The organism is Paenibacillus sp. JDR-2 (assembly GCF_000023585.1).
GTDB lineage: Bacteria > Bacillota > Bacilli > Paenibacillales > Paenibacillaceae > Pristimantibacillus.
This window is the reverse complement of the sequence record NC_012914.1, coordinates 6,662,843-6,720,513: the sequence shown is the minus strand read 5'-3', so window position 1 is coordinate 6,720,513 and position 57,671 is coordinate 6,662,843. Positions and strand designations below refer to the sequence as shown.

Sequence of the window (57,671 nt, the reverse complement as noted above, 5' to 3'; positions counted from 1 at the left end):
TATTTTGGAGAGGATGATTGACAATGGCAGTAGCATTGACAAAAGATAACTTTGCAACTAGCGTGGAAAACGGCGTTTCTCTGGTAGACTTCTGGGCACCTTGGTGCGGACCTTGCAAAATGCAGCTCCCTATCGTAGAAGAGCTCGCAACTGAACTGGAAGGCCAAGCTACAATCGCGAAAATCAACGTTGACGAAGAGCCTGAACTGGCTTCCCAATTCGGCGTAATGAGCATCCCTACACTGATCCTGTTCAAAGACGGTCAACCCGTTGACAAAATGGTCGGCGTACAAAGCAAAGACGCTCTGAAAGCAAAAATCTCCGGCCAACTGTAAGATTTGGCTGTAAAGTATGAAAAGCCAGGGACCTGCGTATAACGCGGGTTCTTGGCTTTTTTCAGTGCAGCAAAGTACCTCTGGAGGAAGGCGCACGACCAAGCACTTTTTTGTACGCGCGGAAAAAGGCGGAATAATCGCGGAAGCCCGCGTCCGCGGCGGCCGAGCTTGCGGTGTGGCCCTGCTGGATCAGGTTCTGAGCCATCACGACGCGTTTGTGTATCAGGTAATTGCCAACGGTTGTTCCCGTCGCTTTGCGGAAGATTTTGTTCAAGTGGTGCTTGCTTATGAAAAACGTGGCGGAAAGCTCGTCCAGCGTAACGGTCTCGGTAATCCGGTCGTTTAAAAACGCAAGGATGGGAGCAATCGATTTGGCGGTAGCGAAATCCCGCAAAACGCTTTTTTGGATATGGCTCATCATAAGAATTTGCGACAGCAGCGCTTCCAGCCGGATCCGAAGCAGCATGTCCCGGATCGATTCGTCGGCCTGCCAGGCCTCGATCAGCTGCTCAAAGAAGGAAAAGATTTTCTCATCGTTCGTATAATAAATCCCTTCCGCGTTCCGAAAGTTGTGAAAGGCAGACAGCAGGACGGTCTGATTCTCGGGAGGCAGAATGCCGGGAACAAAATGAAGCGATATCCGCTCATAAGGGATGTCGCTTTCGATTTTTACCCCATGAAACACATGGGGGGCAATGAGGAGCAGACTATGCGGCTCCAGTACGTACCGTTGCCCTTCCACCAGATAGCTGACTTTCCCGCCTATAAAATAAAACACCTCGTAGAAATTATGGCAATGAAGCGCGTAGTCATTTGTTTTCTCCCGGTCGACCGCATGGTGAAGGATTAAGGAATCCGTTCGGATATCGACGAGCTTCACGGAATCTCCTCCTCGGGCTAATGTAGCTTTAGTCTAGAGGAAGACCGCTATATTTGCAATGTGATCGTCCCCATTCGCAATGGCTCTGTACCTCCCGGAGACTATAATTAAGAGATGTAAGGGATAACGGGATTTACCTTGAGGAGGAGCCATTTGCGATGATTCTAGGAGCACAGCTGTACACGGTTAGATCTTTTCTCCAGACGGAAAAGGATATTCGTCGAACCTTGCAAAAGATTGCAGAAATGGGTTACAAATCGGTTCAGATTTCCGCGATAGGAAATATCCGTCCCGAAGTCTTGAAGAAAATTTGCGACGAGCTTTCTCTTCAGATCGCGCTCACGCATACCAATGCGGACCGGATCCTGAACGAAACGGAAAAAGTGATCGAAGAGCATGACATCCTGGGCTGTAACTATATCGGAATCGGCGGCATGCCGGATAAATACCGCGAGCCGGACTGGTATGGCTATTTTGCGGAGGACTTTCGGGAGGCTGTTGGCAAAATCGCCAAGGCTGGCAAGCTGTTTATGTACCATAACCACCACTTCGAGTTCGAGAAATTCAAGAAGTGGAACGGCAAACGGCTGATGGAACGATTAATTGAGGATTTCTCTCCGGAAGAGATGGGCATTACGCTGGATACGTATTGGGTGCAGGCGGCAGGCGCGGACGTATGCGAATGGATCGGAAAGCTGAAGGACCGTCTCCATTGCGTTCATCTGAAGGATATGGCGGTTCGCGGCACGGAGCAGCTGATGGCACCGGTAGGGGAAGGGAATATGAATTTCCCGGCCATTCTGAAGGCTCTCGAACAGACGAACGCCAAGTACCTTCTTGTGGAGCAGGACGTATGCCAGACCAGTCCGTTTGAATGTCTGCAAACCAGCTATAACAATTTGGCCGCGCTCGGCTACCGCTAGGAGGCAGGAGAAGGATTATGACAAAGCTGCGCATGGGGATTATCGGCATGGGAAATATGGGCTCGGATCATGCCAAGAAGCTAAGCAAGGGGGCCGTTCCCGAGGTAGAGCTGACGGCGGTATCCGAGATGGACGGCAAGCGGCTTGAGGCTTGCAGGTCGTTTTTGCCGGAATCGGTTGAGGGATTCGCGAGCGCCGAGGAATTGATGGACAGCGGGTTATGCGATGCGGTAATTATCGCTACGCCGCATTACGATCATCCACGGCTTGCGATTACGGCTTTCCGAAAAGGGCTGCACGTATTATGCGAGAAGCCGGCAGGCGTATATACGAAGCAAGTCCGCGAAATGAACGAACAAGCACAGGAAAGCGGCTTGGTGTTCGGGATGATGTTCAATCAGCGAACCAATCCGATGTACCGGAAAATGCATGAGCTGGTGAACGGCGGAGAGCTTGGGGCGATTAAACGGGTGAACTGGATTATTACGGATTGGTACAGATCGCAGGCTTATTATGATTCCGGCAGCTGGCGCGCAACTTGGGCAGGCGAAGGCGGCGGTGTGCTTATTAATCAATGTCCCCACAATATCGATCTGCTCCAGTGGATCTGCGGTATGCCGGAGAAGGTGCGGGCCTTCTGTCATGAAGGGAAATGGCATCATATTGAAGTCGAGGACGATGTAACGGCGTATATGGAATTCGCAAACGGCGCAACGGGCGTATTCGTTACGACAACCGCCGATCTGCCGGGAACGAACCGGCTGGAAATTACGCTGGAGATGGGCAAGCTGGTATGCGAGAACGATACTTTAACGCTGCATAAGCTTAGCCAGAACGAGCGGGAATTTTGCTTCGAGACAAAGGACGGGTTCTCAAGGCCGGAAGTAACGGTATCCGTCGTGCCGGTTGAGGGAGATAACAGCCAGCATCTAGGGGTCATTAAGTCCTTTGCAAGGGCCGTGCTTCACGGGGAGCCGCTTATCGCAGGAGGAGAAGAAGGCATTCATAGCCTCGGATTGTCCAATGCGATGCATCTGTCCAGCTGGCTTGGCGAGACCGTCGCGCTTCCGGTGGATGAGGAGATCTATTTGGAGGAGCTGAACAAACGGATAGGAGCCTCGAAGCGCAAGAATGCCGCTCCGGTTATGTTCTCGATGGACGGCAGCTTCGGCTCCTGATGGCTGCAGCCGAGGCAGCAATAACGAAATAAGCTCTATACCGCGTCAGGCGTACAACAGCGATTGTTGTACGCCTGTTTGCGTGAAGACGGCCCGAATCTTACAAACGGATAACCGATCAAATGAACCGATAAGTCCCGGCTTGTCCATTATTGGTATACTGAAGGTTACACAAACCAGAGGTTCAACTAGTCCCAACTGTGAAGGAAAGCAGGGAAACGGTATGAGAAGGATTGCAGGACGGTATCAATGGCTAAGGTTCAAAGGCGCATGGTCCGCGTTGTTCTGGTCTTACATGGCTATTCTTCTGTTGTTAATCATCATTGGCAGTTTGCTGTATTGGCGGGCTAACGAAGTGGTGGAGCATTCCGTGGAGCAGACGAACTCCGCTATGCTTGGGCAGCTGAGAGAGCTGGCGGACGGCCAGTTTCAGATGATCGATCAGCTGGAGCAGCAGATCGCGAACCATCCCAAGCTGTATCAGATGGTGAATCAGCCTGCGCAAATGACCGATCAGGAGCAGTATGACATGATCGAGGTGGCGGAGGACCTGCAACGGTATAAGCTGTTGTCGCCGTTTATTTACGACTTTTACATGTACTTCCCGAAATCCGGCACGATGCTGGGGCCAGGCGTCAAAACAACGCCTCAGTTCCTGTTCGACAAGGTGAGCCGCTTTGACGGAATGAATGCGCAGGAGTGGATCAAGCAATTCGAGAGCGGCTACCATTACCGTTCCTTTATCCCGGGGATGCAGGTTACCGGTGCATTGGGAGAAAGAAACGACATTATCGCTTATATGCAGACCCTTCCGAGGGTTGACCGATCCAAGCGTATGGCTACCTTATTCATCATGATTAACGGCGAGCAGCTTAGAAAAATGCTGGGAACGCTGGCGGAGGCGGGAAAAGGTGAGATTTACATCGTCGATTCTTCCAACCGTATGATTAGCTCGACAGCGGAATTGAAAGGCGGTCTGCCGTTCCGGTATGCCGATATGGGAGGCGATGCAGGGAAGCTGACGTCCGCAATGACCGGGCAGGATACGGTAATTTCTTTTGCCTCATCCCGAGTGTACGACTGGAAATACGTGCTGGAGGTGCCGCGCGGCGTTTTTCTGAAGGAGGTCAATAAGGTTCGGAACTGGGCGCTGTTATTGTTTGTTTTGGCAGCGTTTTCAGGCGCGGTCGTATCTGTGTATCTTGCGTCCAGAAACTCCAGGCCCATCCGGGATCTGGTGTCCGCTCTAACCGGCGGCGCGCCGGCTTCCCGAAAGCATGGCCCAATCGAATACGAGACGATCCGTTCGTCCATTCAGTCGGCGAGGCTGACGGAGTCGGAGCTGAGAGCGAGGCTCTCCCAGCAGACGCCGATCATCCGCCTCCATTTCCTCAACCGTCTGATCAAGGGTTATGCCGACCCGCATGAGCTGCGGCCCGACTCTTTGGAGTTCATGAACGTCAGGTTCGTATCCGGCGACTTTGCGGTGATGCTGGTCGATACGGAGGAAAAAAACGTCTTGCCGGGAGAGCAGGATGACAAGGAATGGATGCTGGTTAATTTCGTTCTCTCGAATATTGCGACCGAGCTGGCGAACGAAAAACATATCGGCTTTACAACGGAGCTTGATCAAGGAAGCATCGCGCTATTGATCAACTTCAAAGAAGCAAGCGAAGAAGGCCGGAGCGAAGAACTCGCCGCGATCCGCGAACGACTGACACAGGTGCTGGGCGAGCGTTTCAGAATGAAAATCGCCATCGGCACCAGCTTTGCCGTTCACGATATTCAGTCCATAGGGGAGGCCTTCCGGGATGCGCTCAAGCAGCTGGATAATGCCCGCAAGAGAGATGCGGCCGACAATGGCGGCATTAAGCTCGCCGGCCAGATGCCCGCTTATTATTATCCGCTGGATATCGAGCAGCAGCTTACGAATTACGTCAAGTCGGGCGAGGAGGACAAAACGATACAGCTGCTGGATGCCCTTTATGCCGATCATGTCTCCGGCAACGAAGGCGACTCTCCGGTTGGCTCTTATTTTCTGATGCATCTTTCATCAACTTTGTTCCGGATTGCTCAAAACACGCCGAAGGTTGAGCAAGATCTTACAAGCCGGCTGTTAATCTTATATCCGAATAGCTTCCACCATCAACATGCTACATTCGAGCGGCTGCGGGAGGATTTCCGGCAGGTCTGCCAGCTCTGGAAAACGGGGCGGAGCGACCAGGGGAGCCGGATGCTCGAGACCGTCTACCGGATTATCCGGGAGCGGTACAGCCAGAATATGCTGAGCGTTGGATTTATAGCGGACGAGCTTGGAATCACGCAGCCTTATCTGTCATCCTTCTTCAAGAAGGCGACGGGACAGACCATCGTAGAATACATCGCAAAAATCCGTCTGCTGGAGGCAAAACGCCTGCTCGCCGAGACCGATCTAACGGTAGCTCATATTGCGGGAGCGGTCGGTTATTCGAACGATATCGGATTTATCCGTTTCTTCAAGAAATACGAGGGGATTACACCCGGGCAATACCGGGCAAACGTACAGACGGAATGCCAATCTTAAATCCGGATTACTCTGTATCTTACGATCCGCATACGAATCCAACAAACGGGCGATACCCAATAAACGCTTCCTGCGGCTACTCTGAAGACGCGGCAGAATTTGAGCCAAAAAGGACGAGGGGGTACTTACATGAAGTACGGAAGCAACAAAAGCAAGGCAGCTGCGCTCGCGGCGGTTACGGCTTTAACCGTTGTATTGTCGGCCTGTTCCGGCAGCCAGTCCAGTAACAGTGAAGCCACCGTTTCACCGGAGAGCACGGGGAACGCCGGGGCGGCCGAGACGCCGGCGGACGGAAAGATTGTATCGGAGCCGCTGACGCTGACCGATTTTGTTCAAATGTCGGGCAATCCGGCTCCGGGCATGAAATCTTTTAATGATATGGCTGCTTATAAGGAGACCGAGAAGCTGACGGGCATTCATATCGATTTCCAGCATCCGACCGTCGGTCAAGAGAAAAACCAGTTCAACCTTCTGATGAGCTCCGGCAAATACCCGGACATTATCGAGTGGGGCTGGGGCGATTATCCCGGCGGCGGCGTAGGCGCCATGAATGCCGGGGTTATTATTCCGCTTAACGATTACATCGAGAAGTACGCGCCGAATCTGACCAAGCTGCTCGCGGACAATCCGGATATACGCAAGGATGTGTCGACGGATGACGGCCGCATCTATGCGTTCCCGTTCCTGAGAAGCGATCCTTATCTTCGCACTTATCAAGGTCTTGCGATCCGCCAGGACTGGCTGGATACCGTTGGCCTGCAGATGCCGACAACCATCGACGAATGGCATAACGTGCTTAAAGCTTTCAAAGAAAAGGATCCGAACGGAAACGGCAAGCCGGACGAAATTCCGCTTCTGATCGCCAAGGATACGCTGCTTAACTTCAGCAACGTATTCCTGAACGCATGGGGGACGACGGGCCGCTTCAACCTGCAGGACGGCAAGGTTGTTTTTGGTCCGATTCAGCCGGCTTACAAGGAGTTTCTCCAGACGCTGCGCAGCTGGTATGAAGAAGGATTGATCGACCGCGATTATGCCGGAACGGACGGCAAGCAGAAGGATGCGAAATGGACGGGCGACGTGCTTGGCGCATCGGAGCTTGCCGTAGGCGGCGGAATCGGCAAATACACAACCGCAATGGCTGCGAAAAATCCGAAGTTCAACCTGGCCGGCGCGCCATATCCTACTTTAAACAAAGGCGACAAGCCGGTGCTTGGCCAGCGCGAGCCGATCTTTAACGGAGTAGGGGCTGCGATTACGAAGGATAACAAGCATGTCGTCGAGACGGTCAAATGGCTGGACTTCAAATACGGCGAGCAAGGCCATATGCTGTTCAACTTCGGCATTGAAGGCAAGAGCTACGAATTGAAGGACGGCTACCCGACCTATACGGACGAGATTATGAAAAATCCGGACGGACTGGCGTTTGCGACGGCTATAGGGCAATATGCGGTGCCGTTTGGCGGTCCGTTCGTCCAGGATATGCGTTATCAGGAGCAGAACGCTTCGCTTCCTCAACAGAAGGAGGCGCTCAACACCTGGATGGCTGTCGATAACGACGGACTGCTTCCCCCGCTTACGTTCACCAATGAGGAATCCAGCAGGCTGGCGGCTATTATGGCGGACGTCAACACGTACCGCGACGAGATGTTCGATAAGTTCGTCATGGGAGCGGAGCCGCTCGAGCATTTCGATAATTTCGTGAAAACGATTCAAGGCATGGGCATTCAGGAAGCGCTGGAAATTGAACAGGCGGCGTACGACCGCTATCTGAAACGATAGGCAATGCCGGTCTGGCGGGCTTCTTGGGGAACGCAAAAGCTGCGTTGCCGAGCAAGCCCGTTTTGTCCGCCCGCATCCTGAAGGAGGTTCAACAATTGAAAATGCAATGGTCCCGCAACAAATATATTTATTTCATGCTCCTGCCGGTTGTTGTGTATTACGTTGTATTTATGTATTTGCCGATGTACGGTCTTCAAATCGCCTTCAAAGATTTCTCTCCCGCAAAAGGGATTTGGGGGAGCGCTTGGGTCGGCTTCGACCATTTCAAATCGTTTTACGAGAGTTATTATTTCTGGAGATTAATCCGCAATACGCTTCTCATCAGCTTATATGAACTCGTATTCGGTTTCCCGGCTCCCATTCTGCTGGCCTTGCTGCTGAACGAGATCCGGTCCCGTTACTTTAAAAATATCGTGCAGTCCATTACGTATCTGCCCCACTTCATCTCGGTGGTTGTGGTATCGGGGATGATGATCGATTTTCTCTCGAGCGATGGCATCATTAATCAGCTGACAGGGCTGCTTGGCGTTCAGCCGGTGTCGTTCCTTATCCTGCCGGAATGGTTCCGGAGTATTTATGTCTCCTCGGGCATTTGGCAGGGTGTTGGCTGGGGCTCGATTATTTATCTGGCCGCGATCTCCGGCATCGACCCAAGCCTGTACGAAGCCGCCAAATCGGACGGGGCGGGAAGGTTTCGTCAAATCTGGCATATTACCGTCCCGGGTATCCTTCCAACGATTATGATCATGCTGATCCTCCGCTTCGGCACGCTGATGGCGGGAGGCAGCATGGAGAAAATTCTCCTTCTGTACAATTCGACAACGTATGAAACCGCCGATGTCATCTCCACCTTCGTATACCGGAGGGGGCTTCTGCAGATGGATTACGGCTTCTCTGCAGCCATCGGTTTATTTAATAATGTTTTGAATTTCATTCTGCTTGTCACAGCGAACAAATTCAGCCGGAAAATCAATAACACAAGCTTGTGGTAGATTTAAGATTCAGTAGAGGAGGTGAGGCGGCCTTGAAGCCTCGGGTTCCAATCAGAGAGCAGATATTCGACGTTGCGAATACGCTGCTGATGCTTATATTGGTCGTCATTACTTTATATCCGTTCCTATACGTCCTGTTTGCTTCGTTCAGCAACCCCGCCGATTTGATCCAGCATCGCGGGTTGTTGCTCGCCCCGGCGGGGTTTAGTCTGGAATCCTACAAGCTGGTATTCGAGAATCCGATGATCTCGATCGGCTACTTAAATACGCTTATCTATGTAATTGGAGGCACCGCGTTAAATCTGGTCATGACCAGCTTTGCCGCATACGCCTTGTCGCGCAGGGGGGTCAAGCTGATTGGCCCGGTTATGTTCGGGATCGTGTTTACGATGTTTTTCTCGGGCGGACTGATCCCGACCTATTTGAACATGAAAAACTTAGGGCTGTTGGACAACAGATGGGCGATGATTCTGCCCTCCGCGATCAGCACATGGAATCTGCTCGTCATGCGTACTTCGTTCGCAAGCATTCCGATGGCGCTGGAGGAGTCTGCCCGGATCGACGGGGCGAACGATTTCAAAATCCTGTTCCGGATCTTTATCCCCGTTTCCTTGCCGATCATGGCGGTTATGACCTTGTTCTATGGCGTTGGCCACTGGAACTCCTACATGGATGCCCTGATTTACTTGCGCACCCGCGATCTGTATCCGCTGCAGCTTGTGCTGCAGGAAATTCTGATTACGAACAGTACGGACTCCATGATGTCGACCGTAGCCGACGTGGATAAGGGATTAATTACGGAAACGATCAAGTACGCGACTATTATTGTTGCGACGGTGCCGATACTGCTGCTCTATCCGTTTCTGCAGCGGTATTTCGTGAAGGGCGTTATGCTCGGGTCGATTAAGGAATAGCTGCAACTGAAAAACAAGCGGAGCATGAAGCTTCGCTTGTTTTTTTGCGAAATGGATAACATGAAAATATTGGGTTTAAACGCAACTTCTGGCGCAGCTGCCGCGTCTATTTAGCTGATTAACAAGAATGGAAAAGCATAGGAGGTTCGTTATGGTGATGAATCATCGCAAGAAGCTGGCCGTGCTGGTAACGGCGGTTATGCTGACGAGCAGTCTTCCCGCTGCAGCCTTTGCAGAAAGCGCTGACAAACCGGCAGCTTCGGCCGTATCGGTATCAGGAGATGCTGCGGGATCGGATGGAAGCGCGGTTGCTCCCGTTAATGTGAAGGTAACCAAGGAAAAGGCGGAATCTCTCGCCAGGCAGATGGTAAGCGTCCCGAAGGAATACGCGCTGCAAGGGGCTTCGCTCTCGTCCGATACGCTGGCTGGCGGCAAACGCAGCGTATGGGGTCTTGATTTCGTGTACAAGGTAAACGGTAAAAACAAGGGCAGCATCTATGTGCGGCTAAATGCGGATACCGGTCAGCTTCTTGATTACAGCACCTACCTCGATAATCCAAGCGCCAAGCCTACTTACCCGCTGAAGGTTGAGCGGGAGGCCGCGCAGAAAATTGCTTATTCCTTCTTGTCGGAGGTAGCGCCGACCTACAAGGATCAAGTGAAATTCAATCCGGAATACGGCGCGCAGCAGCTGCCTCCTTTGACGGGAGAGGTGCGCCACACGCTAAGATTTGACCGTGTTGTCAATGATATTCCTTACGCGGATAACTATATCGAGCTTGATGTCGACAGCGAAGGGCATGTCTTGCGTTACACTCTGCAGTGGGACGATACGATTCAATTTCCGAAGGTGGATGCCAAGCTGACAGCCGATGAAGCGAAGAAAAATCTGATTGAGCAGGCAAAGCCGGAGCTGCGTTACATTATCCCGTATAATCCTGAAGGGCCAAGCAAGCCGGTGCTGAGCTACGATATGGGAGCATTCGCGATTGATGCGGTTACCGGCAAAGAGGTGCAAAGCGGATACATCGATCCCGGCCAGGTATCGGGGACGCCGATAGCGGATAAACCGCTGGGCGAAGCTCCCGGAGCGGTGAATCTGACCGAAGAACAGGCGAAGCAAGCCGTGCTTTCAGCCTTCCCTATTCCTTCAAACGCGGCGTACACCGGCGCCAGCTATTACGAGAACGCGGATGATGGTGCCGGCGCCACGGTTGCGAGCTGGCGACTCGAATGGGAGCTGAAGAACGGAAAAGACACCATTGGCTCGGCATCGGCATTAGTCAATAGCCGGACGGGATTCATCAGCAGCTTCTATTCCTATCAAAACAACCAGAATGTCGGCGCGAAGCCTGCGTTGTCCTATGACCAAGCGGAAGCCAAGGCCATTGATGCGGTGAAGAAGCAGCTTCCTTGGGCGGCGGATGAGCTGTATATCGTGAAGCGGGATAAGTCGCAGTACGATCCGGATAAAGTGCCGAATATCGATACGTATTATTTCAGCTTCGTTCACAAGATTAACGGCGCAACGGCCGATTACGACAACGTGAACGTATCCATTGATTCGAATACGGGCTCGGTGCGCAGTTACGATGCCAGCATCAACCCGTATAAATATCCGGGGACCGCGCCTAAGGTCATTACTCCGGCGCAAGCCATTGAGAAGTGGATGACTTACTACCGGACGGAGCTGACTTATTATTTGACGCAAAATTACGTGTACCAGGGCCAGCCGATTCCGGTAGAGAAATATAAGACGCTGCTGGCTGCCGGGGTGATTCAGCCGTCGGATGTGGAATCCAACACTAACGCTCAGTTGATCTACCGGCTAGTACCGCGCCAGCTGGATGAATCCATCTTCCTGGATGCGGAATCGGGCAGCTGGAGAAACCGGGACACCGGAGACGTTACCCAGCTGGAGAAACCGAAGGCTACCGATATCGACGGCCATTGGGCACAGCGCCAGCTGGAGCTGATGGTGGCCTACAAAGCGCTTGACGTGAAGGACGGCAAGGTCCGTCCGAATGAAATCGTAACCCGCGGCGAGCTGATTAAAATGCTTGTGCTGGCTATGAACAGCGGTCGTCCGCCGGTATTGTACGCAGGGTCGGCGGATTCAACGGCAGCGGCTTCATTTGCCGATGTCGGCACGAAAAATCAGTATTATGCTTACGTCGAAAGCGCGCTGCAGCAAAATCTGATCGACATCGGCGACGGTTCGTTTAATCCAAACGGCAAGGTGGACCGCGAAGAGATGGCGGAGCTGATTGTCCGAGCGCTTGGGTACAACTCCCTCGCCAATTACGATAATTTGTTCAATATCAGCTTCAAGGATGCAGACAAGACGGAGAAGAAGGGTCAGGCGGCTATCGTTGTCGGACTCAAAATTATGACGTTGTCGAACGGCAACTTCCAGCCGGCTAAGCAGGTATCCAGAGCCGACGCTTCCGTAGCCTTCTTCCGCTTCCTGCAGACAAGGGCGGAGCTTCAAGAGGCGCCGCTGCGCAATTAAGACTGGCCAATAAGAAGCCCCCGTTTGGTTCGCTGCCGTGGCAGCTTCCAGGCGGGGGCTTTATGTTTCGATTAGTCCGTTTTTTTGTTCTTGGAGGAGAAATTCGTAACGGACTTCGCATCCTCAATCGTATCGTTGACAAATGCCATATCTTGGTTCTTTGCCTTCATGGCCGTTGTCCCTTTATAATTGCCTTTGTGGCTTTGATTTTCCATTGTGTAGTTTTCACCTCCTGGTCCCTGTTAGTATGGGCGCGGGGAGGGTTTGGCATGCAATCGTGATAGACAACATAAGGGGTGCAGAAAATGGTTAAGAAGTCAGCGTTATTTAAGTATCTGGTGTTCGTCCTCTTTCTTTTGTTCACCATGCTTGTTGTTTATGCAAGCGACGAGTTTCTAATCCGTAACGGCGATCCGGATACGACGGCCAAGTTCCTGTTTGTTCTCTTTGGCATTACCTTCGGCTTTGGAGCAAGTCTTCATCTGATTGGCAAAGGCGAATTCGGATTCCGATTCAAGGAAACGCAGTTCACGTTAATGTTATCGATCATTATTGTGGTGCTGAATTACGTGGCGGCCGTCAATTACGGCAAACTGTACACCGGCGCAGAAGGCACATTCGGGACCTTTAGCCGGATCGTTCTAGATGACAAGAACGAAGCGATTTTTAATGTGCTAGCCGGTTATTTGTTCGGTTTGTCTTTCTATAAAAAATAACGCTGAGGGGCAGTGGGCGAACAGCCTAAGCATCCGGACTCCTTCTACATATGCTGATGGCATGAACCTATGTGCCGGGCGGTGAAGAATATGCTGACGAGCATGATCCTGGTGACCAGGAATGGGCTTGATTATACAAAATCCTGCGTGGAAAGCATCAGGCGGCATACAGCGGCGGGCAGCTATGAGCTGATCCTTGTCGATAACGGATCGGAAGATGGGACGGCCGATTGGGCGAGAGCCGAACCGGATATCCTTCTGATCGCAAATCACGATAACGCCGGATTCCCGAAAGGCTGCAATCAAGGGGCATCGGCCGCATCCGGCGGGCTGCTGCTCTTGCTTAATAATGATACGCTTGTGACGCCGGGCTGGCTGGACGGTCTGAAGCGCAGCTTGCTGAGCGATCCTTCGATCGGTGCGGCGGGGCCGGTCACGAATTCGGCCCATTACTGGACGCAGATCCCAAGTCATTATTCGACCGTCGAGGAGCTCGACCGTTTCTCTGAATCGGTGAGACTGTCGGCGGGAAGCCAATCCATGGAGGAGCGGCTGAAGCTGATCGGCTTCTGCATGCTGCTGCGGCGGGAAGCCTACGAGAAGGCCGGCGGGATGGATGAACGGTTTGGCATCGGCAATTACGAAGACGACGATTTGTCGCTGCGGTTAAGGCTTCTCGGGTATAAGCTGATGCTTTGCCGGGATACCTTTATCCATCATTACGGCAGCGTCAGCTTCCGGGCGGATTCGGCCATGTATCTGCAGCTGTTCGCCCGCAATAATCAGCTTTTCCGCGAAAAGTGGGGATTCGCTTCCTCGGAGGCGCTGATTATCCATTCCGACATGCTTGGGCTGCTGGATCGGGAAGTATCCGCGGCAGGCGGCGGAACGGAAAGTCCAAGGTTTCTGAATATCGGCTGCGGCTGCGGAGCGACGCTGCTCAGCTTGCGGCACCGGTTTCCCGGTGCTTTGCTGTACGGAGTTGAAAAAAACGGTCAAGCGGCTAAGGTGGCGGAAGCGGCCGGCATTCGGGTGTTTGCCTCGGAGGAGCCAGAGCAATGGGGCCTGGAGTCTGGCTCGTTAGACGGCATCCTTATAGGGGACGCCCACATATGCGGGACGCCCGAGGCGATGAGGAAGCTGAAGGGGCTGCTGAAGCCTGCCGGCTGGCTGATCGGAACGTTCCTGAACCGTCATTACTATCCCTTTATGCTGCGTTATTTGCAGCCGGATAATGACGATGCCCAACATCAGTCTGCTTATCTGTATTCCATTGAGCAGGTAAGGAAGCTATATGCGGATGCCGGGTTTGCTGCCGTATCGACTCTGCTTATAGATGACGGGAAGGATGGGCGTCCCGGTTCAGACATTAGTGCCGAAGATTTCAGCCTGCTGGAGCGGATGGCAAACGGCCGGCATCCGGTGAAGGGGAGGCTGACCTCGGGCAGCATTATTACGCTTGGCCTAAGCGACAGGCTCGAGCTGCCGGCTGCTGCGGTAACAGAGGCTGAGCCGGAGGGACGCACGGCTGTAGCGGCGGTTGCGGAGGAGCTGCCGTTACAATTGCCTTCGGTTGAGGGGCCTGTGCAGGTTGTGCCGGATCAGCTTCTCAAAGAACAAAACGATGTGGTGTTTAGCGGCGAACGGCTTGTGGTGAACCGGCAGGTGAAGGAGCAGTATGCCGATGTATACGAAGAGCATCTGTACCGTTACGAATTGGCCAGCCGTTACGTCAAGGGGCTGAAAGTGCTGGATGCCGCCTGCGGAGCGGGATACGGTTCGGCGCTATTGAAGCGTGCCGGGGCTTCGGAGGTTACAGGCATCGATATCGACGCCGCTTCCGCCCGGCTTGCGGAACGGGATTACGGCGGAGAAGGGATACGCTTTGAGAAGGGAGATGTGCTGAAGCTTCCTTTTGAGGGCGAGTCCTTTGACGCGGTTGTGTCCTTTGAGACGATTGAGCACGTAAGCGAAGGGGCGGCGTGGATCAGGGAATCGGCCCGCGTGCTGAAGCCGGGCGGATTGTTTATCGTGTCCACCCCGAACCGCTCGGTAACGAATCCTCCGCTTTATTACGAAGAGCAGCCATTTAACGAATATCACCGCTTCGAGTACCGGACTTCGGAGCTGGTTGGCGAACTGCTTGCCTGCTATGACATTGAAGCGATGTTCGGGCAAAACCCGGTTGACGATTCAAGACTGCTCTCGATGAATTGGATGCGGGAGAAGGTTGGTCTGCCGCTGGGAAGAGCCGAGCAGCACCTGCTGAGGGCGGAAGGGCATGAACCGCTGCCGCTTGCGAGCTTCAAGAGCTGCGATCCGATGTACGTGATTGCGGTATGCAGGAAAAAGCGGACCTTGCAAAGCTGAATAAAGGCGGCAACGCCCCATTTTTGGAAGAACTGTCTACCTTGTACTAGGGCTTTTATTGTAAGCGGCCATCGGGTATAATGACGTGAGATTGTTACTTCGGAAAATGGGGTGTCTTATTTCATGGCTTTGAAAGCAGGTGTCGTGGGTCTGCCGAATGTCGGCAAGTCCACTTTATTTAATGCAATTACGCAAGCAGGGGCGGAATCCGCGAACTATCCGTTCTGTACGATTGACCCGAACGTTGGCGTGGTAGAGGTGCCGGACTACCGTCTGGACAAACTGACAGAGCTCGTGCAGCCGAACAAAACGGTTCCGACTGCATTCGAATTCGTTGATATTGCCGGCCTTGTGGCAGGCGCAAGCAAAGGCGAAGGCCTTGGCAACAAGTTCCTCGCGCATATCCGCGAAGTAGACGCGATTGTTCACGTTGTTCGCTGCTTCGAAGACGAGAACATCACGCACGTGAACGGCAAAGTGGATCCGCTTGGCGATATCCAAACCATCAATCTTGAGCTGATTCTGGCGGACATCGAGTCCGTTGAGAAAAAAATCGAGCGTTCCCGCAAAAACCTGAAAGGCGGCGACAAAAAAATCGCCCTGGAAGTGGAAGTGCTGGAACGCGTCAAAGAAGCTCTGTACAACGACCAGCCTGCGCGCAGCGTAGAGCTGTCCGATGACGAGAAGCTGGTTATCCGCGATCTTCACCTGCTTACTATGAAGCCGGTGCTGTATGCGGCAAACGTAGCCGAGTCGGAAGTTGCGGACACGGATAATAACAAGTTCGTGCAAGTCGTTCGTGAATTCGCAGCTGCCGAAGGCGCGCAAGTGGTGCCAATCAGCGCGAAGGTGGAAGAAGAAATCGCTGAGCTTGAAGGCGAAGACAAAGCGATGTTCCTCGAAGAGCTAGGCCTGCAGGAATCCGGTCTTAACCGTCTGATCAACGCGGCGTACAAGCTTCTTGGCTTGTATACGTACTTCACGGCCGGCGTGCAGGAGGTTCGTGCCTGGACGATTCGTAAAGGCATGAAGGCGCCGCAAGCGGCCGGCGTTATCCATACCGACTTCGAGCGCGGCTTCATTCGCGCCGAGGTTGTATCGTTCGAGGACCTGGCTGCTGCCGGTACGATGAACGTGGCAAAAGAAAGAGGCCAGCTGCGCCTCGAAGGCAAAGAATACGTAGTGCAGGACGGCGACGTTATGCACTTCCGTTTCAACGTTTAATAGCAGCGGAAAAAAAGCGGTATTGTTCTCATTTGGAGAGCAATACCGTTTTGCTCTGTTCTCATGGAAAAATGCCTTTTGCCTAAGCCTAGCTCGAACGAGTCATGCGGAATGCGGCTTGCGGTCGTACAATGGGAAGGAAGCTAAAGAATAGGAGTATGGTGTTATGACCTTACATACGTTACCAAAGTTACCGAAACGAATGCTGGCAGCGGTTATGCTGCTTGTTGTATTGGCATTAACGCTTGCGCCGCAGGCTTTTGCGCATGCGACTCTGGAGAAGACCGTTCCTGCCGCGAATGTGAAGCTTGCAGAGTCGCCGCCTTTCGTGGAGCTTACGTTTAACGAGGCGGTCGAGCCCGGGGCTGGATCCTTGGAAGTCGTCGATTCGAAGTCGAACAAAATAAAGACGGAAGACCCTGTTCTGGAGAACGGCGGAACCACTCTTAAAGCAGGTCTTCCTACGCTTGGAGACGGCGTTTATTCAGTCTCTTATCATATTATTTCGGAGGATGGCCATCCGATCAGCGGCTCTTATGCGTTTGTTGTCGGCAATCCGCCCGACTGGAAGGACGGAGAGACTTTTGCCGCTCAGGTAAACAGCTCAAAAGGGATGCAGCAAAACATGCTGTATGTCGTGCGGGTGCTTTACTATGCTGCACTGCTGCTGGCGACGGGTATCGCTTTATGGTCGGTCTTTATCCGGAAACCAAGCGATTCGCTGCAGTCAGCCTTCAAACGTTTGTCCGTGATTGGCCTGCGGGCGCTTTTGCTTACGGTACTGGTTCATATTTTCCTGCAGGTCAATGAATTGATGAAAGGCCAGCCGATCTCCTCCTGGGGGTCGCTGTTTACGAATACAACTACCGGACGGGCATGGCTCGAGCTCATTATTCTAGTTCTGCTTGGTTTTGTGGCCCAGCGGTTCAAAGAGAAGTTTGTCAGTCTGCTGTGGGTGGTTCTGCTGCTTGGCGTGGAAAGCCTGATCGGCCATCCGGCGGCAAATGACCAGAAGGTGCTGACGATTGCTTTTGACTTTATCCACTTGATTGCTTCCGCGGTATGGGCTGGCGGTTTGGCCGCGCTCCTGTATGTCTGGTACGCGGACCGGAAGGAAGCGGGGCGCTTTGGCGCAAGCTTCTCGCAGGGCGCTTTAATTTCCCTTGTTGTACTGGTCATCAGCGGGGTTACGATGACGCTGTTGTTCCTGCCGAAGCTGTCGTATTTGTGGCTGACCACATGGGGCGGACTGCTTACCGTAAAAGTCGTTCTTGTCGTTGCGGTGCTTGTAACGGGTACTCTGCTGCGTCTCCGGATGAAAAAGAACGGTTTCCCGGCCGGAAGTCTGCTGAAGGCGGATGCCATTATGATGGCCTGTATCGTGGCGATTGCAGCCGTGTTTACTTATATGAGCCCGCTGCCTCCAAACGAGCCGTATAACTTCCACCAGATGGGTGAGGATATGCACGTAACGTTTAACGTATCGCCTAACGTACCGGGCGGGGACAATACGATTTCTCTCCACGTCTGGCTGCCGGAAGCGTCGGGGGCGCCTAAGTCGGTTATTCTGCGCCTGCATTCGGGCATTAAGAAGGATGCTCCGATCGATATTCCGCTGGTGAAGGACGACAGCGAGCCTAACGATGCTTTCCCGGGCTACATCAGCGCGTCCTATGAAGCGACTGGTCCATTCCTGCCTTACGCCTCCAAGTGGACGGCCGAGATCCGCGTCATGGATCAGGACGATAATGAGCTTGTGCGGGAAGCCGCGTTCCGCAATTATTAGAACGGGCAGACACATAATAGTCATAACCGGGTAGCCCTTTCGAGTCATGTCAGGCATTATGCGCAGGTTATATACTCATCTCAGAGAAGCGCACGACAGGCTAATGATGATCCGAAAGGGAGATGTGTCAGATGAAGAAGCAGATAAAAAAATGGGTTATAGCGGCCACAATGGCCGTGTGCCTGATGATGTTCGCAGGCGTGGCAAGCGCCCACGTGACGGTTCAGCCGCCATCCGTACCGGCTAATTCGTATCAGGTATTCGCGGTACGCGTGCCTAGCGAAGAGAAAGGCGTTAACACCGTCAAGGTACAGGTTAAGGTGGCTGACGGCGCGGTGATTTCCCGGGTTGAGCCCAAGCCGGGCTGGACCAGCGAGCTTGAAAAGGATGGAAACGGCGTTGTGACAACCATTACCTGGACGGCTGCGGACGGCGGCGGCCTCAGCGAAACGGAATTTACCGAATTCCGCATGAGCGGCAAAGTAAACGAGGATGCCACCCAGCTCGTGTGGAAAGCTTACCAGACCTACAGCGACAACAAGGTTGTCGAGTGGGTTGGAGCGGACGGCTCGGATAAACCGGCTTCCGTAACGACGGTAACGGCGGCTGTTGCGGAAGGCGACGGCCACGGCCATGATACCGGCGCTGCGGCAGATGCAAGCGATTCGAAGGACTCGGGTTCGGACTCTGCGCTTCCGCTTGCGTTGTCGATTATCGCGGTTGTGCTCGGCTTGGTTGCCGTAGTGCTCGCAGCTAGAAAAAACAAGAAATAAACAGGATAAAGGGGCTCCGTTTTCCTTAGGGAAGACGCGGAGCCCCTTTCGGGCGACTTTAGGCAAATACACCAGTCGAAAACGCGGGTCCATTGTGCTATAATGAGTGATACCATTAAGCAAAATCATAGAGGTGAATCATTGTGTTGGACCGTTTACAAGCGCTCGCAGACCGTTACGAGAAATTAAGTGAACTGTTGTGCGATCCGGATGTAGCCAGTGATCCGAAGCGCCTGCGGGAATATTCCAAGGAGCAATCGGATTTACAAGAGGCTTATGAAGCCTTCACAGAATATAAGCAAGTGTCGGAACAGCTTGAAGATGCCAAGCTTATGCAAGGCGAGAAGCTAGACGACGAAATGCGCGAGATGGTCAAGATGGAGATTGATGAATTGACCGAGCGTAAGACAGCGCTGGATGAGAAGATCCGTATCGTCCTGCTGCCGAAAGACCCTAACGACGACAAGAACGTTATCGTGGAGATCCGCGGCGCAGCGGGCGGCGATGAAGCTGCTTTGTTCGCATACGAGCTGTACCGGATGTACACGAAGTTTGCGGACGCGCAAGGCTGGCGTTGCGAGCTGATGGATTTGAACGAGAATGATCTCGGCGGCTTCAAAGAGGTAATCTTTATGATTACCGGCAAAGGCGCTTACAGCAAGATGAAATACGAGAGCGGCGCGCACCGCGTACAGCGTATTCCGGTAACGGAATCCGGCGGCCGTATTCATACGTCTACATCGACGGTATCGGTAATGCCCGAGGTTGAAGAAGTTGAAGTTGAAATCCTGGATAAAGACATCCGGATCGATACTTTCTGCTCCAGCGGTGCAGGCGGTCAGTCGGTTAATACGACCAAGTCGGCCGTTCGCGTGCTTCACGTTCCTACCGGCATTATGGCGACTTGCCAAGACGGAAAATCGCAGAACGAGAACAAGGCGAAGGCCCTTCAAGTTCTTCGTGCCCGGATCTCTGATATCCGCCGTCAAGAAGAGGAAGCGAAATATGCGGGCGAGCGTAAGCTGAAGGTTGGCACAGGCGACCGAAGCGAGCGTATCCGTACGTATAACTTCCCGCAAAGCCGCGTAACGGACCATCGCATCGGTCTTACGCTGCATAAGCTGGATTCGGTGATGAACGGCGACATGGCAGAGATCGTATCGTCGCTGACGATTGCCGAGCAGGCGGAATTGATGGAGCGAGAGCTTAACTAAAAGACCTTCGAGTCCAAAGACTCCCGAGGAAGGGACGCTAGAGAGATGAGCGATCATACAGACGAACGGTTGTTTTTTGCACCGTCGTTTTCAATTAGGGAAGCCTGCATGCAGGCTTCTTCGTTTTTGGCGGAGCTTGGCGTTATGGAGCCGCGCTCCAATGCCGAGCGGCTGCTGCTGCATGTGCTTGGCATCGATCGGTCGACGATGCTGCGCGACTTTGGCGAGCCCTTTCCGGCGGCTCATGCCGCGGAATGGGTGGAGCTGATCCGCCGCAAGGCGGCGGGCGAGCCGGTGCAGTATATCATCGGCGAGGAATGGTTCTACGGCCGGCCGTTTACGGTTACGCCGGCCACGCTTATCCCGCGGCCGGAGACGGAGCTGCTCGTCGAGGCCGTGCTTGAGGCGGCCGATAAGCTGTGGCCGCCTGATGGGGCTGAAGTGCCGACGGTGGTTGACGTCGGCACCGGCACCGGCGCCATCGGCGTGACGCTAGCTTCGCAGCGTCCGCGTTGGCGCGTAAGCGCGTCCGATCTGTCGCCGGACGCGCTTGCGGTCGCCCGCACGAACGCGGCCCGCCATGAGGCGGCGGGGCGCATGGCGTTCGTGCAGGGCGACCTGCTGGCGCCGTTTGCGAAGCGCGGCGCCGCAGGGGCTGCACTCGATGCGGAGGACATCCGCATCGATGTGCTTGTGTCCAATCCGCCGTATATTCCGGCGGATGATCTTCCGGGCCTTCAGCCCGAGGTGCGCGATTACGAGCCGCGCCTCGCGCTGGACGGCGGGGCGGACGGGCTGGACCCGTACCGCCGCATGGTGGGGCAGCTGCCTTCTCTTGCGCAGCTGCCGCGTATTGTCGCCTTCGAGCTTGGCATGGGCCAAGCCCGGGACGTTGCCGCGCTGCTGCGGAATGTCGGCGAATGGGACGACATTCGTATCATTACCGACTATGGCGGCATCGAGCGTCACGTCATCGCGGTCCGCACAAAAGAGTAACTTCTTCAAACACGCTGTTGGTGCATCATCCGATGCCGGCAGCGTGTTTTTTTTGCTTAAACTCCGCTGTAACACGGAAAAACCGTGTTACAGCCGCTTACCGCCGCCGCCGTCTGCGTCATTCCCCGCTGCAACACGGAAAAACCGTGTTACAGCCGCTTACCGCCGCCGCCGTCCGCGCCATTCCCCGCTGCAACACGGAAAAACCGTGTTACAGCCGCTTACCGCCGCCGCCGTCCGCGCCATTCCCCGCTGCAACACGGAAAAACCGTGTTACAGCCACACGCCCCCGCCACAGCCCGCGCCTTACTCCCTCCCCATCAGCCCGCGATGGCTCCCCGTAACATTGAAAGTTGTGTTATGAAAACAACTCTATCATTTTCATTTTTTCTGCTAGGTTTATAGAGCCGGGAACGCGGACATAATGACGGATAGATACGTTCCGGAACGCAAGCTGATGCACCGACGGGTGCGATCGAGAGGAGCTTGTGTTATTATGAACCGCACTAATTCCCTTTTTTATTTCCGTAAATCTTATGCTTTGTTGATTATCGTTTTGTTTGTTCTTGTGATGAGCTGGGAGCAGCAGCGTACGGATGCGGCTGTGGTCGATACGATTATTCCGCAGGATTCCATTCGTCTGCGCATCTTGGCTAATTCGGACTCGCCTGCCGATCAGGCCGTAAAACGTGTTGTCCGCGACGCTGTCGTGAAAGCAATGGACAGCTGGGTTACGGGTCCGCAAACAATTGAAGAAGCGCGCCAAACGGTGCATGATCATATGGACGAAATCGAAGGTATCGTAGCTGGCGTACTGGCAAGCCGCGGATTTGACTATAGTTATCACGCGGAGCTGGGTCAGGTTCCGTTCCCGACAAAAATGTACAGCAACGAAGTGTATCCGGCAGGCAATTATGAAGCGCTCCTGATTACGCTTGGCGAAGGTAAAGGCCAGAACTGGTGGTGCGTACTGTTCCCGCCGTTGTGCTTCATTGATGCTGCAACCGGCGAAGCGGCAGCAGCCGATCCGGACGCTGATACTGCAAGAGCAGAAACCGTAAAAACGGCTTCATCCGACCATAAAGATAACGCGAAAGTTGAAAAGGCTTCCGACAGCAAAGACGGTAAATCCGAAGCTTCCGTTCAAAAATCGCAAGACGAAAACAAGCAAGGCGAAGCGCCGAAAGCGAAGTTTTTCCTGTTGGAAATCATTGAGCAATTCATCAACTGGCTGAAAAGCCTGTTTTAATACAAGCGGCGGTCTTCTTAGCGCATAAGCGCGGGCAAGGCCGCTGCTCTTCATTTTAGGGCGTATATGCTATAATGGGGGCAGTTAGATGATGAACGATTACTTCTGAATAGCAGGGATTGAAGGATAGAGATGACAACAACGAAGGTTTGGCAGGTTGCGGAGGCGGCTTCTGCCGATGCGCTGGCCGGACAATTGGAGGAAGCGGCGTCGCTGCTGCGGGATGGAGAGCTGGTTGCTTTTCCGACCGAAACGGTATACGGACTAGGTGCCGATGCCCGGAACACAACGGCGGTTGAAGGCATATTCAAGGCAAAAGGCCGACCGTCGGATAATCCTCTTATCGTGCATATCGCGGATGAAAATCAGCTGGCAGAGCTTGTGCTTCCTTATCCGGAGCTTGCAGGGCGGCTGATGAAAGAACTATGGCCGGGTCCGCTTACGATTGTACTGCCGGTACGCACAGGTGCGGTATCTCCGCTTGTTACGGCAGGACTCACAACCGTCGGCATCCGAATGCCGGATCATCCGGCCGCGCTTGCCCTTATTCGGCAATCCGGCTGTCCGGTAGCTGCTCCAAGCGCAAACCGCTCCGGCAGGCCTAGCCCTACGCTTGCAGCGCATGTGCTCGAAGATCTAGCCGGTAAAATCAGCGGCATCGTAGACGGAGGCGCAACGGGCGTCGGATTGGAATCAACCGTTATTGAGCTGCCGGATTCGAATACAATCCGTATTCTCCGTCCCGGAGGGATTACGGCCGAGCAGCTGCGGAGCGCTGCGCCGGAGGCGGTAATCGATGCTCCTGCGGCAGCCAATCCGGATGTAACGGAAGCGCCGCGCTCGCCAGGCATGAAATATGCGCATTATGCTCCGGAGGGCGATCTCCGGATTGTGCTGGGCGAACCCGCTAAGGCGGTAAGTTACATTCAGGAGCAACTAAGCCTTTCGACAACAACGTCTATGAAGACCGGTGTTCTGACTTTCGACGAGAGAGCAGCCGCTTATGATGCCGATCTAATCCTTAGCTACGGCAGCGAGCTGCATCCGGAACAAGCGGCGCATAACCTGTACGCAGCACTCCGCCGGTTTGACTCGGAAGGCATTCAGCTTATATGGGCGGAAGGCTGCTCCGAGGAAGGAATAGGCCTTGCTCTGATGAATCGTCTGGCGAAGGCAGCAGGACATCAAATCGTCCGGGTATAGAGTAGTATGTTTGTCCCCTTGTCCGCATATCTTGGTTAAGAATGGATGTGGACATGGGGGCGATAGCGTGACTGATGCAACTTTGCATGCCGGACAATTCGCGACACTGCTCATTATGGCGGTTGCGCTTGGCATGGATGCTTTTTCGTTAGGAATCGGAATCGGGCTGAAGGGGATTCGCCTGCGCGATGTGCTCAGGTTAAGCAGCATCATTGCGTTATTCCATGTGCTGATGCCCCTTGGCGGCATATATGCCGGGCATTTTGTCAGCGGACTGCTTGGCCATGTTGCGACGATGGCTGCAGGCGTACTGCTGCTTTTGCTTGGCGGACACATGATTTATAGCTCGCTCAAAGGGGAAACGGTGCAAACGATGGATTACCGTTCCTCGGTCGGAACGTTCTTATTTGCTTTCAGCGTCAGCATCGACTCCTTCTCCGTTGGCGTAACTTTGGGTATGTTCGAGGCCGATATTTTGCTGACGGTGCTATTGTTTGGCTTTTTCGGCGGATTGATGTCCGTTCTGGGACTTCTGCTTGGTCGCCGTGTCAGTGAAAATCTGGGCGGCTACGGGGAGGCGCTCGGCGGGGCGATCTTGCTCATTTTCGGTCTTTTATTTATATTTTAATACAACAATGGAATCAGCCATACCAGAAAGGGGAATGCAGCATGACGCGCATCTTGTTTGTTTGTACCGGCAATACCTGCCGCTCGCCGATGGCGGAAGCCATGCTGAGGACGATGGCGCGGCAGAAGGGGGTTTCGCTGGAAGTCCGTTCTGCCGGAGTATCTACCATTGACGGTCTGCCGATCTCGTCGCATGCGGCTACAACGCTGCGGGGCAAATCGGTGGAGCATAGGGGCTCGTCTCGCGCATTAAGCGGGGAAGCCATTGCTTGGGCGGACCTCATTCTGACGATGACAGCCGGACACAAACGCGGCTTGCTCAACTACTTCCCTGAAGCCGTGGATAAAGCGTATACGCTTAAGGAATATGTCAATCAGGATACCGCCGTTCAGGCCGACATTGAAGAACTGGAACGCTTATATACGGAAATGCATATGAAGCAGGTGCTGGGCCAGCAGCTGTCGGCTGCGGAGCGTTCGCGTCTTCTGGAGCTGGAACGCCGGATTCCGAGCTTTGATATCGCTGATCCGTTCGGCGGAACGCTGGGCATGTATGAAAGCTGCGCCAAAGAAATCGAAGAGAGCCTGAAGGCCCTTCTTCAAATGCTTCAAAAGGGATGAAATTCCATGCCGGAATTAGGCCTGATTTATGCGTATATTTGATTGATTTTCACGGTTGAATAAGCTATCATGAAGGTAACAAAGACGGTTTCCGATGTAACTGGCGACGGAAGTGGGTAACCACGGTGGAGCATCGGAACATACGGCCGGTCGCCTGGGCAAAGAGCAGCATGCTACTCATAGCATGTCATGCTCTTTTTTCGTCTTTTTGAGGATTTTAGGTATAATAAGTCCGTATGATTCGACAACTAGCAGGAGGGTTTTGCGTTGAAAATTGCAATTGGTGCAGATCATGCGGGTTACCGTCTGAAAGATGAAATTGTTCCGTTTCTTTTATCGCTTGGTCATGAAATTGAAGACTTGGGCTGCGACTGCAGCCAGTCGGTGGATTATCCCGATTATGCGCTGCCCGTAGCAGACAGAGTGGCCAGCGGCCAGGCTGACCGCGGCATTCTGATCTGCGGCACGGGTATCGGCATGTCAATCGCGGCGAACAAAGTTCCGGGTATCCGCTGCGCGCTGGTGCATGATATGTTTTCGGCACAAGCAACCCGCGAGCATAACGATACAAACGTGCTTGCGATGGGAGAGCGTATTATCGGCCCTGGTCTTGCACAGGAAATTGTCCGCATCTGGATGGAAACACCGTTCTCAAGCGGCGAGCGCCATGTTGGGCGTGTCCGGAAAGTGAAGGAAATCGAGCAGCAGTATACGGTTCATCCTTAGGTCCATGCTTTCGAAGCAAGAATTATCATTAACCGCTTAATTAACCGGCCATTGGTGTAATTAATCCTTAAGCGATTCGTGTGATCATTCTTTGTATTCATAGGAGGTATGTACAATGAACAATCAAAAGGAAACCATTACTATTGCAGCTGACGTAGAGATTATTGTTAGGGAGCTTGTTGCGGCAGGAGGACTGAGAGCCGGCCAACTGCTGGTTATCGGCACCAGCACAAGCGAGGTGCTTGGCCGCCGGATCGGTACTTCGGGGACGGTCGAGACGGCGTCTCAAATCTATGCAGGCATTGAAGCGGTCCGTAAGGATGTAGGTTTTTATCCGGTTTATCAATGCTGCGAGCATTTGAACCGGGCGCTTGTCCTTCCCCGTGAGGCGGCGGACAAGTATGGACTGGATGAGGTCGCAGCCGTTCCTGTTCCGAAAGCAGGCGGTTCGATGGCGGCTTATGCATACCGGCATTTGCCGGATGCCTGTCTGGTTGAGACCGTTCAGGCACATGCGGGTATCGATATCGGCGACACCTTTATCGGCATGCACCTGCGCCGGGTTGCCGTTCCGGTCAGACCGTCAATCCGGTCGATTGGAGCAGCCCATGTCACAATGGCTTTTGCAAGACCTAAGCTGATTGGCGGTGCGCGTGCGGTTTATACTTTGGAAGACAGCGGCCTGGCGTCAGAGCAGACGTCAGGAACTTGCGAATAATCATATTTAGGAGGCTTTTCACAATGGAAAACTTACGTAACCAAGATCCTGAAGTATTAAAGGCAATGGGCCTTGAGCTGCAGCGCCAACGCGACAACATCGAGCTGATCGCATCCGAGAACATCGTGAGCGAAGCGGTTCTGGAAGCAATGGGTTCGGTCCTGACGAATAAATATGCAGAAGGCTACCCTGGCAAACGTTTCTACGGCGGCTGCGAGCATGTGGACATTGTGGAAGACATCGCACGCGAACGCGCGAAAGAAATCTTTGGCGCCGAGCATGCGAACGTTCAGCCTCACTCCGGTGCGCAAGCAAACATGGCGGTATACCTTGCCGTTCTCAAACCAGGCGACACGGTTCTTGGCATGAACCTGGCTCACGGCGGTCACTTGACGCACGGCAGCCCGGTTAACGCATCCGGTCTCTTGTACAACTTCGTTGCTTATGGCGTTGAAGAAGATACATTTACAATCAACTACGAAGAAGTTCGCAAAGCGGCCTTCAAACACCGTCCTCGTCTGATCGTTGCCGGCGCGAGCGCGTACCCGCGTACAATCGATTTCGAGAAGCTTGGCCAAATCGCTCAAGACGTAGGCGCATTGTTCATGGTGGATATGGCTCATATCGCAGGTCTTGTTGCAGCGGGTCTGCATCCAAACCCAGTGCCTCATGCGCATTTTGTTACAACAACAACTCACAAAACGCTCCGCGGTCCTCGCGGCGGTATGATTCTCTGCCGCAAGCCTTGGGCTGCAGCGATCGATAAAGCGGTATTCCCTGGTTCGCAGGGCGGTCCTCTGATGCACATTATTGCAGCAAAAGCTGTAGCATTCGGCGAAGCTCTTCAACCATCCTTCAAAGAATACGCGCAAAAAGTTGTAAGCAACGCGAAAGTATTGTCCGAAACGCTGATCGCGGAAGGCATCAACATCGTTTCCGGCGGCACTGACAACCACCTGATGCTGATTGACACGCGCAGCCTGAACATCTCGGGCCGCGACGCTGAGCATGTTCTTGATTCGATCGGTATTACGGCGAATAAAAATGCAATTCCGTTCGATCCAACAAGCCCGTTTGTAACAAGCGGAATTCGTCTCGGTACGCCGGCTGCTACTTCCCGCGGCATGGACGAGAGCGCAATGAAAACAATCGGCGAGATTATTGCCATGACGCTGAAGAGCCCGAAAGACGAAGCGGTGTTGGCTAAAGCAACCGGAATGGTTCGCGACCTGACTGCTCAATACCCGCTTTACCCGAACATGAAGTACTAAGTTTTATCGCTATGCAAAGAGGCTGTTCCCAAAGGTCGAATCGACCGCTTGGGAACAGCCTCTTTTTTTATTCTAAGAATGTATAGGGTTTTCTTGAACGACAGATATAGTGAATTCGCTATGCATGTATAGAAGTAATGGAATGGTTCGTTGTTTCTCTTTTCTCTATGATTTTAAATTAGGGGTATTTTCAGCGCGATAGCCGTTTCACCTTGGTTTTATGAATTAAGTTAAAGCGATTGCAGCATGCTATATAAGCGTGTTCCACGAAGCTACAGATCTCGTCATAATTCGACAATTTTAGAAATGTAATTTCTGGGGCGTGACAAATCATTATAAATTATGTATATTTGTTAATGGTATATTAATTAACATTACTTTTGTACTAATTTGGCCTGAACATTTGTAAAACAGGGTGATTGAACATATGTTCATTGATAATTATTCAATGTTTCGTATTAATTCTCGCATTGTTTAATTATGTAATGTCAGATTATTACAATAGAAAGCAAGAGAAGAACATCCAGGGGAGGAAGTAAAATGTCGAAGAAGTATGGCTTTACCATGATTTCCGTACTGCTTGCACTGGCTCTTGTAGCCGTCGGCTGTACACCTAAGCAAGAGTCCGGAAGCAGCGAAGGCTCTGTGTTCCGCATGAACCTTGCAACTGAACCGCCGTCCCTTGACCCGGCTCAGGTACAAGACCAAGTGTCCGCAACTGTTGTAAACGGTTTGTTTGAAGGTCTGACTCTTAAAAACGAGAAGGGCGAAGTTGAACCAGCTGTCGCTAAAGAGTGGAAAATCTCCGATGACGGCAAGACTTACACGTTCACCATTCGCGATGACGCGAAATGGAGCAACGGTGATCCAGTAACTGCAGGTGACTTCGAATACGCTTGGAAGCGTGCTCTTGATCCAAACCTGAAACCAGCAGCATCTGCTTATGCTTACCAGCTGTACTACATCAAGAATGCTGAAGCTTACAACACTGCCGCTGACGGCGTGACGGCTGACGATGTTGGTGTTAAAGCGGTTGACGATCACACGCTGCAAGTTGAGCTGAACGCGCCAACTCCTTATTTCCTTGGTCTGATGTCCTTCACAGTATTCTATCCGGTTCACAAATCGGTTAAAGAAAACGAACAATGGGCAACTGACGTTTCGACTCTGGTATCCAACGGTCCGTTCAAAATGAGCGAGTGGAAAAAGAACAACTCCATTACGATCGCTAAGAACGACAACTACTATGCAAAAGACGACATCAAGCTCTCCAAGGTTGTCTTCTCTGAAGTTAACGACTCGAATACAGAGCTGAGCATGTATCAAACAGGCGAACTGGATTATGCGGGTATGCCTACTGGCTTGATTCCTAACGAACAATTCCCGACGCTTAAGCAAAACAATCCGGATGAGTTCAAAATCCAAGGCAGCGCATCGATCTACTACTACCTGTTCAATACAACGCAAAAGCCTTACGATAACGAAAAAATCCGTCAAGCGCTCTCGATGGCGATCAGCCGCCAAGATATCGTTGACAACGTAACAAAAGGCGAGCAAAAGCCTGCTTACGGTATCGTTCCTCCAGGTATCAAAGGCGAGAAAGAAGACTACCGTACGGAGCATCCGGACAGCTACTTCAAAGAAGACGTTGAAGAAGCTAAGAAATTGCTTGCTGAAGGTCTGAAAGAAGAAGGCCTGACTGCAATGCCTACGGTTAAAGTAACTTACAACACGAACGAACTGCACCAAGCGGTTGCTGAAGCAATTGCTGAAATGTGGAGCAAAAACCTCGGTATCAAAACCGAAGTTAGCAAGCAAGAATGGGGCGTATTCCTCGACAACCGTAACCACCTGAACTATGATGTGGCACGCGGCGGTTGGGGCGCTGACTACGATGATCCAATGACGTTCATTGACCTGTTCTCGTCGAAATCCGGTAACAACAACACTGGCTTTGCTAACAAAGAATACGATGCTCTGATCAAAGAAGCTTACAGCACTGACGATCAAGCTAAACGTATGGAAGCAATGTCCAAAGCTGAATCGCTTGTAATTGGTACTCGCGCGATTATGCCGATCTACTACTACAGCACAGTTTATATGATTAAGCCTGGTTTCAAAGGCATCTTTATCGACTACAAAGGCGACATTGATTACAACCGCGGATACTACGAAGCGAAGTAATTAAAGCTCGGCACGGATTGAGGGATATATGCGGCCAATGATAGCTGCATATATCCCCTTTCACTTTTAACTTTCGGAAGTTTAAATATTTTAATTTTCGAAAGCCTTGGCTTTCGAAATAATGAATCATCATAATGGCTCTAAAAATGGCTGTTCGGGTGATAATTCATTTTAGGAGGTGCCATGACGTTTGGTCCGCTATGTGCTTCAGAAGCTGTTGTTCATGATCGTGTCGATCTTTGTACTGGCCTCGGCCACTTTTTTTCTGATGAAGGCCATTCCAGGCAACCCGTTCCAAAGTGAGAAGAACATTCCTCCTGCCATTCAAGAGCGTTTGAATGAAGCGTATGGACTTAATGATCCGCTGGGCGTTCAATATTTGCATTATTTGAACAACCTGATTCACTTTAATCTCGGGATGTCCATGAAACAACAGTATGTTACTGTAGTTGATATTATTAAGACTGGTTTTATCTACTCGCTTCAAATCGGTGTTTTCGCCATTATTTTGGCGATTGCAGCCGGCGTGTTGTTCGGTCTGATTGCTGCGCTTAACCACCGCAAGTTTCTTGACGGCTTTACGATTTTGCTGGCAGTACTTGGTGTATCGATACCGAGTTTCGTTGTCGCCCCATTCTTGCAGTATGTATTTGGCGTCAAATTGCGCTGGTTCGACGTAGCCGGATTGAATGACCCGACGGACTTTATTATGCCGGTCATTGCTTTGTCTTTCCTGCCGGCCGCGTTTATTGCGCGACTTGTACGCTCCAGCATGCTGGAAGTGCTTAGCGCCGACTATATGAAAACCGCACGCGCCAAAGGTTTGTCCGGCCGTGTTATTCTCGTCCGCCATGCTTTGCGCAATGCCATTTTGCCGGTTGTTACCTACATCGGTCCGATGACGGCGAATATCATCACCGGTTCGGTTGTTATTGAACAAATTTTCGGTATCGGCGGTCTTGGCAAGTTCTTCGTCAACAGTATTACCAACCGTGACTACACGCTGATTATGGGACTCACGCTGTTCTATGCCGTCATTCTGATGCTGGCGCGTTTCCTTACAGATATCGCTTACGGATTTGTGGATCCGCGTATTAAGATGACCAGCAGGAAGGGGGGCTAATCGATGAAGGAACAAGCTGTGCTGCAGCCTAATGATTTTGAAAAACTGAGCCATGACGAGAAGCAAACGGAGACGGTTGTCCGCGAAAGTATTTCCGCTTGGAAGGACGCATGGTTCCGTCTGAAATCCAATCGTATGGCGATGATCAGCCTTTGGATATTAGCCCTTATCGTCCTGATGGCGATTTTTGGCCAAGCTATTGCCCATCAGTTTACCGGCAATGATTTCTCTTCTAACGATCTGAAGGCAACCAACCAGGCGCCATCCGGCAATCACTGGTTTGGCACGGACGGCCTTGGCCGCGATATGTTCGCAAGAACATGGATGGGTGCGGGCATCTCGCTTCAGGTTGGTATTTATGCGGCAATCGTCGATTTGATCGTCGGCGTTATTATGGGCAGCATCATGGGTTATTTCGGCGGTAAAGTCGATGAAATTCTTAACCGCATCTGTGAAATTTTATATTCGATTCCGAGCTTGCTTGTTGTTATCCTGCTCATTGTCGTAATGGAACCAAGCATGTTCACCATTATCGTAGCTTTAAGTATTACGGGCTGGATTAACATGGCCTGGATCGTTCGCGGTCAAATCATGCAGCTCAAGAATCAAGAGTATGTTCTTGCTGCGCGTGCACTCGGTGCAAATCCGGTTCGAATTATGTTCAAACATCTTATCCCGAATGCGATGGGTCCCATTATCGTTACCATCACGATGACGGTTCCGAATGCGATCTTCGCGGAAGCATTCCTCAGCTTCCTTGGTCTTGGCGTTCAATCGCCGGCCGCGTCTCTTGGTACTTTGATTAATGACGCCATCAAGGCGATGACTGTATATCCATGGCGTATGCTATATCCAGCAATTTTACTCAGCTTGACCATGCTTTGCTTTAATATTTTCGGTGACGGCTTGCGCGACGCACTTGATCCGAAGATGAAAAAGTAGGAGGTGCAACTATGGAACGTTTGCTCGAAGTGAATGATCTTCGTGTTAATTTCAAAGTTCGCGGCGGTACCGTACAAGCGGTACGCGGCGTTAACTTTCATATAAACAAAGGCGAAGCCGTGGCAATCGTTGGTGAGTCCGGCTGCGGTAAATCCGTAACGGCGCAGACACTGATGCGCCTTATTCCAAGCCCGCCTGCGATGACCAGCGGCTCGATTATGTTCAAAGGACAAGAGATCTTGTCCAAGACGCCAAAGGAAATGGAAAGCATCCGCGGTAAAGAGATGGGCATGATCTTCCAGGATCCAATGACCTCGCTTAACCCAACGCTGACGATCGGCCGTCAAATTACGGAAGGTCTGGTTAAGCACCAAGGCATGAGCTCTTCGGCTGCCCGTGCCCGTGCGGTAGAGATGCTGAATCTCGTAGGCATTCCTAACCCGGCGGCACGCTTTAACCAATACCCGCATGAATTCTCCGGCGGTATGCGCCAGCGTGCGATGATCGCGATCGCTCTTGCTTGCAATCCTTCGCTTCTTATTGCGGACGAGCCAACTACGGCGCTCGACGTAACGATTCAGGCGCAGATTCTGCGCGTTATGAAGGATCTTCAAGAGCGTATGGGGACTTCCATTATCCTGATTACGCATGACCTTGGCGTTGTAGCGGATATTTGCGACCGCGTTATCGTTATGTATGCAGGCAAGGTTGTCGAGAGCGGCACGAAATGGGAAATCTTCAAAAATCCGAAGCATCCATATACAAAAGGCCTTCTTCGTTCTGTGCCTCGTCTCGACCAGAGAAAAGACGAGCCGCTTATTCCGATCTACGGTACGCCGCCGGATCTGATTAAGCCTCCTGCAGGCTGCAGCTTCTGCGCGCGTTGCGACGAAGCGATGCGCGTCTGCGTCGACAACGATCCGGAGCTTCTGCCGGTTGACGGCAACGAGTCGCATACATCGGCATGCTGGATGGCACATCCTTACGCGAAGCCTGCGAAACGGGAGGTATCCGTATGAGCGAGCCGTTAGTAAAGGTTAGTAATCTGCGCAAGTTCTTTAACCTGGGCGGAGGCAATATTCTGAAGGCGGTCAACGAGATCGACTTCTCTATCGCCAAAGGCGAGACCGTAGGCGTCGTTGGCGAATCCGGCTGCGGCAAGTCGACGGCTGGCCGTACGATTCTTCGTCTGTACGAGCCTACAAGCGGTAACGTTACGTTTAACGGCGAGGACATCTATAAGATGAAAGGCGCCAAGCTGAAGCAAATGCGCCGCGATATGCAGATGATCTTCCAGGATCCTTATGCATCGCTGAATCCGCGGATGACCATTACCGACGTTATCGGCGAAGCGCTTGATATCCACGGTTTGGTAGGAAGCCGTGCCGAGCGGAAGCGGCGTGTTGAGGATCTTCTTGATCTGGTTGGTCTGAATCCGGACCATGCTACCCGTTACCCGCACGAGTTCTCCGGCGGTCAACGCCAGCGGATCGGTATCGCCCGCGCTCTTGCGGTTGATCCGAAGTTTATTATTGCGGACGAGCCGATCTCCGCACTCGACGTGTCGATCCAGGCACAGGTCGTGAACCTGATGCAGGATTTGCAGCGCAAAATGGGCCTGACTTATTTGTTTATTGCGCATGACCTGTCGATGGTTAAGCATATCAGTGACCGCGTTGCGGTTATGTATCTTGGCAAAATCGTTGAGCTTGCGGAAAGCAGCGAGCTGTATAGCAGCCCTGCGCATCCTTACACGCGCGCTCTCTTGTCTGCCAATCCGATTCCGGATCCGGAAATTGAAGCTACCCGCGAGCGTATCGTGCTCGCCGGCGATCTGCCGAGCCCGATTAATCCGCCTGCAGGCTGCCAGTTCCACACCCGCTGCCCAATGGCGACGGATAAATGTAAAACCGTTGAACCTAAGCTTGTCGAAGTGAAAAAGGGGCACTTTGCTTCCTGCCACTACGCATCGGTATAATTTTACAGGACGAAGCAGAGATTACATCTGTTTCGTCCTTTTTTATGGACAAACCGTCGTTATATAGCCATAAAACTCTGGATGCATCGCAGGGGGCAGAGTGATATAATAAACGGGATTGTGTCCAAGACTATAGGAATAACTTATTCACACAGGAGGAATTACGCTCCATGAGCAAAGTGGTTATATGCGACCATCCATTAATTCAGCATAAGCTGACCTTTATTAGAAACAAAGATACCAATACGAAGGACTTTCGTGAACTGGTTGACGAGGTAGCCACTCTGATGGCTTACGAAATTACAAGAGACGTACCTCTTGATACCATTACGGTGGAGACGCCTGTCGCAACGACAGAAGCGAAGGTGGTATCCGGACGCATGCTGGGGCTCATCCCGATTCTGCGTGCGGGACTTGGTATGGTTGAAGGGATGCTTAAGCTGATTCCGGCCGCTAAAGTGGGTCATATCGGACTTGTCCGAGACCACGAAACACTCCAGCCAACCGAATACTACATTAACCTGCCTACAGATGCGGCTAACCGTCAGCTGATTGTCATCGATCCGATGCTGGCTACCGGCGGCTCGGCGATTGCGGCGATCAACTCGCTGAAGAAGCGCGGCTGCGACCAGATTAAGCTGATGTGCCTGATTGCTGCTCCGGAAGGAGTAAAGGCGGTACAGGATGCGCATCCGGATATCGATATTTACCTTGCCGCGCTCGACGATGCGTTGAATGAGAAGGGCTACATCGTGCCAGGTCTCGGCGATGCCGGTGACCGTCTGTTCGGTACGAATTAATAAGCATGAATGCCACAAATCGCTTTAATTGAGCTCTTTAAGTCACCATTCATTTAAAGCGTATGCTTACGAAGCATGAATGCCACAAATCGCTTTAATTGAGCTCTTTAAGTCACCATTCATTTTAGGAGTGAATCGTTTTGTCTAAACTGAAAGTAATGACGATTTTTGGTACTCGTCCGGAAGCCGTAAAGATGGCTCCGCTTGTGCTGGAATTGAACAAGCATGCCGATCAGATCGAATCGATCGTCTGCGTAACGGCGCAGCATCGCCAAATGCTCGACCAGGTGCTTGATTTCTTCGAGATTCAGCCGAACTATGACCTGAATGTCATGAAGGACCGCCAGACGCTGACCGAGACAACCGTACGCGTTCTGGAGGGCCTGGACCCTGTTCTCGCGGAAGCAAAGCCGGATATCGTGCTTGTGCATGGCGATACGCAGACAACGTTCCTGGCGAGCTATGCGTCCTTCCTGAAGCAAATTCAAGTTGGCCACGTTGAAGCCGGTCTTCGTACGTGGAACAAGCTGTCTCCGTATCCGGAAGAAATGAACCGCCAGCTGGCAGGCGTTCTGTCGGATGTGCATTTCGCTCCTACGGAATGGTCCGCAGGCAATCTGCGCAAGGAGAACAAATCGGAGGCATCGATTTACGTAACGGGCAATACCGCAACGGATGTCTTCCAATATACGGTTGACCCGTCGTTCTCCCATCCGGTCATCGAATGGGCGAAGGGCAAGCGCATGATCCTGATGACGGCGCACCGCCGTGAAGCATTGGGCGAGCCGCACCGCAACATTTTCCGCGCGGTTAAACGGATCGCCGATGAGCATGAAGACGTAGCGATCGTCTATGCCGTGCACCCGAACCCGGCTGTTAGAGAGCCGGCTAACGAGATTCTTGGCAATCATCCGCGCATTCAATTAATCGAACCGCTTGATGTATTCGAATTCCATAATTTCTATCCTCATGCCTATATGATTATGACCGATTCCGGCGGCCTGCAGGAAGAAGCGCCATCGTTTGGCGTGCCAACCCTGGTACTCCGGGACACAACGGAACGTCCGGAAGGGATCGAAGCCGGAACGCTTGAGCTGGTTGGCACGGATGAAGAAACAGTATACAGCCGTGCGCGTGCTCTTTTGAACGACGCAGCCTTGTACGAAAAAATGAGCAAATCTGCCAATCCTTACGGCGACGGACAAGCTTCGGTACGTATTGTTCAGGCGATTTTACATCATTTTGGAAGAACAAACGAGCGGCCTGAACCGTTCACACAACGTTCATAGTTTTTGAAGCGGACAGCTGCTAGATAAGCAATGTACAGCATACAGTGGTACTGTACGGTTTGAAGCTCGAAAAATCCTTTATTTATAAGGATTTTCGGGCCGCTGTTCACTAAATGTTTGAATTTAAATGAATTGACAAAAGTTTAACAGCTTCGATAAAATAAATGAGAGTTTTGGAGTGATTCTGCATGGATCCATCCAAAGAACAACCGTCCAAAGAAAATCAGAATAAGTCGGATCATGGCAGTTTCGGAGACGACCCTTGGAGAGCAATGGGATTGGTCGGCACTATTGGGGCCGATCTAGCCGCATGTCTGGGGCTTGGCTACTGGCTCGGTCATAAAGCCGATCTTGCAAACGGTACCGAATACTATTCCATTATCGGATTGGTAGCGGGACTTGCAATAGGCATCATCACGGTTATATTCCTGATTCGGACGTTTGCGGGAGGCAAAGCGAAATAATGGACGATTTGTCGGCCCACTTGAAAGCCGTTACAAGAGTTACTTTCTTATTCATGTCCCTATGCTGTATTGCTTGGGCGGTTCTGCCCGAGTATGAGAGCTGGTGGGGCGGTCTGATGATCGGAGGAGCAGCTAGCCTGGTGAACGCAAGAATACTTGGCTGGAAGGTTACGAAGATTGGAGCGAATGCCGCCGTGCAAGGTACGAAAAGGACGAATATCGGCTTTTTCACCCGGTCGTGCGTCGCGTTGTTGGCAGTTGTGATTGCGACACAAACATACACGTTTCAGCTTTCAGCGACTGTTGCCGGATTATTTGTCGCACAATTGGCAACACTCATACTGGGATTTTTGTCCAGAAGAAAGCTGATGGCGTCGAATCCTACCGATGAAAGGGGTGAAAATAACTAATGGATCATATTTCTCCTACCGTTCATGTAGCTGGAATCGAATTTGATTTGGCTGTTATCGCGATGATTTTGATCACTAGCATCATTGTCTTTGTACTTGCGAGGCTCTCAGTGAGAAACATTTCGGTTACGAATCCAACGAAGCTTCAGAACTTCCTGGAGTGGGTTATCGAATTCGTACAGAACATTATCGGTACGTCTATGGACCTCAAGAAAGGCCGTCCATATCTTATCCTCGGTCTCACCCTGATTATGTATATTTTTGTCGGCGACATGCTTGGTCTGCCGCTGGGTATTGTTACTGAAGTGCATCACGGTGCGTCAATCTTCGGTATGAACCTTGATTTGGGCGGGGAAGAAGAAGCGCATATCGCTTGGTGGAAATCACCGACTGCAGACGTTGCAGTAACAGGCGCCCTAACGCTGATCGTTGTCCTGCTGACGCATATCGAGGGTCTTCGTCTGAACACGAAGCATTACCTGAAACACTATGTTGAACCGCATTGGCTCTTCCTGCCTCTGTCCCTGATCAAAGAAGTATCGAAACCGTTGTCGCTTGCTTTGCGTCTTTACGGTAACATCTTCGCGGGCGAGGTCATGATTGCCGTAATCCTCGGAATGGGTGTTTGGGGTATCCCGGCGCTTGTCGTGTGGCAAGGTTTCAGCGTATTCGTAGGTGCAATACAAGCATTCGTATTCTGTATGCTTACGATGGTTTACATGTCGCAAGCGATTGTGCATGAAGAGCATGGCGAGCAGCATTAAAGGCTTCAAACCGGCGGAATACCGGCGGTCAATATAAAAAAACTATTTTCACGAAAATTGAGGAGGATTTTTCTAATGGGAGCATTGGCATTAGTTGCAGCAGCAATTGTATTCGGTTTGGGCGCACTTGGCGCAGGTATTGGTAACGGTCTGATCGTAGGTCGCACGGTTGAGGGTATTTCCCGTCAACCAGAACTTCGCGGTACTCTTCAAACAACGATGTTTATCGGTGTCGCACTCGTCGAAGCACTTCCAGTTATCACACTGGTACTCGCGTTCATCTTCTTGGGTAAATCCTAATATCACAAGCATAAACATGGCGGGGAGTGTGGCTTTGCCTCCACGCCTTCCTTTTTGTTCAGCCCTGTAGAGCGGGGCGGTAAGTCCGAATGAAATTGTTTTAAGCTATAGAAGGGAGTGACGTTTTTTGCATATCGTATGGTCGAGTCTTGTCATCCAACTAGTTGCGTTCCTGATCCTTCTGTACTTGCTGAAACGCTACGCATTTGGTCCATTGCTGAGCGTAATGGAGCAACGCAGACAGTATGTTGCAGAGCAAATCGCTAATGCGGAAACAAGCAAGAAAGAAGCTGAACAGCAGCTGGAGCAACAAAAACAAGCACTTCAGGAAGCTCGTAAAGAAGCTTATGACATTATTGAGCAAGCTAAAGCTACAAGCACGAAACAAGCCGATGACATTATTCAAGTTGCGAAATCCGAATCCACTCGTCTGAAGGACGAAGCGGTTAAAGATATCGAGAGCGAGAAAAATAAAGCGGTTGCTGCACTTCGCGAAGAGGTTGGCGGTATCTCCGTCAAAATCGCGTCGAAAATTATCGAGAAGCAAGTGGACGAGAAATCCCAGGAGCAATTGGTTAACCAATACCTGAAAGAAGTTGGAAGCAAATGAGCCGGGATACTGTCGTAGCGAAGCGCTACGCTAAAGCACTGTTTGAGCTTGCTAACGAGCAAAGCATTGTATCGGAAACGGAAGATCAGCTTAAGCTGATTGTTCAAGGCCTGAAAAATGATGCTGACGCGCGCAAATTCCTGGAGCTTCCTAGCATCGAGCCGGAGAAAAAGATCGCTGTGCTGAAAGGCGCATTTGGCGATCATGTATCCGCGCTTGTCCTTCATACGCTTGAACTTATTCTTGTTCGCGGGCGCCAAGAGCTGATCTCGGATGTATACGATGCGTATACAAAGATCGCCGGCGAAGCACTTGGTCAAGCGCATGCGGTTGTTTACACAGCCCATAGCTTGTCGGCTTCGGAACTGGCTGAGGTAGAAGTTAGCTTCGGCAAGCTCAGCGGCAAGAAAATTGTTGCGGAACAAATCGTCAAACCGGATTTGCTCGGCGGCGTACAAGTACGCATCGGCGACCGTCTGTATGACGGCAGCCTGTCCGGCAAGCTGGAACGTTTACAAAAATCGTTTAAAATCTAATGCAGGTAGATAGGGGTGAACGAATTGAGTATCAGACCTGATGAAATCAGCACGCTGATTAAACAACAGATCGAACAATATAAATCCGAAATTCAAGTCGTTGACGTCGGCACCGTAATCAATGTCGGTGACGGTATTGCCCGCGTACACGGTTTGGAAAATGCGATGCAGGGCGAACTGCTCGAATTCTCCAACGGCGTTGTAGGCATGGCGCTCAACTTGGAAGAAAGCAACGTCGGTGTCGTAATCCTCGGTCCTTACACGGATATCCGTGAAGGCGACCAAGTAAAACGTACGGGCCGCATCATGGAAGTGCCGGTAGGCGAAGAGCTTCTGGGCCGCGTTGTTAACCCGCTGGGCCAGCCGCTTGACGGCAAAGGTCCAATCAACACAACTCAATTCCGAGCGATTGAATCCCCGGCTCCTGGCGTAATTGACCGTAAATCGGTACATGAGCCAATGCAAACGGGTATCAAAGCAATCGACGCGATGGTACCGGTTGGCCGCGGTCAACGCGAGCTGATCATCGGCGACCGTCAAACAGGTAAAACGGCGATTGCGATCGACGCAATCATCAACCAAAAAGGCAACGGCGTGAAATGTATCTACGTTGCCGTAGGTCAAAAACAATCCACTGTTGCAGGCGTTGTTGAAACACTTCGCAAGCACGGTGCTCTTGATTACACAATCATCGTAACGGCTGGCGCATCCGAACCGGCTCCATTGCTCTTCCTGGCTCCTTATGCAGGCTGCTCGATGGGTGAGTACTTCATGTACAAAGGCGAGCACGTTCTCGTTATTTACGATGACTTGTCGAAACAAGCGGCTGCATACCGCGAATTGTCCCTGTTGCTCCGCCGTCCTCCGGGTCGGGAAGCATACCCAGGTGACGTATTCTACCTGCATTCCCGTTTGCTCGAGCGCGCTGCTAAACTTAGCGACGCACTTGGCGGCGGCTCGCTGACGGCTCTTCCGTTCATCGAGACTCAAGCGTCTGACGTATCGGCTTACATTCCTACGAACGTAATCTCGATCACTGACGGACAAATCTTCCTGGAATCCGACCTGTTCTACTCCGGCCAACGTCCGGCGGTTAACGTAGGTATCTCCGTATCCCGCGTAGGCGGTTCCGCTCAAATCAAAGCAATGAAAAAGGTTGCCGGTACACTCCGTCTGGACCTTGCGGCTTACCGCGAGCTCCAAGCGTTCTCGCAGTTCGGCTCCGATCTTGATAAAGGTACACTCGCCCGTTTGAACCGCGGTGCTCGTACAATGGAAATTCTGAAGCAAGGCGTTAACCAGCCGATGCCGGTTGAGAAGCAAGTAATCTCGATCTACTCCGCGGTTAAAGGCCACCTGGACGAAATTCCAGTTGCTGATATTCAACGCTTCGAGAAAGAATTCCTGGCGTTCCTGGATTCCAATCATCCGGAAATCGGCGAATCCATCCGTACAACAAAAGACCTCGTTGCCGACAACGAGAAGGCTCTTGTTGACGCGATTGCGAAGTTCAAAAAAGGCTTTTCTGTAACGGCTTAATAGCCTGAAAAAGCCTCCGAATAAATGTCTCGCGCCCGTCTTCGTACGGGCGCAGGCGCTTAACACCAGGCTTTGTTCGTACAGTAGCTTTTTTCGATTAGCCTGTTGTATGGAAGGAAACTGTGTGAGCCGAGAGTTTACGTGCTGCTTTTGAAGCTGTATCCTCACCGCGAGGTGATTGTTCAAAGGATACAGCTTCAATGGCGGCCGAGGTGAAATACAGGTTCCTGGAGTACAACTATCCGCTAATCGGAAACTTCCACTGCGCAGCAAAGCAACAAAGGCGGGTGACAATGCAATGGCAAAAGGCATGCGCGATATTAAACGCGAAATCAAAAGTAAACAAAACATGAAGCAAATCACGAAAGCGATGGAGATGGTTGCGGCTTCCAAGCTCAGAAGAGCACAAGAAGCATCGACGAAAGCCCGTCCTTATTCGGATAAGCTGAAGGAAGTAGTAGCAAGCATCGCAGCTGGCTCCAAAGGTGTGAAACACCCGATGCTCGAAACGCGTCCGGTACAAAAAACGGGTTACCTCGTTATCACATCCGACCGTGGTCTGGCAGGCGGCTACAATGCGAACGTCCTTCGTAAAGTAACGCAAACGATTCGCGAGAAGCACAAATCGAATGATGAGTACGTGTTGTTCGTTATCGGACGTAAAGGCCGGGATTATTTCCGCCGCCGCAATATGCCGATCATCGACGAGGTAATCGGTCTTTCCGATTCCCCGACATTCGCTGACATCAAATCGGTTGCTTACAACGCAGTCAAAATGTTCTCTGAGGGCAAATACGATGAGCTGTACATCTGCTACAACCAATTCGTAAACGCCATTACTCAGATCCCGACAGAAACTCGTTTGCTTCCGCTGCAGGAAGTAAGCGGCAACGGTCCGGTAACCTCGTACGAGTACGAGCCGTCCCCGGAAGGTGTTCTGGAGGTGCTGCTGCCGAAATATGCGGAGACGCTTATTTACAGCGCGGTGCTTGACGGGAAAGCCAGTGAGCAGGGCGCTCGTATGACTGCCATGGGCAGCGCGACGAAGAATGCTAACAAAATGATCAACCAATTGACGCTGACATACAACCGGGCACGTCAAGCGGCGATCACGCAAGAGATCTCGGAGATCGTAGCAGGTGCAAACGCACAGGCTTAAGGAATATAGAAGCAAAAGAAAGTACCAGGAGGGAAAACCATGAAAAAAGGACGCGTTGTATCCGTCATGGGTCCAGTCGTTGACTTGGAGTTCGAACGCGGCAACCTGCCGGAAATTTTGAACGCCGTCAAAATCGTTCAACAGGCCCCAGCAGGCGGCATCGATATTAATCTGACGCTTGAAGTAGCAGTTCATCTGGGTGATAACCTGGTTCGTGCCGTTGCGATGAGCACAACTGACGGTCTGGTCCGCGGCATGGAAGCTGTAGACACAGGCGCACCAATCACAATTCCAGTTGGCGCAGCAACACTCGGCCGCGTATTTAACGTACTTGGCGAACCTATCGACCAAGCAGGCGAGGCAGTTTCGGAAACGAACCTTCCGATTCACCGTCAAGCACCTGCATTCGATGAATTGTCCACGCAATCGGAAATTCTCGAAACAGGCATCAAAGTTATCGACTTGCTCGCTCCATACGCTAAAGGCGGTAAAATCGGCCTGTTCGGCGGCGCGGGTGTAGGTAAAACGGTAACAATCCAAGAGCTTATCAACAACATCGCTCAAGAGCACGGCGGTATTTCCGTATTCGCCGGCGTAGGCGAGCGTACTCGTGAAGGTAATGACCTTTACCACGAGATGAAGGATTCCGGCGTACTTCCTAAAACAGCGATGGTATTCGGACAAATGAACGAACCGCCAGGCGCACGCCAACGTGTAGCCCTGACTGGTCTTACAATGGCTGAATACTTCCGTGATGCAGAAGGCAAAGACGTACTTCTGTTCGTCGACAACATCTTCCGCTTCACGCAAGCAGGCTCCGAGGTATCGGCCCTTCTTGGCCGTATGCCTTCCGCGGTAGGTTACCAGCCAACGCTGGCAACTGAAATGGGTCAATTGCAAGAGCGTATCACGTCGACGAAAAAAGGTTCGGTTACTTCGATCCAAGCGATCTACGTACCTGCCGATGACTACACGGATCCGGCTCCTGCAACGACGTTTGCTCACTTGGACGCTACGACTAACCTCGAGCGTAAAATCTCCGAGATGGGTATCTTCCCAGCGGTAGATCCACTTGCTTCGTCGTCCCGTCTCCTTAACCCAGAGATTCTGGGCGAAGAGCATTACAACGTAGCTCAAGGCGTTAAGAGAATTCTTCAGCGCTATAAAGAGCTTCAAGATATCATCGCAATCCTTGGTATGGACGAGTTGACAGAGGAAGACAAGCTGACTGTATCGCGCGCGCGCCGCATTCAATTGTTCCTGTCCCAACCGTTCCACGTTGCTGAACCGTTCACAGGTATCAAAGGTAAATACGTACCTGTTAAAGAAATCGTTCGCAGCTTTAAAGAAATTCTCGAGGGCAAACATGACGACCTTCCGGAAGAAGCTTTCCGATATGTAGGTGTGATTGAAGAGGCCGTGGAGAAAGCCAAAACGCTGTAATAGCGAAAGGCGGGAGGAATCCACATGAGTACTTTTCTGGTTGAAATCGTAACTCCGGAGCGCAAGGTATATGCGGAGACGGCTAATATGGTCAGCGTTAAAGGGATCGCGGGCGAGCTCGGCATTTTGCCGAACCACATTCCGCTGGTAACACCGCTGCGCATTGCGCCGATCAGCATTAAGCGCGACGGTAAAGTTGATGTTCTTGCTGTAGGCGGAGGTTTCATTGAAGTCCGTAAGGACAAAGTGGTAATCTTGGCTGAAAGCGCTGAGCTGGCTTCCGAAATCGATGTAAACCGTGCACAAGCTGCCAAACAGCGCGCTGAAGAGCGTCTGGCTGCTAAGCGCGACGAAGTCGACTTCAAACGCGCAGAGCTTGCTCTGCAGCGTGCATCGAACCGGATCAACGTTACAGAACGCTAAGAACTTAAAGCCGTTCAAATCTCATCTAAGGAGATTTGAACGGCTTTTTAATTTCGACAATTGTTATCATATGATTTTGTCATAATGCCGACTTGCGTCTCATTGACTTCAATATAAGAATCTCTCACAATGGAGGAAATAAGATGAACGGTAGAGCAGGGGGGCGCTGGCATGATTGATATACATACGCATATATTGCCTGGCATCGACGATGGTGCCGCGGATTGGGATTATTCGATTCAGCTGGCCCGTGCCGCGGCTGCTGAAGGAATTACGGGGATAATAGCGACACCTCATCATTATGACGGCAAATATAGCAATGACAAAGAAACCGTGATAGCGCTGGTTTCCGAATTAAACGGCAGGTTGAGCGAACTTGCAATTCCGTTAAAGATTCAGACGGGCCAGGAGATCCGGATCCATTCCGAGTTTCTGTCCAATTGGCAAAGCGGAAAGCTGCTGCCAATGGGCGAATCTCCTTATGTACTCATAGAGATGCCTTCCTCGCAGGTTCCCAAATCAATGGAGCAGGTCGTATACGAGCTGCGCTTGCTAGGCGTCCGCGCCGTTATTGCCCATCCGGAGCGTAATGCGGAGGTGGTTCAGAATCCGGACCGTCTGGCTGAGCTGGTGGAGCTAGGGGCTTACGCACAGGTTACGACCCATTCCTTGCTGGGAGGCTTCGGAAGAGGGATTGAGAAATCGGCTTGGACGCTCTGCAGGCAGGGTCTTATTCATTTGGTTTCTTCCGATGCTCATCATCTGGAGTGGCGGAGTTTCAAGATGAAAGAGGCCTATGAACGGATAGAATCCGAGCTTGGGCCGGTATGGAGAAGGTATTTCGAACGCAATGCGCAGGCGATCTGGAATGCTAGAGAATTATCCGATCAACCGACTCTTGTACAGCAGACTGCAAAATCGGGAGGCTGGGGCAAGATTAAATCCTTGTTCGGCAAATAATAAAAGATTAAAGATAAAAGAATGACCTGTCAGACATGATGAAATTATGATCATGTGGTGACAGGTCGTTTTTTTCTATTGAAAAGATGGTTCATTTCTATTGACTTCAATAATGATAATCCTTATCATTGAGAAAGTAAATATTGAGAATGATAATCATTTTGTGGGGGTTTAGCAATGAAACAAATGAAATGGACAGGTCTCATTCTTGCAGCAATGATGGTATTCCTCGCTGCATGCGGGGGCGGCAACAACGCAGGCAATAACAAGCAAGAATCCGAGCAAGCAAGCTCAAACGCGAATGCAAATGCAAGCACAAATACAGCAGCTGATGAGACGGCAGAACGCACGATCAAGCATGCGCTTGGCGAAACAAAAATTACCGGAACGCCTAAAAAAGTCGTTGTTCTGGAGTGGACATATGCAGAGGACCTGATCGCGCTTGGCGTACAGCCTACCGGCGTAGCGGATGTGAAGGGCTATGGGGAATGGTACGGAGCTATTGATCCAAAGCTGGATGCAACGGTTGTGGATGTAGGTACTCGCCAAGAGCCAAGCATCGAGACGATCACCAGCCTGGAACCGGATCTGATTATCGGCGTGAATTTCCGCCACGAAGCAATCTACGATCAGCTGTCGGCCATTGCGCCTACTCTTATTTTTAACCCGTATCCGGAAAATGGCGGTCTGGACCAATACAGCGAAATGGAGCAAACCTTCTCGGCTATTGCGGATGCTCTCGGTAAAAAGGCAGAAGGGGAGAAAGTACTCGCCGATCTCCATAGCTACTATGATGAGTCCAAAGCGAAGCTGGCTAGCGCAGGCAAAGAAGGACAAGAGGTTGTATTTACGCAAGCTTGGACCAATGAGGGTGTAGCAACCTTCCGCTTGTTCACCGACAACTCGATGGCGATGGCGATTCTTGCGAAAATCGGCCTGAAAAATGCGCACCAGGACAGCACGTTCCAGCAATACGGCTATTCGGAAACGGATATCGAAGGCTTGACCAAAACGCCGGATGCAAGCGTACTGTACACAACAAGCGCGACGGATACCGTCTTCAGCGAACTGCTTCCCAAGAATGAAGTATACAAGAACCTGAACTTCGCAAAAGAAAACCGCGTGTATGACATGAAAGGCATTTGGCCGTTTGGCGGTCCACTGTCTGCAAAACTTCTTGTAGAACGCACGCTTGAAGCGCTCGGCTAATGAATACGAACCTTCAAACGACAAAGGAAACAAGTAAGGGCATCTGGAGCCCGCTGCTGTTATCAGCGGCGGGTCTTCTGCTGCTCCTTGCTTTAGCTTCTTATCACTTGACTCTTGGAGAAGCCGCTATGCCGGTGAAGACCGTATGGCGGGCTATTTTCGAATCCACTCCCGTATTGGAGCATCAAATTTTGTGGACGGTCCGGCTGCCCCGCATGGTGATCGGCATTCTGACAGGCGGAGCTTTGGCCGTGGCTGGCGCGTTATTTCAAAATGTGACCCGCAACCCGTTAGCGTCTGCCGGTACGCTGGGGATAAACGCGGGAGCTTTTCTCGCCCTGACGGTAGGGACGATTATGTTCCCCGGTCTTGCGATGGGCTTCCCTCTGCTGCTTACATTCATCGGTGCAATTGCTGCCGCAGGTGCGGCTTTTGTGATGGCGGGAGGTACGAAGGCGTCCCCCGTACGGCTTGCTTTGTCCGGGATGATCGTTACGATGACCGCGGCGGCTTTTACAGGCGTGCTTCAATTATTCCACGAACAAAAGACGCAAGGTTTGTTCATGTGGGGCTCCGGGTCGCTTGTGCAAAATGACTGGGGCGGCGTTCAGCATGCCTGGCCTTGGATTATCGGCTGCTTCCTGCTTGCTTTTCTGCTGGCTGGCAAATGGGATCTAATGGAGCTGGATGAGGATACGGTTACCTCCCTGGGGCAAAAGGTTGGCAGGATCCGCCTTACGGGACTTGGCATTGCCGTATTGCTCGCGGCAGCTGCCGTCAGCGTAGTTGGACCAATCGGCTTCGTTGGCCTGATAGCGCCGCATCTGATGCGGATGTTAGGAGCGAAACGACACGTTGTGCTGCTCCCGCTGTCTTTCCTATGGGGAGCTATTATCGTCATTGGCTCGGATGCCGTTGCGATGCATTTCAAATATTCGCTTGGACCGTTGCCTGCCGGTGCCGTAACGGCCCTTATCGGCGGTCCATGGCTTGCTTGGCTTGTTCTGCGCACGGTAAAAGCCCGCAAGGAAGGGGCGCCGCAGACAGGCACCTCACCGGGGCGTTCGGCTACGAAAGTGCCGTTTGGCTGGTGGGTCGCGATATTCTCGCTGCTGCTGGTCGCAAGTCTTATTGTGAGTCTAGCTTTCGGAAGCCTGCGCATTCCGGTAGCGGATGTCGTTAATGCCTTGTTTGGCCATGGGGCAGACAGTACGCAGCGTATTGTCGAGATGAGGATCCCCCGTACGCTGGTGGCCGCTCTTGCCGGTGCCACGCTTGCCGTAAGCGGTCTGCTGCTGCAGGGTATCGTCCGGAACCCGCTGGCGGATCCGTCTATTATCGGCGTAACAGGCGGCGCTAGCGTTGGGGCTATGCTGATGCTTGCCGTATTTACGCAGATATCGGTGCAATGGCTGCCTGCGGGTGCTTTTATTGGCGCGGTAAGCGCAGCGGTAATCGTGTTCCTGCTTGGGCGGAAAAGCTCCTTTAATCCGTCGGTTGTCGCCCTGATTGGTCTTGCCGTCTCTTCGATGGCCAGCGCAATCGTTCAGGTGCTCGTTATCCGTATGAAACTGACATTGGCATCTGCTCTCGTATGGTTATCCGGTACGACTTATGCGCGCAACTGGGATGACTTCTGGCAGCTGGTGTTCTGGCCGATTGTCCTGCTGCCAGTCGCCTGGTATCTGGCCCGCAAGGTGGATGTACTTCAATTCTCGGATGCAACCGTTACGAATCTGGGCCTTCGCGTTGACCGGACACGTCTGGTCATCGGCGGAGTTGGCGTTGCCATGGCCGCAGCGGCTGTTGCGACGGTAGGCTCGATTGGTTTTATCGGATTGATCGCGCCTCACATGACTCGAATGCTGGTTGGGCCGAAATACCGCAAGCTAGTTCCTTTAACGGCTTTGCTCGGGGCTTTGCTGCTGGTCCTCGCCGATACGATGGGACGGTCGCTGCTTGCTCCCAAAGAGCTGCCCTCCGGACTGGTCGCGGCGGTCATCGGAGCGCCGTATTTTATGTATCTGATGTATCGTTCTGGTAAAAAATAGAAGGTTATGGAAGGAAGGCTGTCCTAAGGCTCGTTATATGAGCCTTAGGGCGGCCTTTTTTCGACGCATTTAGTGCTTATGTAACAAAAATGTTTAAAAAATTATACAAAATGGCGAAAAATACCTTACATATCTATCAAATTTTATCAGTTCATATGTTAGTATATATGACATAATAACTAGATGACCAGGATATGGGGGATGCACATGTTCGACTGGCTGGGTACAAAAAAAGGACTGCCGCTTTGGGTCTCATGGAGCTTGAATCATGGAATGAAGAAAGACGTTGAACAGATCTTCGAAGGCATTGCAGAGACGCGTAAAGAGCTGCTTACTTCTTGGGCTCATGAATATTGGGGATATATCGAGCGGCTGTCGGAGCAGATAGCGGCGGTATCCGTAGATGGCAAACCGGTGCATCAGGAAGAGCAAAAGCTGGTTATTACCCGTCTGCTCGAACGTACATATACCAGAGGGAATGACTGGACAGAGCTGTTCCTGCTTGATCGGGAAGGACAGGTTCTGGTCTCAACATACGAGAAACATAAAGGGACGGTCTATGGCAGCGGCAGCATGATTGAACCGGGTCTTAACTATGCCAAAGCTGGCGGCAAACCGCGGCCGTGCTTGTACGGACCCTACGGCGACCCGGTTACGTTAAGCCTGGGGCCAAGATCCTCCTCTTTCCACGATAAAATGACCCTGCTCTTCATCTATCCCCTTCTAGTGAATGGAGAATATGCAGGGACGTTATGCGGTCGGGTTCCGAACGATGTGCTGGGGGATCTGATCCAGCGGGAATCCGGGCACGTCTATCCGGACTCGGGCGATAACTATATTTTTATGGCGAAGCCGCAATTGAATCAGCATATCGCGCTTGGAACCGCGTTGTCGCGAAGCCGCTTTGAGGACCGGACGTTTACGTTTGGCGAGAATTTGAAGGACGGGGTTACGACCGACTGGGGAATGGTCTCGATCAAGGAGCATACGGAGCTGGAGATCATCTTTACGGATCCGGCTACGGGCGAGCTTCATCCCGGTGTCCGCAGCACGATTGATAACGGCAGCAACCTGTTTGTGGAATTCCCCGGCTATTCGGATTACCGTCATATCCCGGTTATCGGGAAGGGCGTAACGCTGCAGATGCCGCATTGCCCGGACGTATGGGGGATGATGTGCGAAGGCGACCTGGAAGAGGTGTACCGGATTCGCAGCATCCGCTGGCGCTTCAGCAAGCTTCAGCTGTTGCAGACGCTCATTCAGGCCGTGCTGGCAGCGGTGCTGGTGGCGGTTCTCGCCTCGGCAGCTCCGGTATGGGTAACTGCGGCGGCAGCAGGCGTATGGACTTTAGTGTTCGGACAGTTTGTTGCCGGTGCCGTGCAGCGGAAGGAATCCCGCCGGGTTGTCCGCAACTTGCGGCGAATCAACCGGTTTATCCGTATTAACGCGGAGGGCAAAGGGGATTTAACGCAGCGTCTTGAACCTGCCAAGTTCGACAACGATGAGACGAGAGAGCTTGCCAAATGGATTAATAACATGATTGACTCGCTCGAGGGAATTATGCTGAAGGTGAAGCTGGCCGCATCGGACGTACTCTCCAGCCAAAATGTCATGAATGAGTCGGCCGCCGTTACCGCGAAGTCGACGGAGCGGGTAAGCCGTAAAGTTGGCGATATGATCGGAAGCATCCGCAACCAGCTGAAGGATATCGATATGGCGAAGCATTCCGCCGACGAGATGAGGGATACGCTGCGTCTCCTGGAGCTGCAGGCTGCCGAGCAGATTGCCGTGGCGCAATCGGAAGTAGACCGGATCGGGGATAAAATGCAGCATATCTCTACGAAAGTCGGAGACACGAATGATACGATCCGCCGGTTTATGCACACGGTTGAAGAGATTCGCGGCGTTCTGCAGGTTATCGAGGAGATTTCGGCGCAAACGAATTTGCTTGCGTTAAATGCCTCCATCGAGGCGGCACGCGTTGGCGAGCAGGGACGCGGCTTTGCCGTTGTAGCTTCGGAAATCCGCAAGCTGGCGGATATGACCCGCCGTTCCACGGAGGAAGTGCATCAGATTACGCATCAAATCTATGATGAAGCGAAGCAGGCTTACGCGTCGATGGACGAAGGAACAAAGGTCGTCGAGGAAGGCACGCAGCTGGTTGCGGCCGCAGCCAGCACGCTGCAGACGGCGCAAAGCGAGGACAGCCGGAAATCGCAGGTCGTAGACGAAGTGGTGAATCTGATGGAACGGATTGCCCTTGTCAGCATGGAGAACCGCAAGGTCTCCTCCGATGTGGAGGGCAAGGTGCAGGAGCTGATCGGAGAGATGGACAGCGTACGCCAAACCTCGGAGAGCGTAGAGTCGATCACGAAGTTCTTGCAGCAGCTGGTCGGCCAGTTCAAGCTGACGGAGTCGCGGTTGAGGTAATGATGAGCACATGGGGGACGCCTGTTGGAAGGCGTCCTTCTTGTGTTTTTTTGCGTTGAGGAGGGGAGCTAATGCCGCTAGGTAGTGCGGATTGGGCTGCTTAACGATGCGGGACATCGTTAAGGGAGTCGTAATTTCTAAAGCAACTCTAGGATGAGAGATTGGATTTGTTCAACTTTGGGATATCGTTAGGGGTGGCGAGCATAGGCTAATAGTGTGACAGGCGGGTATCGTGCTGACCGGGTGTCCGGCGGGTGCCTCACGGTTCCCGGGAAGCCGCGCCGTTACGGGCTTGTCCGGCTCTTCGGAGAGGCGGAGTCGAACAACTCTTTCATAGACGGCTGTGGAAGCATTTGTTATAATTGTGAAGAAAAATGACCAAGCGGCTGGTCCGCTTTGACGGAGGCGATGGTGTGGACAACTACGTCAACCAGTATGTCGTCGTGGCTATTTTTATTTTTCTCGGGATCTTGCTCCCGGCAGCGGCGCTGACCGTCGGAAGACTGCTCAGACCGCATAAGCCGAATGATCCGAAGCAAGCAACCTACGAGAGCGGCAATGAGCCGGTCGGCGAGGGGCAAGTACGCTTCAACATCCGGTATTATATCTTTGCGTTAATGTTTGTCATCTTTGATGTGGAAACCGTTTTCTTATACCCTTGGGCCGTCGCATATAAAAAGCTCGGCCTTTTTGTGCTGGTCGAGATGTTCATTTTTGCGGCAATGCTGTTTATCGGACTTCTATATGCCTGGAAAAAGAAGGTGCTGAAATGGAATTCAGTTTAGAGTCGATATCGATGGAAGAACGCAAGGAACTGGAACGCAACGTATTTATGGGGACGCTGGAGCAGCTTAAGGCCTGGGCGCGGAGCAACTCGCTTTGGCCGCTGACCTTTGGCCTGGCCTGCTGCGCGATTGAAATGATGGGAACCGGGGCATCCCATTACGATCTTGACCGGTTCGGCGTGATGTTCCGTACCTCGCCGCGCCAGTCGGACGTCATGATTGTCGCTGGCACCGTGACGAAGAAGATGGGGCCACTGCTGCGCCGTCTGTATGACCAGATGCCCGAGCCTAAATGGGTGATTGCAATGGGCTCCTGCGCGACTGCCGGCGGACCGTATATCAAGTCGTATGCGGTGATGAAGGGCGTGGACCAAATTGTCCCCGTCGATGTTTACATACCGGGCTGTCCGCCTAATCCTGCTGCGCTGATCTACGGCATTAACAAGCTGCAAGAAAAAATCCGTTACGAAGCGAAGACCGGGAAGCGGGTGACGGACCGATGAGCGAGGAGAAGGACGAAGGGAAAAAGCCGGAAGAGTTAAAGCCGGATGAGATAAAGGTTGAAGAAATAAAACCGGAAGAAATAAAGGTTGAAAAGGAAGTGAAGGCTGCCTCGGAAGCGCCGGAGGGCGCGGTAGACGCGGAGCGGGAAGCGAAGCTGAAGGCGGCGGCGGAAGCTCGCGCGGCGAGAGCGGCGGCGAAGGAAGCTGCGAACGCGGGCGGAGCAGCGCCGGAGGGCGGAGCAGCGCCGGAGGGCGCGGTGGATGCGGAGCGGGAGGCGAAGCTGAAGGCGGCGGCGGAAGCCCGCGCGGCGAGAGCGGCGGCGAAGGAAGCTGCGAACGCGGGCGGAGCAGCGCCGGAGGGCGCGGAGCCGGCACCACCGCCGGAGCCGTCTCCCAAGCAGCCGGAGCTTGATGCGGCAGCGAAGCTGATTCGCAGCCTCGTTCATGAAGAGGCGCTGGAGGATGCTTATATTAACGAGTTGAGCCGGCATATGCCGACGATTATCGTGAAGAATGTGCATTGGGCCGCGACGGCGGAGCTGCTGAAGCAGCATGAAGAGCTTTATTTTACCTACTTGCGGAATGTCTCCGGCGTTGATTATGAGACGCATCTGGAGGTTGTTTATCACCTGGTCCATCTCGAAAGCCGGCGCGAGCTGGCTGTGAAGGTTAAGGCAGACCGCGGTGATCCCGTAATCGCTTCGGCGACGCCCGTCTGGGCAACCGCGAATTGGAACGAACGCGAAATCTTTGATCTGTTAGGAGTAACATTCCCGGGCCATCCCGATCTGCGCCGCATTATGATGTCCGACGACTGGGTCGGCCACCCGCTGCGCAAAGATTATGAGCCGCTCGATTCGGAGGTGTAGCTGCAGCGTGATTCGTACCGAAGAACTTCTATTAAATGTCGGTCCCCAGCATCCCAGCACGCATGGCGTATTCCGTATCGTTGTCAAACTGGATGGTGAAGTCATCACGGAAGCAACCCCGGTTATGGGGTATTTGCACCGCGGAACCGAGAAGCTTGCCGAGCAATTGAATTATACGCAGATTATTCCTTATACCGACCGGATGGATTACGTGTCGGCCATGACCAATAACTATGTGCTGGTTCATGCCGTCGAGACGATGATGGGGCTAGAAATCCCGGAGCGCGCGGAGTTTATGCGCCTTATTGTGATGGAGCTGCAGCGGGTTGCCAGCCACCTCGTATGGTGGGGGACTTATCTTCTCGATATCGGGGCAATGAGCCCGTTTCTCTATGCCTTTCGCGATCGGGAAATTATTATTAATTTATTTAATGAACTGTGCGGGGCCCGTTTGACTTACAATTATATGAGGGTTGGCGGAGTAAAATGGGATGCGCCTCCGGGCTGGCTGGATAAAGTTCGGGATTTCATTCCGTACATGTACGGCAAACTGCAGGAATACGACAAGCTGGTAAGCGGCAATGAGATTTTCCTTGCCCGGATCAAAGGCATTGGCCGATACGATGCGGCAACGGCGATTGATTACGGTCTGTCCGGCGCCAACCTGCGCTGTACCGGCGTAGACTGGGATTTGCGCAAGGCGGAGCCGTACAGCTTGTATAACCGCTTCGACTTTGATGTACCGCTGGGCAAAAGCGGGGACTGCTATGACCGTTATGTCATCCGGCTGGAGGAAATTAAGCAGAGTCTCCGCATTCTCGAGCAGGCGCTTGAGCAGATGCCGTCAGGCGGAGAGACGATGGGCAAGGTGCCCCGCGTTATCCGTCCTCCGGCAGGAGAAGTGTATGTCCGTATTGAATCACCCCGCGGGGAAATCGGCTGTCATATCGTCTCAAAAGGAAAAGCAGAGCCTTACCGCCTGAAGTTCCGGCGGCCGTCCTTTGTTAATCTGCAGATTTTGCCCAAGCTGCTGGTGGGAGAGACGATGACCAACCTGATTACGATCCTCGGCGGCGTCGACATTGTAGTCGGGGAGGTTGATTGCTGATGGGTGCTTGGCTGCATGACTCGATGACCTGGGGCAATGCGGTTATTATTTTTCTGTGGGGCGCGGTGTTTCTCTTCGTTGTGCTTGGCTTTGTTACCTACGCCATTTATTTCGAGCGGAAGGTGATCGGCTGGATGCAGCTTCGAATCGGTCCAAACCGGGTTGGTCCTCTGGGCCTTCTTCAGACGGTGGCCGACATATTCAAGCTTCTCATTAAGGAAGACACGATTCCGCGCAAAGCCGACCGCCTCCTGTTCGTTCTCGCCCCTATACTCTGCTACGTGCCCGCTTTTACGGTACTCGCGGTTATTCCTTATACGGAAAAGCTTTATTTTGCCGATCTGAACGTCGGTTTGCTCTATTACGCTGCCTTATCGGGCATCTCGACCCTGGCCATTGTGCTTGGGGGCTGGGCTTCGAATAATAAATACGCGCTTCTTGGCGGCATGCGCTCGGCTGCGCAAATGATCAGCTACGAGGTTCCGCTCGTTATCTCCGTTGTGGGCGTAATCCTGCTCAGCGGCAGTCTGAATCTGAGGGATATCGTGGCGGCGCAGGCCGGCGGCTGGTTCTGGGATTGGAACTTCATCCCGCAGATTATCGGCTTTGTTGTATTTATGATCGCGGCGGTATCCGAGCTGAACCGCACGCCGTTTGACCTGCCCGAAGCAGAGTCGGAGCTTGTGGCCGGCTATCATGTGGAATACAGCGGCTTTCGTTTTGCGTTCTTTATGCTGTCGGAGTATGTCTACGTCTATGCAATCGCGTCTTTGACGACCGTACTGTTCCTTGGCGGGTGGCACGCGCCGGCGCCATTTCTTGATTTTGTGCCGGGAATCATTTGGTTCCTGCTCAAATTCGCGTTTATCGTGTTCTTCTTATTCTGGATCCGGGCGAGCTTTCCGCGTATCCGGGTTGATCAGCTGATGGGGCTGGGCTGGAAGGTGCTGCTGCCGGTATCGCTGCTGAACGTATTTCTGACGGCAGGCTACCTGGAGCTGTTCGTAAAATAAAGGCTGCTTCGCAATTCTTTAAGCGTATGCTTACGAGGTAAGAATTTCTTCGAAATTCTTTTTAGGAGGATCTAGCCATGAATGGACTTGTGCAAGGGCTTGGCGTGACGCTTAAATCAATGGTATCGAAAAAAGTGACGACTTCTTATCCCGACGAGCCGTTTCTAATGCCGGACCGGTTTCGCGGCATTCAGCATTTTATTCCGGACCTCTGCATCGTCTGCAACCAGTGCGCAAGAATCTGTCCGACCGACTGCATTACGCTGACCGGCAAGCCTAATCCCGATCCGGCCAAAAAGGGTAAGGTAATCGATACGTTTGATCTCAATTTCGAAATTTGCATCTTATGCGATTTATGCACCGAGGTTTGTCCGACGGAAGCGATTGTAATGACCAATCATTTCGAGCTGTCCGCGTACAGCCGGGATGATCTGTTTAAGGATGTCGAGTGGCTGACCGATAATAACACGCTGGTCCGTCAGGATAACAATAACATCGGAGCTCCTGCGAAAGGAGGCGCCAAATAAGTTGTTCAATATTGATTTTAATGGCGAGTTCGCCACTTTTTTTATCTTCTCGGCGATTATGATCATCGGAGCTGTCCTTATGGTTAGTCTTCAGAAGGTCGTGCATATGGTCATCTCCATGGCTGCTGTGTTCCTGGGCCTGGCAGGTATGTTTGTGCTGTTGGACGCGGAGTTTGTGGCTTTCGTCCAGGTGCTGATCTATGCGGGGGCTGTGTCCATTCTGATGATATTCGGCATTATGATGACCAATCATCAGAATAAACAGGCCGATCCGGTCAAGCCTCTCCACGAGACGTTGGCCGCTGTGGGAGCGTTATGCCTGTTCGGGATTCTGTTCTATGCGATCAGGACGACGGATTTTCCCGATGCCCAGCCGCTTCAAGCGGTGGAGGATAATACGTCGAGCATTGGCCAGCTGCTGTATACGGGATACGTCGTGCCGTTCGAGCTGTTGTCGGTGCTGCTGACGGTTGCCTTTATTGGCGCGATTGCTATTGCGAAAAAGGGGGCGGATTAACATGCTTCCATCTTATCTGACGATGGCGGCGATCCTGTTTTGCATCGGACTGTATGGAGCTTTGGTGAAACGGAATGCCGTGATCGTCCTGTTATCGATTGAGCTAATGCTGAACGCGGTGAATCTGAATTTGGTCGCGTTCTCCAAATACGGGGTTGTCCCGTCCCTAACCGGCCAGGTATTCGCTTTGTTTGCCATTACGGTGGCGGCGGCGGAGGCTGCCGTTGGGGTGGCGGTGCTGATCGCCCTGTTCCGCGCGCGAGGTACCGTTAATGTAGATGAATTCGACGAGATGAAGAGGTGATGTGACCCGTGGATCAATTAACGAAAGCAGCGTGGCTCATTCCGCTCTTCCCGTTTGCTTCCTTTCTGCTGCTGACGGCCCTGGGCAGGAGCTACCGGCTGGCTGGCGTGCTGATCGGTTCGATTGGCTCGCTTGCGTCGCTGGTCATGTCCCTGCTTGTTTTTATCGAGAGACTAGGGCCGAATGCAGTAGATTACAGCGGCGACAGCTACAAATGGATTGGTCTTGGCGAATATACGCTTAAGATCGGTTTTGAAATCACGAATCTGAATGCCCTTATGCTTGTAATCGTGACGGTGGTCAGCTTTCTCGTGAACGTGTATTCGGCCGGCTATATGAAAAAGGATGAGCGGATCACCGTCTTTTACGGCTATGTCGCGCTCTTTACCTTTGCGATGCTGGGGCTGGTGCTGTCGGACAATATGCTGGTCTTCTATATGTTCTGGGAGCTGGTTGGCGTCTGCTCTTTCTTGCTTGTTGGCTTCTGGTATGCAAAACCGGCGGCCCGCGCAGCGGCGAAAAAGGCGTTTATCGTGACCAGAATCGGCGATGCGGGGCTGCTGCTTGGCATTATCGTGCTGTTCTGGTATATGCCCGGCCATGCGCTTGATTTCAGCAGTATACATAATGTATTTACCGAAGGGCAGTCCGGTACGATAACGATGACCATCACAACCTCGATTGCCCTGCTTCTGTTCATGGGAGTCATCGGCAAGTCCGGTCAATTCCCGCTGCACGTGTGGCTTCCGGATGCGATGGAGGGGCCAACGCCGATCAGTGCCTTGATCCATGCGGCGACGATGGTAGCGGCCGGCGTATTCCTCCTCGCGAGAACGTTTGACATCTTCGAGGCCTCCGCGTCTGCGATGCATACGGTTGCCTACTTCGGCGGGTTTACGGCGATATTCGCCGCAACCGTAGCGCTCGCGCAAAACGATATTAAACGGATTCTTGCCTACTCAACCATCAGCCAGCTTGGCTACATGGTTATGGCGATGGGGCTTGGCTCAATGACCGGCGGTGTTTTCCACCTGTTCACGCATGCTTTCTTCAAAGCGCTTCTGTTCCTGGCGGCCGGCAGCGTGATTCATGCGGTACATACCCAGAACATTCACGAGATGGGCGGCCTTGGCTCCAAAATGCGAATCACGGCATGGACCTTCGCAATCGGAGCGTTATCCCTATCCGGCATCCCGCCATTCTCGGGCTTCTGGTCCAAGGATGCGATTCTGGCTTCCGCGCTTGACGAGAATCCGTTCCTGTTTGCCGTTGGACTGGCAGCGGCCTTCTGTACGGCGCTGTATATGTCTCGATTATTCTTCATCGTCTTTATGGGCAAGTCCCGTCTTCAACAGCCAGCCGAGGTGAAGGAATCTTCGAAGGTGATGACTATTCCGCTGCTCGTGCTTGCCGTTATATCGGTTGGAGCGGGTTTTATCGAAACGCCTTGGAACGGTTGGCTGGGCAGCTGGCTGACGGACGGTGCAGAGGAAGTTCATGCAAGCGGCGCGGCGATTGTTGCTTCCATAGCCGTTGGCGTGCTTGGCATTTACGTAGGGTGGCTTATGTACGGCAAAGGCAGCATCGAGCGCGGCGCGGCGGCAGCCAAAATGCCGTGGCTTGTTAATTTGCTGGAGCGCCAATATTACGTGAACGAATTTTATAACGCTGTTATTGTCAACTCGGTTCGCGCCTTGGGAAAAGGCCTGAATGCTTTTGACGAATATGTGATTGGCGGCGCAGTCCGGCTGGTTGGCTTTACCGCTGGAGCGGGCGGCCGGGTGCTGACCAGGCTGAACAACGGGCAGACGCAAACATATGGCTTGACCGCAATTATTGGTCTTATCGTTATTATCGC

General features: G+C 52.4%; 54 protein-coding genes and 1 riboswitch (1 of these 55 cut by a window edge). Of the genes, 52 read left to right on the top strand and 2 right to left on the bottom strand.

The genetic code is table 11. The features are described 5' to 3' along the window. Positions 1-23 precede the first annotated feature (23 nt). Positions 24-335: a thioredoxin gene (gene trxA, locus PJDR2_RS29470; RefSeq protein ID WP_015847398.1), complete on the top strand. Its 312-nt coding sequence runs from the start codon at positions 24-26 to the stop codon at positions 333-335. 61 nt (positions 336-396) lie between these two features. Here the strand turns inward: trxA and PJDR2_RS29465 are convergent, their stop codons facing one another. Continuing rightward, positions 397-1,215, bottom strand: coding sequence for an AraC family transcriptional regulator (locus PJDR2_RS29465; protein ID WP_015847397.1), 819 nt, complete (start codon positions 1,213-1,215; stop codon positions 397-399). A 158-nt stretch (positions 1,216-1,373) separates the two neighbouring features. Between PJDR2_RS29465 and PJDR2_RS29460 the strand changes: the two genes are divergently transcribed. From PJDR2_RS29460 to PJDR2_RS29430, 7 genes are all read left to right on the top strand, one after another. After that, positions 1,374-2,138 carry a sugar phosphate isomerase/epimerase family protein gene (locus PJDR2_RS29460; protein ID WP_015847396.1) on the top strand — a complete coding sequence of 255 codons (765 nt, stop codon included), beginning with the start codon at positions 1,374-1,376 and terminating at the stop codon, positions 2,136-2,138. A gap of 17 nt (positions 2,139-2,155) precedes the next feature. Further along, positions 2,156-3,316, top strand: coding sequence for a Gfo/Idh/MocA family protein (locus tag PJDR2_RS29455; protein ID WP_015847395.1), 1,161 nt, complete (start codon positions 2,156-2,158; stop codon positions 3,314-3,316). Between the two features lie 223 nt (positions 3,317-3,539). Continuing rightward, positions 3,540-5,879 carry an AraC family transcriptional regulator gene (locus PJDR2_RS29450; RefSeq protein ID WP_015847394.1) on the top strand — a complete coding sequence of 780 codons (2,340 nt, stop codon included), beginning with the start codon at positions 3,540-3,542 and terminating at the stop codon, positions 5,877-5,879. A gap of 129 nt (positions 5,880-6,008) precedes the next feature. Next, positions 6,009-7,661 carry an extracellular solute-binding protein gene (locus PJDR2_RS29445; RefSeq protein ID WP_015847393.1) on the top strand — a complete coding sequence of 551 codons (1,653 nt, stop codon included), beginning with the start codon at positions 6,009-6,011 and terminating at the stop codon, positions 7,659-7,661. 101 nt (positions 7,662-7,762) lie between these two features. Beyond that, positions 7,763-8,653, top strand: coding sequence for an ABC transporter permease (locus tag PJDR2_RS29440; RefSeq protein ID WP_083778282.1), 891 nt, complete (start codon positions 7,763-7,765; stop codon positions 8,651-8,653). An 89-nt stretch (positions 8,654-8,742) separates the two neighbouring features. Then, the gene (locus tag PJDR2_RS29435; protein ID WP_049790192.1) at positions 8,743-9,567 is read left to right on the top strand and encodes a carbohydrate ABC transporter permease; all 825 of its coding nucleotides are present in this window, start codon (positions 8,743-8,745) and stop codon (positions 9,565-9,567) included. A 151-nt stretch (positions 9,568-9,718) separates the two neighbouring features. After that, entirely contained in the window at positions 9,719-12,079 is a 2,361-nt protein-coding gene (locus PJDR2_RS29430; protein WP_015847390.1) for an S-layer homology domain-containing protein, read from the top strand. A 71-nt stretch (positions 12,080-12,150) separates the two neighbouring features. Here PJDR2_RS29430 and PJDR2_RS33335 read toward each other — a convergent pair whose 3' ends face one another. Beyond that, a complete protein-coding gene (locus PJDR2_RS33335; RefSeq protein WP_015847389.1) occupies positions 12,151-12,294 on the bottom strand; it encodes a hypothetical protein in 144 nt (47 codons plus the stop codon). 90 nt (positions 12,295-12,384) lie between these two features. Here PJDR2_RS33335 and PJDR2_RS29425 point away from each other — a divergent pair, with 90 nt between their 5' ends. The 44 genes from PJDR2_RS29425 to nuoL form a co-directional block, all read left to right on the top strand. Further along, positions 12,385-12,795, top strand: coding sequence for a hypothetical protein (locus PJDR2_RS29425; RefSeq protein ID WP_015847388.1), 411 nt, complete (start codon positions 12,385-12,387; stop codon positions 12,793-12,795). 90 nt (positions 12,796-12,885) lie between these two features. Then, the gene (locus PJDR2_RS32195; RefSeq protein WP_015847387.1) at positions 12,886-15,165 is read left to right on the top strand and encodes a methyltransferase domain-containing protein; all 2,280 of its coding nucleotides are present in this window, start codon (positions 12,886-12,888) and stop codon (positions 15,163-15,165) included. A gap of 123 nt (positions 15,166-15,288) precedes the next feature. Continuing rightward, positions 15,289-16,389 carry a redox-regulated ATPase YchF gene (gene ychF, locus PJDR2_RS29415; RefSeq protein WP_041613695.1) on the top strand — a complete coding sequence of 367 codons (1,101 nt, stop codon included), beginning with the start codon at positions 15,289-15,291 and terminating at the stop codon, positions 16,387-16,389. 166 nt (positions 16,390-16,555) lie between these two features. Beyond that, complete coding sequence (locus tag PJDR2_RS29410) at positions 16,556-18,175, top strand: copper resistance CopC/CopD family protein (protein WP_015847385.1); 1,620 nt, start codon at positions 16,556-16,558, stop codon at positions 18,173-18,175. A gap of 131 nt (positions 18,176-18,306) precedes the next feature. Next, positions 18,307-18,948, top strand: coding sequence for a YcnI family protein (locus PJDR2_RS29405; protein ID WP_015847384.1), 642 nt, complete (start codon positions 18,307-18,309; stop codon positions 18,946-18,948). Between the two features lie 143 nt (positions 18,949-19,091). Then, entirely contained in the window at positions 19,092-20,162 is a 1,071-nt protein-coding gene (gene prfA, locus PJDR2_RS29400; protein ID WP_015847383.1) for a peptide chain release factor 1, read from the top strand. Positions 20,163-20,207: 45 nt separating this feature from the next. Continuing rightward, positions 20,208-21,158, top strand: a complete 951-nt coding sequence (gene prmC, locus PJDR2_RS29395) for a peptide chain release factor N(5)-glutamine methyltransferase (protein ID WP_049790092.1) — start codon at positions 20,208-20,210, stop codon at positions 21,156-21,158. 496 nt (positions 21,159-21,654) lie between these two features. Continuing rightward, positions 21,655-22,407, top strand: coding sequence for a stage II sporulation protein R (spoIIR, locus tag PJDR2_RS29390; RefSeq protein WP_015847381.1), 753 nt, complete (start codon positions 21,655-21,657; stop codon positions 22,405-22,407). Positions 22,408-22,539: 132 nt separating this feature from the next. Next, entirely contained in the window at positions 22,540-23,610 is a 1,071-nt protein-coding gene (locus PJDR2_RS29385; RefSeq protein WP_015847380.1) for an L-threonylcarbamoyladenylate synthase, read from the top strand. Positions 23,611-23,725: 115 nt separating this feature from the next. Then, a complete protein-coding gene (locus PJDR2_RS29380) occupies positions 23,726-24,238 on the top strand; it encodes a manganese efflux pump (RefSeq protein ID WP_049790191.1) in 513 nt (170 codons plus the stop codon). A 41-nt stretch (positions 24,239-24,279) separates the two neighbouring features. Next, on the top strand, positions 24,280-24,858 hold the full coding sequence (locus PJDR2_RS29375) for a low molecular weight protein arginine phosphatase (protein WP_015847378.1): 579 nt from the start codon (positions 24,280-24,282) through the stop codon (positions 24,856-24,858). Positions 24,859-24,944: 86 nt separating this feature from the next. Next, positions 24,945-25,025: riboswitch (ZMP/ZTP riboswitch) on the top strand. Positions 25,026-25,125: 100 nt separating this feature from the next. Beyond that, positions 25,126-25,584, top strand: a complete 459-nt coding sequence (gene rpiB, locus PJDR2_RS29370; RefSeq protein ID WP_015847377.1) for a ribose 5-phosphate isomerase B — start codon at positions 25,126-25,128, stop codon at positions 25,582-25,584. Between the two features lie 115 nt (positions 25,585-25,699). Next, positions 25,700-26,302 carry a TIGR01440 family protein gene (locus PJDR2_RS29365; protein ID WP_015847376.1) on the top strand — a complete coding sequence of 201 codons (603 nt, stop codon included), beginning with the start codon at positions 25,700-25,702 and terminating at the stop codon, positions 26,300-26,302. A 23-nt stretch (positions 26,303-26,325) separates the two neighbouring features. Further along, positions 26,326-27,573 carry a serine hydroxymethyltransferase gene (gene glyA / locus PJDR2_RS29360; protein WP_015847375.1) on the top strand — a complete coding sequence of 416 codons (1,248 nt, stop codon included), beginning with the start codon at positions 26,326-26,328 and terminating at the stop codon, positions 27,571-27,573. Positions 27,574-28,113: 540 nt separating this feature from the next. Continuing rightward, positions 28,114-29,757, top strand: a complete 1,644-nt coding sequence (locus tag PJDR2_RS29355; protein WP_015847374.1) for a peptide ABC transporter substrate-binding protein — start codon at positions 28,114-28,116, stop codon at positions 29,755-29,757. Positions 29,758-29,947: 190 nt separating this feature from the next. After that, complete coding sequence (locus tag PJDR2_RS29350) at positions 29,948-30,880, top strand: ABC transporter permease (protein WP_015847373.1); 933 nt, start codon at positions 29,948-29,950, stop codon at positions 30,878-30,880. A gap of 3 nt (positions 30,881-30,883) precedes the next feature. Further along, positions 30,884-31,822, top strand: coding sequence for an ABC transporter permease (locus PJDR2_RS29345; RefSeq protein ID WP_015847372.1), 939 nt, complete (start codon positions 30,884-30,886; stop codon positions 31,820-31,822). Between the two features lie 11 nt (positions 31,823-31,833). Next, a complete protein-coding gene (locus tag PJDR2_RS29340) occupies positions 31,834-32,841 on the top strand; it encodes an ABC transporter ATP-binding protein (RefSeq protein WP_015847371.1) in 1,008 nt (335 codons plus the stop codon). After that, the gene (locus tag PJDR2_RS29335) at positions 32,838-33,800 is read left to right on the top strand and encodes an ABC transporter ATP-binding protein (protein ID WP_015847370.1); all 963 of its coding nucleotides are present in this window, start codon (positions 32,838-32,840) and stop codon (positions 33,798-33,800) included. Before PJDR2_RS29340 ends, PJDR2_RS29335 begins: the two co-directional genes overlap by 4 nt. A 170-nt stretch (positions 33,801-33,970) precedes the next feature. Continuing rightward, positions 33,971-34,600, top strand: coding sequence for a uracil phosphoribosyltransferase (gene upp, locus PJDR2_RS29330; protein ID WP_015847369.1), 630 nt, complete (start codon positions 33,971-33,973; stop codon positions 34,598-34,600). Between the two features lie 140 nt (positions 34,601-34,740). Continuing rightward, the gene (gene wecB / locus PJDR2_RS29325) at positions 34,741-35,889 is read left to right on the top strand and encodes a non-hydrolyzing UDP-N-acetylglucosamine 2-epimerase (protein ID WP_015847368.1); all 1,149 of its coding nucleotides are present in this window, start codon (positions 34,741-34,743) and stop codon (positions 35,887-35,889) included. 188 nt (positions 35,890-36,077) lie between these two features. After that, a complete protein-coding gene (locus tag PJDR2_RS29320; RefSeq protein ID WP_015847367.1) occupies positions 36,078-36,353 on the top strand; it encodes an AtpZ/AtpI family protein in 276 nt (91 codons plus the stop codon). Then, the gene (locus PJDR2_RS29315) at positions 36,353-36,763 is read left to right on the top strand and encodes an ATP synthase subunit I (protein WP_015847366.1); all 411 of its coding nucleotides are present in this window, start codon (positions 36,353-36,355) and stop codon (positions 36,761-36,763) included. Before PJDR2_RS29320 ends, PJDR2_RS29315 begins: the two co-directional genes overlap by 1 nt. Next, a complete protein-coding gene (atpB, locus tag PJDR2_RS29310) occupies positions 36,763-37,527 on the top strand; it encodes a F0F1 ATP synthase subunit A (protein ID WP_015847365.1) in 765 nt (254 codons plus the stop codon). Before PJDR2_RS29315 ends, atpB begins: the two co-directional genes overlap by 1 nt. Before the next feature lie 75 nt (positions 37,528-37,602). Continuing rightward, entirely contained in the window at positions 37,603-37,827 is a 225-nt protein-coding gene (gene atpE, locus PJDR2_RS29305; protein WP_015847364.1) for a F0F1 ATP synthase subunit C, read from the top strand. Positions 37,828-37,954: 127 nt separating this feature from the next. Then, positions 37,955-38,437: a F0F1 ATP synthase subunit B gene (atpF, locus tag PJDR2_RS29300; RefSeq protein ID WP_015847363.1), complete on the top strand. Its 483-nt coding sequence runs from the start codon at positions 37,955-37,957 to the stop codon at positions 38,435-38,437. Then, positions 38,434-38,973, top strand: coding sequence for a F0F1 ATP synthase subunit delta (locus PJDR2_RS29295; RefSeq protein ID WP_015847362.1), 540 nt, complete (start codon positions 38,434-38,436; stop codon positions 38,971-38,973). The genes atpF and PJDR2_RS29295 overlap by 4 nt, the downstream gene beginning before the upstream one ends. A gap of 24 nt (positions 38,974-38,997) precedes the next feature. Further along, positions 38,998-40,512 carry a F0F1 ATP synthase subunit alpha gene (atpA, locus tag PJDR2_RS29290; protein ID WP_041613693.1) on the top strand — a complete coding sequence of 505 codons (1,515 nt, stop codon included), beginning with the start codon at positions 38,998-39,000 and terminating at the stop codon, positions 40,510-40,512. 298 nt (positions 40,513-40,810) lie between these two features. Then, complete coding sequence (atpG, locus tag PJDR2_RS29285) at positions 40,811-41,671, top strand: ATP synthase F1 subunit gamma (protein ID WP_015847360.1); 861 nt, start codon at positions 40,811-40,813, stop codon at positions 41,669-41,671. Between the two features lie 39 nt (positions 41,672-41,710). After that, a complete protein-coding gene (atpD, locus tag PJDR2_RS29280; protein ID WP_015847359.1) occupies positions 41,711-43,114 on the top strand; it encodes a F0F1 ATP synthase subunit beta in 1,404 nt (467 codons plus the stop codon). Between the two features lie 24 nt (positions 43,115-43,138). Continuing rightward, positions 43,139-43,537 (top strand): F0F1 ATP synthase subunit epsilon, encoded by a 399-nt coding sequence (locus PJDR2_RS29275; RefSeq protein WP_015847358.1) that lies wholly within the window; start codon positions 43,139-43,141, stop codon positions 43,535-43,537. A gap of 171 nt (positions 43,538-43,708) precedes the next feature. Continuing rightward, positions 43,709-44,497 carry a tyrosine-protein phosphatase gene (locus tag PJDR2_RS29270; protein WP_015847357.1) on the top strand — a complete coding sequence of 263 codons (789 nt, stop codon included), beginning with the start codon at positions 43,709-43,711 and terminating at the stop codon, positions 44,495-44,497. Between the two features lie 177 nt (positions 44,498-44,674). Further along, entirely contained in the window at positions 44,675-45,706 is a 1,032-nt protein-coding gene (locus PJDR2_RS29265; RefSeq protein WP_015847356.1) for an ABC transporter substrate-binding protein, read from the top strand. Then, positions 45,706-47,757 (top strand): Fe(3+)-hydroxamate ABC transporter permease FhuB, encoded by a 2,052-nt coding sequence (fhuB, locus tag PJDR2_RS29260; RefSeq protein ID WP_015847355.1) that lies wholly within the window; start codon positions 45,706-45,708, stop codon positions 47,755-47,757. Before PJDR2_RS29265 ends, fhuB begins: the two co-directional genes overlap by 1 nt. A 207-nt stretch (positions 47,758-47,964) precedes the next feature. Then, positions 47,965-50,187, top strand: coding sequence for a methyl-accepting chemotaxis protein (locus PJDR2_RS29255; protein WP_041613691.1), 2,223 nt, complete (start codon positions 47,965-47,967; stop codon positions 50,185-50,187). A gap of 374 nt (positions 50,188-50,561) precedes the next feature. Beyond that, complete coding sequence (locus tag PJDR2_RS29250; RefSeq protein WP_049790091.1) at positions 50,562-50,972, top strand: NADH-quinone oxidoreductase subunit A; 411 nt, start codon at positions 50,562-50,564, stop codon at positions 50,970-50,972. Continuing rightward, a complete protein-coding gene (locus PJDR2_RS29245) occupies positions 50,957-51,475 on the top strand; it encodes a NuoB/complex I 20 kDa subunit family protein (protein WP_015847352.1) in 519 nt (172 codons plus the stop codon). The genes PJDR2_RS29250 and PJDR2_RS29245 overlap by 16 nt, the downstream gene beginning before the upstream one ends. Continuing rightward, entirely contained in the window at positions 51,472-52,344 is an 873-nt protein-coding gene (locus PJDR2_RS29235; protein WP_083778212.1) for an NADH-quinone oxidoreductase subunit C, read from the top strand. The genes PJDR2_RS29245 and PJDR2_RS29235 overlap by 4 nt, the downstream gene beginning before the upstream one ends. Positions 52,345-52,351: 7 nt before the next feature. After that, on the top strand, positions 52,352-53,452 hold the full coding sequence (locus PJDR2_RS29230; RefSeq protein WP_041613689.1) for an NADH-quinone oxidoreductase subunit D: 1,101 nt from the start codon (positions 52,352-52,354) through the stop codon (positions 53,450-53,452). After that, positions 53,452-54,465, top strand: coding sequence for an NADH-quinone oxidoreductase subunit NuoH (nuoH, locus tag PJDR2_RS29225; protein ID WP_015847351.1), 1,014 nt, complete (start codon positions 53,452-53,454; stop codon positions 54,463-54,465). The genes PJDR2_RS29230 and nuoH overlap by 1 nt, the downstream gene beginning before the upstream one ends. Before the next feature lie 77 nt (positions 54,466-54,542). Next, positions 54,543-54,992: an NADH-quinone oxidoreductase subunit NuoI gene (nuoI, locus tag PJDR2_RS29220; RefSeq protein ID WP_015847350.1), complete on the top strand. Its 450-nt coding sequence runs from the start codon at positions 54,543-54,545 to the stop codon at positions 54,990-54,992. Position 54,993: 1 nt separating this feature from the next. Then, on the top strand, positions 54,994-55,509 hold the full coding sequence (locus tag PJDR2_RS29215) for an NADH-quinone oxidoreductase subunit J (protein ID WP_015847349.1): 516 nt from the start codon (positions 54,994-54,996) through the stop codon (positions 55,507-55,509). A 1-nt stretch (position 55,510) separates the two neighbouring features. After that, a complete protein-coding gene (gene nuoK / locus PJDR2_RS29210) occupies positions 55,511-55,813 on the top strand; it encodes an NADH-quinone oxidoreductase subunit NuoK (RefSeq protein ID WP_015847348.1) in 303 nt (100 codons plus the stop codon). Positions 55,814-55,821: 8 nt separating this feature from the next. Beyond that, positions 55,822-57,671: the 5' portion of an NADH-quinone oxidoreductase subunit L gene (gene nuoL, locus PJDR2_RS29205; protein ID WP_015847347.1), read on the top strand. Its footprint extends 28 nt past the window's final position; 1,850 of the gene's 1,878 nt are visible here — the first part of the coding sequence; its start codon is at positions 55,822-55,824; its stop codon lies beyond the right edge, outside the window.

What these genes read in the sequence shown, in the direction of transcription:
- trxA (WP_015847398.1), top strand. Translation starts at nt 24, where the DNA reads ATGGCAGTAGCATTGACAAAAGATAACTTTGCAACTAGCGTGGAAAAC.
- PJDR2_RS29460 (WP_015847396.1), top strand. Translation starts at nt 1,374, where the DNA reads ATGATTCTAGGAGCACAGCTGTACACGGTTAGATCTTTTCTCCAGACG.
- PJDR2_RS29455 (WP_015847395.1), top strand. Translation starts at nt 2,156, where the DNA reads ATGACAAAGCTGCGCATGGGGATTATCGGCATGGGAAATATGGGCTCG.
- PJDR2_RS29450 (WP_015847394.1), top strand. Translation starts at nt 3,540, where the DNA reads ATGAGAAGGATTGCAGGACGGTATCAATGGCTAAGGTTCAAAGGCGCA.
- PJDR2_RS29445 (WP_015847393.1), top strand. Translation starts at nt 6,009, where the DNA reads ATGAAGTACGGAAGCAACAAAAGCAAGGCAGCTGCGCTCGCGGCGGTT.
- PJDR2_RS29440 (WP_083778282.1), top strand. Translation starts at nt 7,763, where the DNA reads ATGCAATGGTCCCGCAACAAATATATTTATTTCATGCTCCTGCCGGTT.
- PJDR2_RS29435 (WP_049790192.1), top strand. Translation starts at nt 8,743, where the DNA reads ATGCTTATATTGGTCGTCATTACTTTATATCCGTTCCTATACGTCCTG.
- PJDR2_RS29430 (WP_015847390.1), top strand. Translation starts at nt 9,719, where the DNA reads ATGGTGATGAATCATCGCAAGAAGCTGGCCGTGCTGGTAACGGCGGTT.
- PJDR2_RS33335 (WP_015847389.1), bottom strand. Translation starts at nt 12,294, where the DNA reads ATGGAAAATCAAAGCCACAAAGGCAATTATAAAGGGACAACGGCCATG.
- PJDR2_RS29425 (WP_015847388.1), top strand. Translation starts at nt 12,385, where the DNA reads ATGGTTAAGAAGTCAGCGTTATTTAAGTATCTGGTGTTCGTCCTCTTT.
- PJDR2_RS32195 (WP_015847387.1), top strand. Translation starts at nt 12,886, where the DNA reads ATGCTGACGAGCATGATCCTGGTGACCAGGAATGGGCTTGATTATACA.
- ychF (WP_041613695.1), top strand. Translation starts at nt 15,289, where the DNA reads ATGGCTTTGAAAGCAGGTGTCGTGGGTCTGCCGAATGTCGGCAAGTCC.
- PJDR2_RS29410 (WP_015847385.1), top strand. Translation starts at nt 16,556, where the DNA reads ATGACCTTACATACGTTACCAAAGTTACCGAAACGAATGCTGGCAGCG.
- PJDR2_RS29405 (WP_015847384.1), top strand. Translation starts at nt 18,307, where the DNA reads ATGAAGAAGCAGATAAAAAAATGGGTTATAGCGGCCACAATGGCCGTG.
- prmC (WP_049790092.1), top strand. Translation starts at nt 20,208, where the DNA reads ATGAGCGATCATACAGACGAACGGTTGTTTTTTGCACCGTCGTTTTCA.
- spoIIR (WP_015847381.1), top strand. Translation starts at nt 21,655, where the DNA reads ATGAACCGCACTAATTCCCTTTTTTATTTCCGTAAATCTTATGCTTTG.
- PJDR2_RS29385 (WP_015847380.1), top strand. Translation starts at nt 22,540, where the DNA reads ATGACAACAACGAAGGTTTGGCAGGTTGCGGAGGCGGCTTCTGCCGAT.
- PJDR2_RS29380 (WP_049790191.1), top strand. Translation starts at nt 23,726, where the DNA reads ATGGCGGTTGCGCTTGGCATGGATGCTTTTTCGTTAGGAATCGGAATC.
- PJDR2_RS29375 (WP_015847378.1), top strand. Translation starts at nt 24,280, where the DNA reads ATGACGCGCATCTTGTTTGTTTGTACCGGCAATACCTGCCGCTCGCCG.
- PJDR2_RS29365 (WP_015847376.1), top strand. Translation starts at nt 25,700, where the DNA reads ATGAACAATCAAAAGGAAACCATTACTATTGCAGCTGACGTAGAGATT.
- glyA (WP_015847375.1), top strand. Translation starts at nt 26,326, where the DNA reads ATGGAAAACTTACGTAACCAAGATCCTGAAGTATTAAAGGCAATGGGC.
- PJDR2_RS29355 (WP_015847374.1), top strand. Translation starts at nt 28,114, where the DNA reads ATGTCGAAGAAGTATGGCTTTACCATGATTTCCGTACTGCTTGCACTG.
- PJDR2_RS29345 (WP_015847372.1), top strand. Translation starts at nt 30,884, where the DNA reads ATGAAGGAACAAGCTGTGCTGCAGCCTAATGATTTTGAAAAACTGAGC.
- PJDR2_RS29340 (WP_015847371.1), top strand. Translation starts at nt 31,834, where the DNA reads ATGGAACGTTTGCTCGAAGTGAATGATCTTCGTGTTAATTTCAAAGTT.
- PJDR2_RS29335 (WP_015847370.1), top strand. Translation starts at nt 32,838, where the DNA reads ATGAGCGAGCCGTTAGTAAAGGTTAGTAATCTGCGCAAGTTCTTTAAC.
- upp (WP_015847369.1), top strand. Translation starts at nt 33,971, where the DNA reads ATGAGCAAAGTGGTTATATGCGACCATCCATTAATTCAGCATAAGCTG.
- PJDR2_RS29320 (WP_015847367.1), top strand. Translation starts at nt 36,078, where the DNA reads ATGGATCCATCCAAAGAACAACCGTCCAAAGAAAATCAGAATAAGTCG.
- PJDR2_RS29315 (WP_015847366.1), top strand. Translation starts at nt 36,353, where the DNA reads ATGGACGATTTGTCGGCCCACTTGAAAGCCGTTACAAGAGTTACTTTC.
- atpB (WP_015847365.1), top strand. Translation starts at nt 36,763, where the DNA reads ATGGATCATATTTCTCCTACCGTTCATGTAGCTGGAATCGAATTTGAT.
- atpE (WP_015847364.1), top strand. Translation starts at nt 37,603, where the DNA reads ATGGGAGCATTGGCATTAGTTGCAGCAGCAATTGTATTCGGTTTGGGC.
- PJDR2_RS29295 (WP_015847362.1), top strand. Translation starts at nt 38,434, where the DNA reads ATGAGCCGGGATACTGTCGTAGCGAAGCGCTACGCTAAAGCACTGTTT.
- atpG (WP_015847360.1), top strand. Translation starts at nt 40,811, where the DNA reads ATGGCAAAAGGCATGCGCGATATTAAACGCGAAATCAAAAGTAAACAA.
- atpD (WP_015847359.1), top strand. Translation starts at nt 41,711, where the DNA reads ATGAAAAAAGGACGCGTTGTATCCGTCATGGGTCCAGTCGTTGACTTG.
- PJDR2_RS29275 (WP_015847358.1), top strand. Translation starts at nt 43,139, where the DNA reads ATGAGTACTTTTCTGGTTGAAATCGTAACTCCGGAGCGCAAGGTATAT.
- PJDR2_RS29270 (WP_015847357.1), top strand. Translation starts at nt 43,709, where the DNA reads ATGATTGATATACATACGCATATATTGCCTGGCATCGACGATGGTGCC.
- PJDR2_RS29265 (WP_015847356.1), top strand. Translation starts at nt 44,675, where the DNA reads ATGAAACAAATGAAATGGACAGGTCTCATTCTTGCAGCAATGATGGTA.
- fhuB (WP_015847355.1), top strand. Translation starts at nt 45,706, where the DNA reads ATGAATACGAACCTTCAAACGACAAAGGAAACAAGTAAGGGCATCTGG.
- PJDR2_RS29255 (WP_041613691.1), top strand. Translation starts at nt 47,965, where the DNA reads ATGTTCGACTGGCTGGGTACAAAAAAAGGACTGCCGCTTTGGGTCTCA.
- PJDR2_RS29250 (WP_049790091.1), top strand. Translation starts at nt 50,562, where the DNA reads ATGACCAAGCGGCTGGTCCGCTTTGACGGAGGCGATGGTGTGGACAAC.
- PJDR2_RS29245 (WP_015847352.1), top strand. Translation starts at nt 50,957, where the DNA reads ATGGAATTCAGTTTAGAGTCGATATCGATGGAAGAACGCAAGGAACTG.
- PJDR2_RS29235 (WP_083778212.1), top strand. Translation starts at nt 51,472, where the DNA reads ATGAGCGAGGAGAAGGACGAAGGGAAAAAGCCGGAAGAGTTAAAGCCG.
- nuoH (WP_015847351.1), top strand. Translation starts at nt 53,452, where the DNA reads ATGGGTGCTTGGCTGCATGACTCGATGACCTGGGGCAATGCGGTTATT.
- nuoI (WP_015847350.1), top strand. Translation starts at nt 54,543, where the DNA reads ATGAATGGACTTGTGCAAGGGCTTGGCGTGACGCTTAAATCAATGGTA.
- nuoK (WP_015847348.1), top strand. Translation starts at nt 55,511, where the DNA reads ATGCTTCCATCTTATCTGACGATGGCGGCGATCCTGTTTTGCATCGGA.